Genomic DNA, 52,978 nt, shown 5'->3' with positions numbered 1-52,978 from the left:
AACGGGTTCGTCCGCACCACCTTCACCGGGGTGATGGCGGCGGTGCGCGTGCCCGCGCTGGCGGGGGGCCGGATCAGGGCACAGGACTTCGACCGGGGCGTGGCCGACCTGCTGCGCACCGCCGAGGACGGCGGCACGTTCCACTACACCTTCTTCAAGGCGGTGGCCCTCAACCCGCCCCGCGGCTGAGGGCGGCCGCGCGCGGGCGGGCTCAGAACGCGAAGACCTCGAAGGTCACCGCGGGCCGGCCGCCGAACCGCTCGGCGGCGGCGCCGGTGGACTGGGCCAGGAACTCCCGCGCGTAGGTCTCGGGGTCGGTGTCGGTGAGCGCCTCGATGTAGGCGCGGTGCTCCAGCAGCGAGCGCACCGCCTGCTCCATTCCGGGTTCGGCGGCCACGGCGTGGGTGGGCCGGGGCGAGGCGGCCACCGCCACCCAGCGCACGCCCTCCCACGGCTCCAGGCCGGACTCGGCCAGGTCGCGGAAGATCCACCGGTTGCCCGCGTCGGCCACGGCGTCCAGCACCGCCCGGCCCACCGCCTTGTGGTCGGGGCTGTTCCAGAAGGTGCCGCCGAAGGTGTCGCGGTGGTTGAGCGTGACCACCAGTTCGGGGCGGTGGCGGCGGATGGCGGCGGCGATGTCGCGGCGCAGCGCGGGGCCGTACTCCACGACCCCGTCGGGGTGGTCCAGGAACTCCACCGAGGAGACGCCCACCACGGCCGCGCTGGCGCGCTGCTCGCGTTCACGCAGCGGGGCGGCGCGCTCCGGGTCCAGGGTGGCGATCCCGGCCTCGCCCCGGGTGGCCAGGACGTAGGCGACCTCGCGGCCCTGGGCCGTCCACTGGGCGATCGCCGAGGCCGCGCCGTACTCCAGGTCGTCGGGGTGGGCGACGATCGCCAGGGCGCGCTGCCAGTCGGCGGGCATCGGGGCGAGTTGCTCGGTCACGGAGGTCCTTCCTGTCGTGGACGGGGGTCCCGCGCCGCGCGGGACCCGCGCAAGCCTAGCCCGCGCGGCGCGGCGCGCTCAGCCGCCCGGCCGGTCGGCGGCGCCGGGGGCCAGGGCCGCGATGACGCCGGCGACGTGCTCGGCGTGGGCGCGCAGGGCCGGGCGCAGGTCGCTCCAGTCCTCGGGGTGCTCGCCGCGGTAGACGGCGCGGGCGCGGGCCAGAACCGGCCGGTGCTCGGCGGGCAGCCGCTCCAGCGCCCAGGCGGCCGCCGCGTCCTTGGAGCGGATCTCGCCGGTGGCCAGCGTGGTCCAGACCCGGGCCAGGGTGAGGACGGCGTTGCGGGTGTCCTCCTCCAGTTCGGCCAGCAGGCCGGGCACCCCGGCGGCCACGGCGCGGCGCAGGTCGGGGTCGGGGACCGGGTCGAGCAGGTCGGCGGGCGGGGGGCCGTAGAGGGGGCGGTCGCCGCGCAGCACCAGGGCCACCAGCGGCGCCAGGTCGGGGTCGGGGCGGGGCTCGGGGACGTGGCCGCGCTCGTAGTCGGCGCGCAGCCACTCCCCGTACTGGAACTCGCGGCGCGGGGGGTAGCGCCAGGGGCGCATGTCGGCGGCGGCCACCACGGTCAGCTCCACGGGACGGGCCGGGGCGCCCGAGATCGGCAGCAGCCCGGCCACCAGGGCGCGGCGCTCCCGGTGGGTGGTGGGGCGGTGCACCACGGCGAACACGTCGACGTCGCTGTGGGGCCCCAGGCCCTCCAGCACGGCCGAGCCGTGCAGGTAGGCGCCGGCCAGGGCCGGGCCGAGCACCCGCCGCAGCACGGCCACGGTCTCCTGGGCCTGGTCCACCGGCTCCTCCCCCTCTACGTCGGCGCGGCGGTCGGCACCGGAGTGTAGGGCGCGTGCCCCGGCGCAGGCCACCGGTTTTGCGGCGAGGGCGGGCCGGGCGGCGGGGCCGCGGAGGCGGGTGCCGCCGGCGCACGGCCCGCCCGGCGGGTGTCAGCCCTGGCGGCCGGGGAGCATGGCCAGGGCCTGGGAGCGCTGCGCGACGAGGTCGGCGTAGGTGCCGTCGCGCTCGGCCCAGCGGTGCATGTGGACCCGTTCGACCAGGATCTCGTTGGGGGTGGGCTCCTGGGCGAGCAGCCCCATGGCCTCCTCGGCGAAGTCGTCGAGCGGCAGCGCGTGCGGGTTCACCTTCTCCTGGCCCCCGGTGGCCACGGCCGGGGGCACCAGTTCGACGACGCCGACTCCGGTGCCCTCCAGTTGCGCCCGCAGGGCCTCGGAGTAGGCGTGCACCGCGGCCTTGGAGGCGGCGTAGGTGGGCATGGGCGGGAACGGCAGGAAGGCGATGCCGGAGGTCACGGTGACGAAGGTGCCGGAGCCGCGCCGGATCAGGTGCGGGGTGAAGGCGTCGACGACCCGGATGGTGCCGAGCAGGTTGGTGTCGACGGTGGTGCGCGCCGCCGCGAAGTGCCCGGGGTCGCGCAGGTCCTCCATGAGCATGACGCCCGCCATGGTCACCACGGTGTCCAGGCCGGGGTGCCGGTCGAGCACGGCGTCGCGGGCGCGGGCGACGGACTCCTCGTCGGTGACGTCGACGTCGAACGCGTCGATGCCCTCGCCGGAGAGGTCGGTGCGCGCCCGCGCGCTGCGGCCGCCCACGGCCACGGTGCTGCCCGCCGCGGCGAACCGCCGCGCCAGTTCGCGGCCGATACCGGAGGTGCCCCCGACGATGAGGACGGTGCGCTGGGAGAGGTCCACGGGTTCGTCCCTTCCGTGCGGCGCCGCGGCCGGTCCGCGGCGCCCCTGTGAAAACGGTCCGACGCGAGTCTGGGCGGCTCCGGCGCAAGGCGGCAGTGCCCCGGCTGTCCCTGGTCCCGGCAGGGCCCCCTCTTCGGCGAGCGCCCCGCACTACGGTGGAGCCATGAAGGACCCGGGAACCGACAACCGGCTGGGCGCGTACCTGCGCGCCCGGCGCGAACTGGTCTCCCCCGAGCAGGCGGGGATCCCCTCCGGCGGCACCCGGCGCGTCCCGGGCCTGCGCCGCGAGGAGGTCGCCCTGCTCGCCGGGATCAGCCCCGACTACTACCTGCGCCTGGAGCGGGGCCGCGACCGCAACCCCTCGCCCCAGGTCCTGGAGTCGCTGGCGCGCGTCCTGCGGCTCGACGACGTCGAGCGGACCTACCTGCTGGGCCTGGCGGCGGCCCGCCCCCGGGCGCCGCGCCGCAGGCGGCCCGAGCGCGTACCGGCGCGGGTGCACCAGCTCCTGGCCCACCTTCCCCTGCCGGCGTTCGTCGAGGGGCGCTCCTTCGACGTCCTGGCCGCCAACCCCCTGGCGCTCGCCTTCTCCCCGCGGCTGGTGCCCGGGAACAACCGGCTCCGCTCGCTGTTCCTGGACCCCGAGGAGCAGGCGTTCCACCAGGACTGGGCCAAGGCCGCCGAGGACTTCATCGGCGCTCTTCGCACCACCATCGGCGACGACACCGACGACCCGCGGTTCGTGGAGCTCGTGGGGGAGCTGGCACTGGCCAGCCCGCGGTTTCGCACCCTGTGGGCCCGCCACGACGTGCGCAGGCTCGACGGCGGCACCACCACCGTCCACCACCCCGTCGTCGGCGAACTGGCGGTCCACCGCGACAAGCTGCCCATCGAGGACGTCATCCTCGTCGTGTACTACCCCGACAAGGGAAGCGGCAGCGACGAGAAGCTGCGGATGCTCGCCGCGCTTGCCGACGGCGCCCCCGCCGGCGCGGGCGAGAGCGGGCCGGCGGACACCCCGCACCCGCCGGCCCGCTGAGGGACCGCCCCGCGGCGGCGCCACGCCACCCGCCACGGCTGCTGCCGCCCCGCGCGCGGGCGGCTGGGCGTCGGCGCACGGGACGACCCGGTGCCGGCCCGGGGCCTGTGCGCGGGCCCCCGTGCGTTTCCCACTTGACGCCACTCTAATTGTAGTACTACGTTAAAACCACTTCAAACGCAGTACAACAGTTGGGGTCGATCCTATGCGCAAACTCGTCTACTTCATCGCCTCCACCGTCGACGGGTTCATCGCCGGCCCCGACGGCGCCGACCCCACCGGCCCGGACGGCTTCTGGCCCATCCCCCAGGACTACGTCGCCTACCTGACGGCCGAGTACCCCGAGACCCTGCCCGCCCCCGCCCGCGCGGCCCTGGGCGTCACCGACCCGGGCACCCACTTCGACACCGTGGTCGAGGGCCGCAACAGCTACGAGGTCGGCCTCAAGGCCGGTATCGCCAACGCCTACCCCCACCTGCGCCACGTGGTGTTCTCCTCGACGCTGCGCGCCGACCCCGACTCCGGGGTGGAGGTCGTCTCCGGCGACCCCGCGGCCGCCGTGCGGGCGCTCAAGCGCGAGGAGGGCAAGGACATCTGGCTGGTGGGCGGTGGCGCCCTGGCCGGATCCCTCTACGGCGAGGTGGACCGCCTGGTCGTGAAGCTGGCGGCCATGACCATCGGCGCCGGCGTGCCGCTGTTCGGCCGCGGGGCCCGCTTCGAGCCGCGGGCCTGGCGCCTCACCCACCACCACGTCTTCGACAGCGGGGCGGCCTTCCTCACCTACGACCGCGAAGCCGGCTGAGCCGCCCCCGCACGGGCGCGGGCCGCCGGGGAGGTCCACCCCGGCGGCCCGCCGCGCCGGCGCCGGTCGGCGCCACCGCCCGCTCGGCTCAGTCGGCGCGCCGACGCACCTTGACCACGGTGTCCACGCGCGTGGACTCCCCGTCGGCGCCGGTGTAGGTGTGCTCGTACTCCTCGCAGCGCAGCACCTCCCACCGCCCCTCGGCCAACTCCAGCACCGCCAGGTCCTCCTCGGCCGTGGGCAGGCTCATCCGCTGCTCGTGGTCGAGGTGGCCCATGGAGGCGTTGCGCGAGTGGCCCACCACGAGCAGCACCCCGCCCGGCGCCACGGCCGCGGCTGCGCGGCGCAGGATGTCCTCGCGGGGCAGGCCGCCGTGGGCGTGCAGGAAGTGCGCCGAGACCAGGTCGAACCGCCCCTCGGGGAACTCCGCGCCCAGGTCGCAGTGGCGCAGTTCGACGCTGTCGGCCACCCCGGCCTCGCGCACGTGGGCGGCGGCGCGCTCCAGCGCCACCCGGGAGATGTCGACCCCGGTCACCCGCCAGCCCCTGCGGGCCAGCCAGATGGCGTCGCCGCCCTCGCCCGAGCCCAGGTCCAGGGCCGTGCCCGGGGCCAGGTCGGCGGCCTCGCGGACCAGGGCGGCGTTGGGCTCGCCGCTCCACAGGCGGTCGCTCTCGCTGTAGCGCGCGTCCCAGGACGCCGCGTAGTCGTCCGCGGCGGTGTGCTCGTGCATGGCCGGTGTCCTTCCGTATCGCCGAATGGATGAATGCGCCGCGCCGGCGGGCCCGGACCGGGCCCGCCGGGCCGAGGGTGTCACAGGCCGTGCCGGCTGTCGCCGAGGACGCGCGCGCCGGCCTCGGCCTCCCCGCGGGCCGAGAGCGGGTCGGCGCGGTAGGCCGCCACCGCCGCCTCGGTGTCCTCCTCGATCAGGTCGGCGTTGATGGCGGCGCCGGCCCGCACCCCCGCCGCGGCCGCGCCGATGACCTGCTCGACCACGTTGGTGACGTTTCCGGCCACCCACACGCCCGGCACGCCGGTGGCGCCCATGGGGTCGGCGCTGACCTGGGTGCCCATCACGTGGCCGTTGCGGACCACCTCGGTGAGGGGAAGGTCCAGGCCGGCCGGCACGTCGGTGCGGGCCCGCCCCGGGGCGGCCACGGCCAGCGCCTGGCGGGCCACCGTGCGCCCGTCGGCCAGGCGCACCCCGCTCAGGCGGTCGGCCTCGGTCTCGACGGCGGCCACCTCGCCCTCGACCACCGCGATCCCGCGGGCGGCCAGCCGCTCGGCGTCCTCGGCGCCGACCTCCAGCACGCCGTTGGTGAACAGCACCACGTCGGCGCTCCACTGCCGCCACAGCAGGGCCTGGTGCACCGACATCGGACCGGTGGCCACCACGCCGATCGCCTGGTCGCGCACCTCGTAGCCGTGGCAGTAGGGGCAGTGCAGCACGTCGCGGCCCCAGCGCTCGGCCAGTCCGGGGACGGGCGGCAGTTCGTCCACCAGGCCGGTGGCCAGCAGCAGCCGCCGCGCGCCCACCGAGAACCCGCCGGCGACGGCGACGCGGAAGCCGCCCTCGGCGCGGCGCTCCACCGCCTCCACCCGGCCCGCCACCACCTCGCCGCCGTAGGCGGCGACCTCGGCGCGGCCCCGCGCCAGGAACCGCGCGGGCGACGTGCCCTCACTGCCCAGGTAGACGTGGATGCCCTCGGCCGGGGCGTTGCGCGGCTGCCCGGCGTCGACGACCAGCACCGAGCGCCGCGCCCGGGCCAGCGCCATCGCCCCGGCCAGCCCGGCCGCGCCTCCGCCCACCACGACCACGTCGTACTCGCCGCCGTCGACGTCGCCCGCCGGGCGCGGCCCCGCCTCCGCGTAGGTGTTCATCGTGTCGCTCCTCCTTCACGCCGTATCCGTATGCCCCGCATCCTCGGCCGCGCGCAGCGCTTTTGACAAATACCGTTGCTGTTTCCGCAAAACGCGGGCGGGCGGCGGGCCGGACCGGCCCCTGGCCGCCTTGTTCGCCGAAACCCTGCGGGACCGCCCCGGGAGGGCCTATGACTGGAGAAGCCGGGTTCCATTCGCGCAAGAGGTGCAGGGGTGCAGATGACCGACCGCTCGGAGTCGATCGAATCGATGGAGCAGCTCGCCGCGGCCTGGCGCACCGTGGTGCACGACCGCGACCCCCGTGCCGACGTGCGCGACCTGCCGGGCATCGCCGTGCGCTGGGCCGACTCCCGGTTCGCCTTCTGGAACTGCATCACCCTGACCGAGGACGGCGCCGACCCCGGCCTGCTGCGCCGGCGCCTGGGCGAGGCCGCCGACATCATGCGCGCCAAGCGGCGCCCGGGGTTCCTGTGGCTGTTCGCCGGCCTGCTGGGCGGCGGCGCCCGGGCGCAGCTGAGCGCGGCCGCCCAGCAGGCGGGCCTCACCCGGGCGATGTCGGGCACCGGCATGGCCGGCGACCTGCTGCCAGTCCCCGACCCCCGCCACCCCGACCTCGAGTTCCACCGCGTGGCGACCGAGGACCAGGTGCGGGCCTTCGCCGACCTGAACTCCCGCGCCTACGGGTTCGCGCTGGAGGACGGCCGCGACGGACTCCTGGGCGCGCCGCTGTGGACCGGCCGGGCCCACGCCTACCTGGGCCTGCGCGACGGCGTCCCGGTCACGTGCGCGGCGGCGCTGGAGACCGAGGGCCGCCTGTTCGTCCTGCTGGTGGCCACCGACCCGGACTGGCAGCGCCGGGGCTACGCCGAGGCGGTGACGCGCAAGGTGCTCCACGAGGGCGCCCGGGGCGCCGGCCTGGCCCGCGCCACCCTGCACGCCACCGCCGCGGGGGCGCCGGTGTACCGCCGCATCGGCTTCGCGCCCAACTCGCCACTGCACTTCTACGGCCTGAAGGGGTGAGCCGCTCGCGCGGGCGTCTCAGCGGCGCGGGGGCGCGCCCCGCGGCTCGCGCGCGGGGTAGAGGTCGATCGGGGCGGTCGGCGGCAGCGGCGCGGCCTGGGGGGCGTCGGCCCGGAAGGACCGCAGCAGCAGGGCCACCAGGCGGCGGGAGGCGGCGGCCGCCGCCTCGGGGGACTCGGCGGTGATCCCGCGGCTGGCCATCAGGGCCAGCGAGAGGTCGGAGCGGCTGAAGTCGCGCCGCAGCGCCCCGGCGGCCTTGGCGCGCCGCACCAGCGCGGCGACCCCCGCCTCCATGCGGGCGCGGGCGTCCTCGAACGCGCCCGCCCTGGCCCGCGAGGTCGTCAGCAGGGCGGCGGTGAACCCGCGGTCGGTGGCCTGCGCCGCGCAGACCAGTTCCAGGAAGGCGGAGAACCCGCGCCAGGGGTCGGGGTCGGCGAGCGCGTCCTCGACCGCGCCGGCGCAGGCGGCCATCTCGTCGGCGAAGACCTCGGCCAGCAGCGCGTCGCGGGTGGCGAAGCGCCGGTAGAGCGTTGCCACGCCCACACCCGCGCGCCGCGCCACGGCGGCCGTAGGCGCGTCCAGTCCGCGCTCGGCGAACACCTCGCGGGCGGCCCGCAGGATGCGGCGGCGGTTGTGCGCGGCGTCGGCGCGCAGGGCCGGCGCGGCTGCGGTGTCGGCGCCCGGGCGCGGCAACCGAGAGGATCGGGCGCGGGTGTCTCTCACATCGGCCTCATCTCGAAGAACCCGTTCGTCCGGAACCTACCGTGGGCCCCGGTGGGTGTGCGGCGGCCGTCCGGGGCCCCGCACCCGAAGCGACAGAATGGAACGTGGCAGCGTGAGCGAGATGCGTGCGGCCCTCTACGACCGCTACGGCCCCCCGGAGGTGCTGTACGTGGGCCGGGTGCCCGTGCCCGCCCCCGGCCCCGGCGAGGTGCTGGTGAAGGTGCGCGCCGCCGGCGTGAACGGCGGCGAGCTGACCGGACGGGCCGGGCGGCTTCGGGCGGTGACCGACAAGGCGGGGGGCGGCTGGCCCAAGCGGGTGGGCCTGGACTTCGCCGGCGAGGTGGCGGCCCTGGGCGAGGGGGCCGGCGGCGGGTGGCGGGTCGGCGACCGGGTGTGGGGGCTGGTCCCGCCCCCGCTGTCCTTCGGCAGCGCGGCCGAGTACGTGGCGGTCCCCGCCGACCGGCTCGCCCCGGCGCCCGCCGGCCTCGACCTCGTGGCGGCCGCGGCCCTGCCCGCCGTGGGCACCACCGTCATCACCGCCCTGCGCGACAAGGCCCGCCTGGCCGCCGGCGAGCGGCTGCTGGTGCGCGGTGCGAGCGGCGGCGTGGGCAGCGCCGCCGTCCAGCTCGGCCGCGCCTACGGCGCCCACGTGACCGGCCTGGCCGGCGCCGCCAACCTCGACCTCGTGCGGGAGCTGGGCGCCGACGAGGCGCTGGACCACCGCGCCGTGGCACCCGGCGACCTGGGGCGGTTCGACGTCGTCCTCGACACCGTGGGCACCGGCCTGAGCGCCTGGCGCCGGCTGCTGACCCGGCGGGGGCGCATGGTGGCGGTCACGGTCGACGCCGACCGCCTCGCCGCGTCGCTGGCCTACATCGCCGCGTCGGCCGTGTTCGGGCGCCGCCGCGTGCGGTTCTTCCGCGGCGACCCCGGCGGCGAACTGCTCGCCGAACTGACGCTGCTGGTGCAGGGCGGCGCGCTGCGGCCGGTGGTCGACACCGTGTTCCCCCTGGCCGACATCGCCAAGGCGCACGCGTCGCTGGAGGCCGGCGGCGTCCGGGGCAAGCACGTGGTGCGGGTGGCGTGAGGGCACCGGGGCCGGGCGCGCGCCGCCCGGCCCCGGCCCGCGCTCCTCAGCCGTGGTGGGCCAGACCCCGGTGGGCGGTCTCGGCGCCGGTGTCGGGCTCCACATGCACGGTCGCCGCGCCCAGCCGGGGCACCGCCGCCATCAGGGCGCGCTCGACCTCGTGGGCGATGCCGTGGCCCCGGGCCACGCTCAGCCCCGCCTCCACCGCCACCGACAGTTCGGCGCGCAGCGTGTGGCCGATCCAGCGCATCCGCACCTCCGACACCCCCGACACCCCGGGCACGGCCGCCGCCGCGGTCTCGCACATCTCCACCTCGGCGGGGTCCACGGCGTCCAGCAGCCGCGCGCCGACCCGCTTGGCCGCGCCGTAGGCGACGAACGCGATGGCCACCGCCATGGCCAGGCCCACCAGCGGGTCGGCCGCCGGGAAGCCCAGCGCCACCCCCGCCGCGCCGCCCACCACGGCCAGGCTGGTGAACCCGTCGGCGCGGGCGTGGGCGCCGTCGGCCACCAGCGCGGCCGAGCCGATGCGCCGCCCCACCCGGATGCGCCAGCGCGCCACCAGTTCGTTGCCGGCGAACCCGATCACCCCGGCGGCGGCCACCGCCCACAGGTGCTGCACCGGACGGGGGTCGGCCAGGCGGTGCAGCGCCTCGTAGCCGGCCAGGACGGCCGAGGCCGCGATGAGCACCACCACCACGACCCCGGCCAGGTCCTCGGCCCGGCCCAGGCCGTAGGTGAAGCGGCGGCTGGCGGCCCGCCGCCCCAGGAGCAGGGCGATACCCACCGGAACGGCGGTGAGCGCGTCGGCGAAGTTGTGGACGGTGTCGCCCAGCAGCGCCACCGACCCGGTCGCGGCCACGACGGCGGCCTGCGCGGCCGCCGTGGCCATCAGCGCGAGCAGGGACCACACCAGCGTGCGCATCGCCAGACCGCTGGACTCCAGCGCGGAGTCGAAGCGGTCGGCGGTGTCGTGGCTGTGCGGGGTGAAGGCGTGCAGCAGCCGGGCCCGCAGCGTCGCGCCGTGCCCGTGGCCGTGCCCATGGCCGTGGGCGCGGCCGGGGTGTCCCTCGCGGTCGCGGTGGTGGTGCCGGTCGGCCATGGCAGGAGCCTTTCGGGGAAGCGTCGACAGGCGCCCGCGGGTGTTGCGGCGGGCGCGGCGCATCCGACATTATGCAAACATGCACGCGCATGACAACACACCGGGTCGGCCCCCCGAGGGCTCCGACGAGCAGTACGGCGCCGCCGCCGAGGTCCTGGGCCTGCTGGCCGACCCCACCCGGCTGCACCTGCTGCGGCTGCTCACCACCGAGCAGGACGTGTCGACCCTGACCGCCCAGGTGGAGGCGTCGCGCTCCTCGGTGTCCCAGCACCTGGGCCGGCTGCGCCTGGCCGGGCTGGTCACCTCCCGCCGCGAGGGGCGCCGCATGCTGTACCGCATCACCAGCGACCACCTCGCCGCCCTGGTCGAGGAGGCGCTGGGCTACGCCTACCACGCCGTCCACGACATCCCCCACCACCGCGCCGCCGCACCGGCCCCGCGCCGCAACGGCGCCGAACGCCGCGGACAGCCCGCGCCCCCGACCGGCGGTGACGCCGCGGCCCGCGGGGGGCCCACCACCGGCGGTACGCTGGCCCCGTGATGCGCACAAGGGCGGGTGGACGGTGGTTCGTCGCCATGCCGGCCGCCTGCGCGGCGCTCGTCTCGGGATGCTCGGGGGCGGTCGCCCCGGAGGCGCTGCCCGGCGTGTACCGCAGCGACGACGGCGGGCGGATCGAGCTCTCGGCCGAGGGCACGTTCGCGGCCACCGGTGTGACCACGAGCGAGGGCGCGGGTCCGGTCGACTTCAGCGGCAGCTGGGAGTACGAGGACCCGGGCACGTCGAACGACTTCGTGTACCTGGGCGTCGAGGACGGCGGGCTCGGCATGACCGGCGGCGTCCAGCTCTACGTAGAGGACCGGGACACCCTGTACTTCCAGTCCGATCCGGACGGGCCGGTCACCCAGGAGCTGCACAGGACGGGGTGAGCGCCGCGGCGGCGCGTCATCGCCCCGGCCCGCTTGGCGGGCGGTCGAGCACGCCGCCGGCGCGGCTGGCTCAGCCGGCCGCGGTGGAGACGAGCGCGCGGGCCCGGGCCAGCGTCTCGGCCTGGTGCTCCCACCGGGCGCCGTCCAGGCTCAGTCCCACGCCCTGGGCGCCGGCCTCCGCGTAGGCGGCCAGGCGCTCGGCCACCTGCTCGGGGCCGCCGGTGACGGGCAGCCGTGCGGCGCGCTCCTCGGACATGCCGTGGGCCTCCACCAGGGTGCGCACGAACCCTTCGACGGCGGCGGGGTCGTCGCTGAGCACGGCGTGCCCGCCGACGGTGACGGCGGGCACCGGCCGTCCCAGTTCGTCGGCGATCTCGCGCAGCCGCGCGGTCCCCTCGGCCAGTTCCTCGGGTGTGACCAGCGAGGGCGCCCAGCCGGCGCCGTGGCGGACCGCCCGGCGCATGGCCGCCTCGGAGTTGCCGCCGACGAGGACGGGCGGCACGGGCGCGGACGGGGCGAGGGTGATCGCACGTCCGCCGCTCCCGGGGACGGCGGTGGCCTCCCCGCGCAGCAGGCCGGGCAGCGCGGCCAGGGCGGCGTCCAGCCGGCGCCCGCGCCCGGTGGCGGCGGCCCCGGCCGCCTCCCAGAACGGCGCGTGGGGGAACCCGCCGATGCCCACGCCCAGCACCACCCGGCCGCCCGAGACGTGCTGCAGGGCCTGGACCTGGGCGGCGACCAGGGCGACGGGGCGCAGCGGCAGGCTCAGCACGCCGAACTCCAGCCCGATGCGGCGGGTGCGCCCGGCGGCCGCGGCCAGCACCACCACAGGGTCCAGGCCGGGGGTGCCGTCGCCCAGCAGCAGGTCGGGCACGCCCAGGGAGTCGTAGCCCAGTTCCTCCAGGAACGCCGCGCGGTCGAGGTCGGGTGCGCCGGCGGGCGTGGCGGGCAGGGTGGTGCTGATGCGCATGGCGGTTCCTCACGGTCGTCGGTCGAGGGGACGCGGCCACGCTAGGACCTCAATCATCGTTGAGGTCAACCCGCGGTCGGGGGCGCGTACGGCCGGGTGCCGCGCCGGACCCCTCAGAGGGCCACGATGCGGTCGACCGCCGCCTCGACCAGGCGCTCGCGCTCAGCCTCGGTGAAGACCTCGGGAAGGGTGAGCTGCTCCACGATCAGCCAGTTGAACGCCAGGTAGAGCAGCTTGACGGCCGTGGCGTCGCCGGGCAGGCCGGAGTCCTGGTGGTAGGAGACGTTGGCCGCGACGTCGGCGCGCACCCGCTCGGTCAGCACCGCGCGCAGGTCGGGGCGGCGGGTGGCCTCCAGGCGCAGTTCGAGCAGGGCCAGGTAGCCGGTGCGGAAGGCGCTGATGCGCGCGACCAGTTCGCGCATCAGCGCCGCGTAGGTCTCCCGCGTCGGCTCGGCGGAGCGCTGGCGGGCGACGGTGGCGTCGTCGGGCTGCAGCCGCTCGTAGACGCGCGCGCCGGCCTGGGTGAGCAGGTCGTCGCGGTTGGCGAAGTAGTTGGAGGCCGTGCCCACCGGCACCCCGGCCTCGGCGTCCACGGCGCGGAACGTCAGCCCGCGCGCCCCCTCCTTGGCCAGGACCTCGATCGCCGCGTCGACCAAAGCCGCTCTGCGCTCGTCGTTCCTGCGCACCATCGCTCCGCCTTCCGTTGGGTGACCACTGCGGCCACAGTACTACGGGTGACGACCTTTGCCGCCGGGCGGGAGCCGCCGGAAAACGGGAGGCGCCGCCGGGGAGGTCCGGCGTAGCGTCGTGCGCATGGACGACCATGCGGACCACTTCGGCGAGAGCGTCGCCGCGAACTACGACACCTCCTCCGCCGCCATGTTCGCGCCCGAGGCCGTGGAGCCCGCCGTGGACGTGCTGGCGCGCCTGGCCGGGGAGCCGGGCCCTGGAACTGGGCATCGGCACCGGGCGCATCGCCCTGCCGCTGGCCGGGCGGGGGATCGGCGTGCACGGCATCGACCTCTCCGAGGCGATGGTGGCGCGGCTGCGCGCCAAGCCCGGGGCCGAGCGGATCGGAGTGACCATGGGCGACTTCGCCACCACCCGGGCGCCGGGCCGCTACGGCCTGGTCTACCTCGTCTTCAACACCATCATGAACCTGACCTCCCAGGACGCCCAGGTCGACTGCTTCCGCAACGCCGCCGCACACCTGGAGCCCGGCGGCTTCTTCGTGATCGAGGTGGGCGTGCCCGACCTGCGGCGGCTGCCGCCCGGCCAGAACGCCGTCCCCTTCCGCACCGACCCCGGGTCCTGGGCCGTGGACGTCTACGACGTGGCCACCCAGCACATGAGCAGCAACTACCTGGAGGTGGCGGAGGGGCGCGGGACCTACCGATCGATCCCCTTCCGCTACGTCTGGCCCGCCGAACTGGACCTGATGGCCCGCATCGCCGGCCTGCGCCCCCACGCGCGCTGGGCCGACTGGTCGGGCGCGCCCTTCACCGCCGAGAGCACCTCCCACGTCTCCGTCTGGCGCAGGCCGGAGGAGTAGCCGCCGCCGGGCTCGCGCGCCCTCCCGGCGCGGCACCGACTTGACCCCAACCATGGTTGAGGTAGTTGGCTGTCGTCCGGCGGCGCGCCCCGCGCCGCCCCCGGACGCGCGAAAGGGCACGACCATGGCAGACGCAGCAGGCGCAGAGAACACAGCGGACACGGCGGGCGCGACCGGCGCGGCCGAGGGCGTCCTGGTGGTGGGCGAGGTCTCCGCGGACACCCGCGCGGCGGTGATCGGCGTGGTCGAGGCGCTGGAGAAGGCGTTCAACGCCAAGGACCCGGTCGCCCTCGGTGAGCAGTACGGAGTGCGGGCGTCGTGGACCAACGCGGCGGGCAGGCGGCTGGACGGCCGCGCGGCCATCACCGAGTTCGCCGCCCCGGCCATGCGCGGCCTCCTGGCCGACTCCTTCGCCCGCTACCAGGTGGTCAAGCTGCTGGCCATCACCCCGGACGTGGTCGCGGTGAACGTGGCGCAGACGCCCACCGACCGCGGGGGGCGCCCGGTGGAAGGCGCGCACGGGGCCGCCCTGTACGTGATCGCCCGGCAGGACGACGGCTGGAAGATCGCCGCCGGGCAGAACACCGCCCTGGAGCCGGGGGCCACGGCATAGCGGCGGGTGGGGGCGAGGCCGCCACACCCGCCGCGCCCCGCCCCCGGGGTCCCGGGGAGCCGCTGGACCGCGCCGGCGTCCGTCGACATCCCGCAAGCATCCTGGACCTCCTGCGCCGCCTGCCCAACGCCGCGGCGATCGTGCTGTCGGCCACCGGCGAGGTACTGGCCTGGAACGACCTGGCGGCCGCGCTTTTGGGGGACTTCTCCGCCCTGGACCGGCGCGAGCGCAACCTGCTGCGCCGCGTCTTCCTGGCACCGCGCGGCAAGGCGCCGCTGCTCCACAGCCCCTCCGACGCCGAGGCGTTCGCCGCCGCCGCGGTGCGGCACCTGCGCGCCGCCGCCGCCCGCTACCCCGGCGACGCCGAGGTGTCCGCCCTGGTCGACGACCTTTTGGCCGGAAGCGCGGAGTTCGCCCGCCAGTGGGCCGCCCACGACGTGTGCGCCGAGCCCACCCTGCGCAAGACCGTCGACCACCCCCTGGTCGGCCCCATCACGCTGGACTGCGACGTCCTGGACATCGCCGACCGCGACCAGCGGGTCGTGATCTACACGGCCGAGCCCGGATCCCCGGCCGAGGAGGCGCTGCGGCTGCTCTCGGTCGTGGGCACCCAGCGCATGGACGTGCCCGGCTGACCCCGGCGGCCCCGCGAATCAGGCCCCGGCCGCGGCCCGTCCGGCGGCCAGCGCGCCCAGCGCGTCGGCGGTGAAGCCGTCCAGCGGATAGAACAGCTCGATCGCCAGCTCCGACAGCGTGACGTCGGCCGGCGCGCCGAAAGTGGCCATGGTGCTGAACATCGCCAGCTCCCCGGCGGGCGTGCGCACGCGCAGCGGCACCTGGATCGGGCTCTCCCCCGGCGCGCTCTCCGCCGCGGGCCGCGCCGCCGCGCCGGGCGGGTCGGGGTAGGCCAGCACCTCCTCGTAGAGGGCGCGCAGGTCGGGGTCGCCGGTGGCGTTGGCCTGGCGCAGCAGGCGCTCCAGGAAGAGGCCGCGCACCTCCGCCAGGTTGGCCAGGCGCGCGGCGAGCCCTTCGGGGTGCAGCGCCAACCGGAACACGTTGGGCCGCGGCTCCAGCAGGTGGGGGGCGACCCCCTCCATCAGCACGCCCATGGCGCGGTTGGTGCGCAGCACGTTCCACAGGCGGTCCACCACCACCGCCGGGTAGGGCTCGTGTGCGGCCAGCATGGCCTCCAGCGCCGAGCGGACCGAGGCCAGGTAGGCGTCGTCGAGTGCGCTCTCGCGGTAGGCGGGGGCGTAGCCGGCGGCCACCAGCAGGGTGTTGCGCTCGCGCAGGGGGATCTCCAGCGCCTCCGCCAGGCGCAGCAGCACCGCCCGGCTGGGCTGGGAGCGGCCCGTCTCGACGTAGGAGAGGTGGCGCGCGGAGGTGCCGGCCGCAAGCGCGAGGTCGAGCTGGCTGATCCGGCGCCGCCGGCGCCACTCCTTCAACAGCGCCCCCGCCGGGGGCGGCGCGTGGGTGTCCATGCCGGGCAGCCTAGGCCACGCCCGGGTGGGCGCCGTCATGACCTCGGAGGTTATTGAGGCGCTGACCGGCCGGGTGGGAGGGTCGCTGCCGATGCGGCCCACCGGGGGCCGCACCGAGCGGGAAGGCACCACGATGAGCACGGACAACGCGGGCAGGAGCACCCCGCGCGCGGCGGTCGAGGGCGCGGCGGCGCGCCCGCTGCGCCGGGTCCTGGCGGTCGACGGCTGGAGCACCGCCGGCTTCGGCGTCGTCCTCCTGGCGGCCGCCCGGCCGCTGAGCGGTGTGCTGGGGCTGCCCACCGCCTGGTCGGTGCCCTTCGGGGTGGCCATGCTCGGCGGAGCCGCCGCGCTGGGCCTGATCGCCGCCCGGCCGCGGATCCCGGCCGGGCTCGTGGCGGCCGTCGCGGCGGGAAACGCCCTGGCGGGGGGCGGCGCTGGCGGTCCTGGCGCTGGCGCCGGTGCTGCCGCTCACCGGCTGGGGCACGGCGTTTCTGCTGAGCGGGACCGCGGTGGTCGCGGTCTTCGCGGCGCTGGAGTACGCGGCCCTGAGACGCGCCGCGGCGCGGACGCGGGCGGAGGAGGCGGCGGCCGAGGAGCGCCTGCGCGGCCTGGTGGCCGCCCAGCAGCGGGCGTGGGAGGCGGGCGACGGCCCGGCGTTCGCCGCCACCTTCACCGAGGACGCCGACTTCGTGGCCGTCGACGGCTCCCACATCCGCACCCGCGCCGGGATCGCCGCGGCCATGCAGGAGGGCTTCGACACCTTCATGAAGGACACCCGCCTCACCGACCCGCGCACCTGGCACATCCGCTTCGCCGGGCCCGATGTGGCCGTGGTGGTCACCGGCGGCGTCTGCGTCCTGTGGCCCGGCGCCAAGACCGGCCGCCCCCAGGACCTCTCCATTCAGACCCGGGTGGCCGTCCGCGAAGGCGGGACCTGGCTGTTCACCACGTTCCAGAACGGCCGCATGCGCCCGCCGGAGCCGCCTCCGGAGCGGTGACCGGCCCCCCTCACTGGGCCACGACCGCAGGCTGGCGGTGTGGGACCTGGAGGCGGCGGTCGCGGCGCACCGCGCCTGACTCGGCCCCGCCGGCCTCATGCCAGGCCGAAGTGCGCCCGGCGCGGCTCGGGGACCAGGTCGCGGTACTCCTCGTGCTCGGCGATGAACCGCGCCACGCAGCAGCACTCGGGCAGCACGGCCTTGCCCAGCCCGCCCACCGTGTCCAGGGCCTCGGCCAGGAGGCGGTCGCGCAGCTCGGGCGAGCCCGGGTCGACGGAGGTCGCCACGAAGACGACCGACCACTCCCCCGCGTCGTAGCTGGTGTAGCCGCTGAGGCGGCCCGCCTCCAGGATCTCGAACCGCCCGGCGGCGGGGTTGTCGCGGACGGTGGCGGTCTCGGTCGGTGCGGTGGACATCAGCGCCCTCCTGGTCTGCGTACGGCCGCGAGCCGCTCCTCGAACGGCACCACGGCGTCCTCGTCCTCCGCCTCGGCGGTGGCCTCCGCGCCGCGCGGGCGGGGCCGGTCGAGCATGAGCGCCGCCAGTTCGCCGGCGGCCCGGTCGATGCGCCGCGGCAGGTCGGCGGTGTAGGGGTCGCCCCCGGCGCCCCAGTCGTCGGAGGCGGCGAAGACACCGGTGGGCACGGTCAGCGCGCGCAGGTAGGCGAACAGCGGGCGCATCGTGTGCTCCAGCACCAGCGAGTGGCGCATGGTGCCGCCCGTGGCGGCCAGCAGGACGGGCTTGCCCGCGACGGCGGTGTCCTCCAGCACGTCGACGAAGGACTTGAACAGCCCGCTGTAGGAGGCGGTGAAGACGGGGGTGGCCGCGATGAGCCCGTCGGCGCCGGTGACGACGTCGACCGCGGAGCGCAGCCCGCTGCCGGGAAAGCCCGTCACCATCGCGTTGGCGATGTCGGAGGCGTGCTCGCGCAGCTCCACCACGCGCACGGCCGGTGCCGCGCCCTGCTCGGTGAGCCGGTCGGCGGTGGCGGTGGTCAGCCGGTCCACCAGCAGCCGCGTGGCGGAGGGTTGGCCCAGTCCCGCCGAGACGGCCACCAGGCGGAGCGGTTCGGGCGTCGGGGCGCTCATGTCGGTTCGGGCTCCTCGGTCGCGTCGGCGAGCAGGCTCGCGTGGGTCGGGGCGTCGGGCACCCGGTCGGGGCGGCCCAGGGCGAACTCCTTGCGCAGGACCGGAACGACCTCCTCGCCGAGGATGTCGAGCTGCTCCAGGACGGTGTCCAGCGGCAGCCCGGCGTGGTCCATCAGGAACAGCTGCCGCTGGTAGTCGCCGAAGTACTCGCGGAACCTCAGCGTGCGGTCGATGACCTCCTGCGGGCTGCCCACCGTCAGCGGCGTCTCGGCCATGAACTCCTCCAGGGAGGGGCCGTGGCCGTAGACGGGGGCGTTGTCGAAGTAGGGGCGGAACTCGCGGACGGCGTCCTGGGAGTTGGGGCGCATGAACACCTGCCCGCCCAGCCCGACGACGGCCTGGTCGGGGTCGCCGTGGCCGTAGTGGGCGAAGCGCAGGCGGTAGATGCGGATCAGCCGCTGGAAGTGCTCCTTGGGCCAGAAGATGTTGTTGGCGAAGTAGCCGTCGCCGTAGTAGGCGGCCTGCTCGGCGATCTCGCGGCTGCGGATGGAGCCGTGCCAGACGAACGGCGGGATCCCGTCGAGGGGGCGGGGGGTGGAGGTGAAGGACTGCAGCGGCGTGCGGAAGCGGCCCTCCCAGTCGACCACGTCCTCGCGCCACAGCCGGTGCAGCAGCGCGTAGTTCTCCAGAGCGAGGTCGATGCCCTGGCGGATGTCCTTGCCGAACCACGGGTAGACCGGGCCGGTGTTGCCGCGCCCCATCATCAGGTCCACGCGGCCCTGGGCCAGGTGCTGCAGCATCGCGTAGTCCTCGGCGATCTTCACCGGGTCGTTGGTGGTGATCAGCGTGGTGGCGGTGGACAGGACGATCCGCTGGGTGCGCGCGGCGATGTAGCCGAGCATGGTGGTGGGCGAGGACGGCACGAACGGCGGGTTGTGGTGCTCGCCGGTGGCGAAGACGTCGAGCCCGACCTCCTCGGCCTTGAGCGCGATGCGGACCATGGCCTGGATCCGCTCGTGCTCGGTGGGCGTGCGGTGCGTGACGGGATCGGGGGTGACGTCGCCGACGCTGAAGATCCCGAACTGCATCGATGTCCTCCTGGCCCGGTGGCGGCGCGGGCGCCGGACTGCGTGCGTCCGCACCCGGCCCGCTACCCCTCCCCGCCGCCGGCCACACGGGGCGGCGGGCACTGACGGGCAAAAGTGAACGCCCCGAACGGCGGCGGCGGTTCGGGGCGGGCGGAAAGGCCCGGTCAGACGCGGGTGGCGGTGGAGGCGTACCCGCCGCCGGGGTAGACCCACGCGCCGGCGAGCGTGGTGTCACCGGCGTCGAAGGCGCCCTCGAAGTAGGCCGGGCCGCCCCTGGCCCCGGCCCAGATGGTCAGCCGGTCGCCGTCCAGGTCGTACACGTAGTCGAAGGTGTTGCCGGCCGAGTCGTAGTACCGCGACACCACGTCGGTCCCGGTCGGCTCGCCGAACGGGCGCAGGTTGCCGATGATCTCCATGCCGGTGACCGGCTCGCCGAACTGGGTCAGCTCGACGTGCTGGACCAGGAAGAACCGGCCGGGCATCCACTCGTAGCGCACGGTCCCCTCCGCGCCGCCGGTGACCTTCCAGGTGCCGACCAGGCGGTCCAGGGCCTGCACCGCGGGACTGGGCTGCTGGGTCTCGAACATGTCGTCCTCCTCTGTGGGGTTCTCGCCGGTACGTCGGAGGCCCCGGCCGGACCCTGACGCGAATTTCCTGTGTCCTGGATCACAGCCAATCGGTGTCAAGGACCCCGGTCCGGGTCCGAGGTGGCGAGCGAGAACCCACCACCAAGGGAGGACGCCATGACCGCCACCTCTGCCCCCGCCACCGCCGCCGGCACTCGCGTCCGCGCGGCCGCTCAGGCCTCCGGGCGCCTGCTGCTGGCCGGAGCGCTGTCCGGGCCGCTCTTCTTCGCCTCGGCGATCACGCAGATGCTCACCCGCGAGGGCTTCGACATCACCCGGCACCCCATCAGCCAGCTGTCGACCGGCGACCTGGGGTGGATCCAGATCCTCACCTTCGTCCTCGCGGGAGCGGGGGCGCTGGCGCTGGCCGTCGGCACCGGGCGCACGCTCACCGAGGGGACCGGGCGGCGGGCGCTGCCTGTCCTGGTGGGCGTCTTCGGCGCCGGGCTGGTGGCGGCCGGGGTCTTCACCATGGACCCCGAGAACGGCTTCCCGGTCGGCACCCCTGGGGGACCGGTCGAGCACATGTCCTGGCACGGCATCGCGCACTCGGCGTCCGCCGCCGTGGCCTTCACCGCGCTGGCCGTCGCGGCCGTCGTGATGACCGTCCGCTGCGCCCGCCGCCGGGCACCGCTGCCCGCCGTGCTGAACGCCGCCGCCGCGCTCGTGCTGCTGGCGCCGATGTCGCCCGAGTACATGAGCGTCCAGATCGCCGTGAACGGCCTGGTCGCCTTCACCTGGACGACCGTCCTGGCGGTGGCGCTGCGGCGGGCCTCCTGATGCGCTCGTAACGTAGTCGGCGACGATCAACGATGGGGACCACCGTGAAATACCTGCTACTCGCCTACACCCCGGCCGCCGCGTGGGACGCCGCGACCGCCCCTTCCGAGGAGGCGCTGGCCGCCTTCGCGACCTACCAGAGGCTGGAGCGGGAACTGCTCGCCTCCGGCGAGTTGGTCACCACCGAGGGCCTGGGGCACCCGGCGGTCAGCACCACCGTCCACCGCGACGGCGGCCGGGTGGTCGCCACCGACGGCCCCTTCGCCGAACTCAAGGAGGTCCTGGCCAGCTTCGCCGTGATCGACGTGGCCGGCAAGGAGCGCGCGGTCGAGATCGCCGCGCGCATCGTCGAGGCGCTCGGCGAACCGATCGAGGTCCGCCCGATCATGGGCGAGGACTTCGCGGCATGAACCGCGAGCTTGAGCACCTGCTGCGCACCGAGGCGCCGCAGGTGCTCGGCGCTCTGGTGCGCCGCTTCGGCCGGTTCGACATCGCCGAGGACGCGGTGCAGGAGGCGCTGCTGGCCGCCGGCCAGACCTGGCCGGCCGAGGGCATCCCGGAGAACCCGCGCAGCTGGCTCATCCGCGTCGGCTACCGGCGCATGGTCGACCTGCTCCGCTCCGACCAGGCCCGCCACCGCCGCGAGCAGGAGGTCGGAGCGGCCGAGCTGGCCATGCGGGAGCCCGAGCGCCGGGCCAACCCCGCACCCGGGACCGACGACAGCCTGACCCTGCTGCTGCTGTGCTGCCACCCCGCGCTGGACGCCACCGCACAGGTGGCACTCACGCTGCGCGCGGTGGGCGGCCTGACCACCGCCGAGATCGCCCGCGCCCACGGCACGACCGAGCCCACCATGGGGGCCCGGATCAGCCGCGCCAAGCAGCGGCTGGCCCGCGCCAGCGCCCGATTCACACCCCCCACCGACGCCGACCGCGCAGCCGCGTCGCCGCCGTGATGCGGGTGCTGTACCTGATCTTCAACGAGGGCTACACCGCCACCGCCGACGACCGGCTCGCCCGCGTCGACCTGACCCGCGAGGCCATCCGGCTGACCCGCATGCTCCACGCCGCGCTCGCCGACGACCCCGAGGCGACCGGGCTGCTCGCGCTGATGCTGCTCACCGAGTCCCGGCGCGCCGCCCGTACCGCCGACGGTGACCTGGTCCCCCTGGACGAGCAGGACCGCACCATGTGGGACCGGGACCTGATCGCGGAGGGCACCGCTCTCATCGACGGAGTCTGGAACCGCGGCCAGGCGGGCCCCTACCAACTCCAGGCCGCGATCGCCGCCGTTCACGCCGCGGCCTCCACACCCGACCAGACCGACTGGGCCCAGATCGCCGTGCTGTACCTGTGGCTCGAACGGCTCACCCCCACCGCGCCGGTCCGGCTCAGCCGTGTGGTGGCGGTGGCCCACGCCCACGGCCCGGCCCGCGGCCTGGCGCTCCTGGACGACCTCAACCAGCGCCACCACCTGGACCGGCACCCGCTCACGCGGCAGCGGGAGCACGCGGTCCGCGCCCACCTGCTCCAGATGACCGGAGACACCGCGCGGGCGGCCGCGCTCTACCGCCAGGCGGCCGACCTGACCGCGAACCGGGTGGAGCAGCGCTACCTCCTCGGCAGAGCCGGCGACCTGGCCTGAGCGGCGCGGAGACCGGAAGGCGACCGCGTCCGCGGGCTCCCCCGGCGGCGGCGCGCCGACGTGGGCAACGCCCGCCGGCCCGACGTGTTCGGCCAGGGCGCCCTCGGCCGTCCCGGGCCGCCCCGGTAGGTTGCGGCCCTGCACGCGGTCCCGCTCACGGAGGCACGGTCGGAACATGGTCAAGGCGGTCGAGGTCCCGCAGACGCTGGCGGCGTCCTACACCCGAGGCTTCGGCGAGGAGGGCCGGGCCTGGATCGCCGACCTGCCGAGGCTCGCCGCGGACATGCTGGACCGCTGGGCGCTCAAACGCGACGGCGCGCCCGGCGCCGGGGAAGCCTCGCTGGTCCTGCCGGTGCTGCGCGCCGACGGCACGCGCGCGGTCCTCAAGCTGCAGATGCCCCGAGAGGAGACCGCCGCCGCGCTCATCGGGTTGCGCACCTGGAACGGCGCGGGCATGGTGCGGCTGATCGACCACGACCCCCAAAGCGGCACCATGCTCCTGGAGCGGCTGGACGCCGCCCGCACCCTGGCCTCGGTCGAGGACGACGACGCCGCGATGCGGATCCTCGCCAGGCTGCAGGCCCGGCTCGTCGGTGTGCCCGCGCCGCCGGGACTGCGCGGCCTCGGCGAGATCGCCGCGGACATGCTGGCACGGGTTCCCGCGGCCGTCGCGGCTCTGGCCGACCCGGCGGACCGGCGGATGCTGCGCGGCTGGGCGTCGGTGGTGGCCGACCTGGCCGATGAGCCCGGCGACCGCATGCTGCACTGGGACCTGCACTACGGCAACGTCCTCGCCGCCCACCGCGAACCGTGGCTGGCCATCGACCCCGAGCCGCTCGCCGGCGACCCCGGCTTCGATCTCTGGCCCGCTCTGGACAGCAGGTGGGACGACGTCGTCGTCAAGGGCGGCGCCCGGCGCGTGGTGCGGCGCCGCTTCGACCTGCTCACCGAGGTCCTCGGCCTGGACCGCGCACGCGCGGTCGGCTGGACGCTCGGGCGGCTGCTGCAGAACGCGCTGTGGGACGTCGAGGACGGCGCGACCGCACTGGAGCCGTCCGCCGTCGTGATCGCGGAGGCGCTGCCCGCCCGGGGGATCTAGCCGCACGCGGCCTTCGGCCCCCAGAGGCCCACTGCGCCCCGCAAGACGATGGACAGCGCTTGGCCGGGCCCCACGGCCGGGAGCCGGCGGGCGTCGTCGCCGGGATCGGCGCCTTCACCGTCCGACCGGAACGCGCCGTCGCCGTGGGCGTCTGCCCACGCGGCCGGTCGGCGCTCCTGCCCCTGCCCCGCTCCAGCGGCCGGACCAGGCAGTTGAACAGCTGCCCGGCCGCGGCCTGGCGCCGGCAGGCTCGGCCCCCGCCTCGATCCCGCCGCCCCTGGCTCCCCCGCTACGCCGAGAGACCCAAATACGTTTGTGTTTAACGTTTTCAACGTTACGTAATACGAAACAGCAAACGCTAGTATCGCCGGAGCATCCCGAATTTCTCACCTCCGATAAGTGAACCTTAACGGGGGTGACGAGAATGCGATACATAGGTTGGTACACAACGGAATCCCGGTGCGGAGAACAGCCCCGGACGCGGCGAGGCCCCCGCCCCGGTTTTCCCGGGTGCGGGGGCCTCGTGGTGTGCGGGCGGAGGGCGGTCGCTCAGGGCCGGCGGCCGTGGAAGGTGCGGCGCAGGTCGCTCACCCACGCCTCGGGGTTCTCCCACGGGATGAAGTGGCCGCCGTGGTCGTGGGCGTTGACGTTGACGTGGTTGAACCAGGCGCCCTGCGGGCCGTTCTTGAACGCCGCGACGCGCTCGGCGGCGGTGTGGATGCCGGGCGGGTTCTCGTAGGTGACGAAGGTGAGGCCGACGGGGGCCTGCACGACCGGGGTGCGGTCGTGGGAGGGCTCCCAGGGGTAGCGGTTGGCGTTGGCGTAGTAGCGCATCGACGTGGCGATGGAGTTGTTCACCCAGTAGATCGTGGCGTGGGTGAGCATGTCGTCCTTGGTGAAGACCGACTCGACGTCGCCGCCGTTGTCGCTCCAGGAGCGCCAGCGCTCCAGCAGCCAGGCGAGCAGGCCGGCGGGCGAGTCGCTCAGCGCGTGGGCCAGGGTGGCGCCGTCGAGCATGTGCACGGTGAGGTGCGCCGCCGAGCGGTGGTCCATCTCGATGATCCGGGCGCGGATCTCGGCGGGCTGGTCGTCGGTCAGCGGGCGGTTGCGGGCGAAGTCCCAGGCGCGGGGGCCGGTGAAGAAGTCGAGCGGCAGCCCGGAGCCGATGTGGATCCCGTACAGCTCGTCGGCGTACTTGTGGCCGAGCTGGCTGGTGACGATCCCCCCGATGTCGCAGCCCCCGGCGGCGTACCTCTCATACCCCAGGGTCTGGGTCATCAGGGTGTGCCAGAGGTCGGAGACCTTCCAGAAGTTGACGTCGGGGAAGCCGGTGAGCGGGCCGGGGAACCCGAAGCCGGGCAGCGACGGCACGATGACGTCGAAGGCGTCGGCGGGGTCGCCGCCGAACGCGGCCGGGTCGGCAAGCGGGTCGATCACCTTCGACCAGTGCCAGAACGTCCACGGCCAGCCGTGGGTGAGGATCAGCGGGATCGGCCGGGGGCCGCTGCCAGGCTTGCGCATGAAGTGCACCGGGACGCCGTCGACGCTCACCTGGTAGTGCTCGTAGGCGTTGATGGCGGCCTCGGCCTTGCGCCAGTCGTAGCCGTCCCGCCAGTAGGCGACCAGTTCGCGCAGGTAGCCGGCGGGAACCCCGTAGGACCAGTCCTCGTTGCCCTCGTCCAGCGGCGGGCGGGTCGCCGACAGGCGGGTGCGCAGGTCGTCGAGGACCTCGTCGGGCACGTGGATCGGAACGGGCTTCAGCGGGAAGGCGTGTGGCGTGCTCATCGCGTGGTTCCTTACTGAGGTGTGCTCCGTCGGCCCTGTCGGGCGGCGGGCCGTGATGGCCTTGCCGCGGGAACCCTCACGGCCGCCCGGCCGTCGGCGGACGAACGAACGGCCACAGGCACAGCGAGCCCAGCGAACCAGGACATCCGGTGCGAAAGTGCGTCGCCATCCAACCAGGCGAACACACGAACGTACGGGGACCGATGGAGCGCCGGAGCGCCTCTCCGTCCAGGGCAGCACGGCGTTCCATCGGCACGCCCCCCGACGTCTCCCCGCGATCCCCGCCCCGCACCGGCGGCGCCCGGATCGCGCCGGCTTCGGGGAGCCGGAGAGCTCCGCGCTCATCCGATGCCGATTCGTGACACGGGTTGCCGCAGACCACACTTTTCCTGCCGGGGTGCCGCTGCCAGCGGTCAGCGAACGCTGGGAGCCTCGGACTGGACCACCCTCTCCTCCGCTTGGCGGGGCACCGTGGCCGGTGGCGCCCCGTGCGGGGCGTGCTCGCCGGTCAACTGGTCGGGCGCGGGGACCTCGGCCGCCCCTGTCCCGGGGCTGACCGCCCGGATGGCGGCCTCCTCGGTCTGGTCTTCGGTCTCCTGGCGCGGTTTGGGGCTGTTGTCCACCACGGCGTAGCGCAGCCCGGCGTTGAACGCCACCGGGTTGCGGTCGTCGTCGGAGCAGAAGGTGTGCTCGGGGTCGTTGCGCACGGCGTAGATGACGTGCTTCTCGGCGTACATCGCCGTGACGTAGCCCGCCGGAGCGCCGCCCTCGACCCCCACCGACTGCTCGAACATCTCGGTGTTGGAGAAGGACTGCTCATAGCCCAGGGTCTGGGTCACCGATCCGGTGACCTTGACGCCCACTCCCTTGGCCTCCACCCCGGCCTCGAAGCCCACCGTGACGCCCACGCTCTCGGTGTAGGCGTCGGTCTTGGTCTTGCTGATGCCCCAGCCGACCGTCTTGGTGATCTTGCCTCCTTCCTTGGCTCCGCGCAGGTCCAGGGAGGCGACCAGGGAGTAGGAGCGCCGCCGGCGCAGGGTGTAGGTCGGAGAGTTCTGCACGATCCAGGCCGCCGAGCGGGTCTTGTCCTTGACCGCCACGCACGGCACGACCGTCTCGCGGTCGATGACCGGGTTCTGCTCGGAAGGAATGTTGTCCGGGTCGGTGATCCTGGGCCGGACCAGGTCCTTGCCCTTGGTGGCCTTGACCGGCAGGTTGAGGACGTAGACGTCGCCCGGCTCCTCCCCGTAGACCGTGTCGCCGATCTTGAAACAGGACCAGTAGCCGGGGTCGGGGGCGACCATCACGCTGTTCTTCTCGATGATCTGGGTGGGCCGCTTGGTACGCAGCCTTTCGATCTTGAGGATTGTCCCCTCGGTGTGGAAGTACTTCTCACCGAGGGCTGCGTAGGTGACGCCGTTGATCGTCTCCTTCACGCACGCCACCTAGTCCTGGGGCACGCCGTCCTTGCCCGCCGCGTCGGAGAAGATGCGGTAGCCCGCGGGCGGTGTCCCCCTGAAGTCGCCGGAACTCATCTGGCGCCAACTGTCGGCGGGCCTGACCGCCTGGGTGGAGCTGTTGGTGGACTTGACCCAGGTGGTGATGGCGCCGGTATCGATCTGCCCGGTGAGGCAGTAGTAGTCCGATCCGGGGCGGGTGGTCTCGCCGGTGGAGAAGACCGCGGTGATCTCGCCGAAGGCGTATTCCTTGGAGTACGGCACGGGTGCCTCCTTCGTGATGGTGCGGGGGCGCAGCGCCCACCGGGTGTCCGGGGCGGTGCGTCCCACGGTTTCCAGGGCACAATCGATGTCGGGAGGCCGCAGACGCGCGCCGCCGACCTCCCCGGCTTGTCCGGCTACCCCGGCTTCTGGTGCGTCTGACCAGCGCACACGCAAATTCTCGGGAAGGCTGACCCTGCGGAGGACAAAGCCGCCGGATGGCAGCGTCCCTCCCCCCGCCGCGGCGGCGGTCGGCGGCCTACATGTGCGTCCGCGCGTAGGCGTGGAGGGCGTCGCGGACGAACGCCGCCCCCGCCTCGTCGTCGTACATGCCGGCGAAGCGGGGGTCGTCGACGTACATGTCGCCCAGGCCCCGCACCATGGCGATCGAGCGCTCGCGGTCGCCCTCGGCCGTGGGGGTGCCCGGGATCGCGCTCAGCCACCGCACGTGCCGGGCGGCCAGTGCCTGAGCGCGGTCCGAGGTCGGCGGGACGCCGGCCTTCGCCGCGGCGACCCACGCTGCGACCAGGTCGTCGGTGTCCTTCTTCCAGGCCAGCTGCTGGTCCAGGGTCTTGCCGTGCCACCAGTCGTTGCTCACCTGGTAGGCGCGCTCGCCCCAGCGCGACACCACCTCGTCCTTGTAGCGGTCGTTGAATCCCGACAGCATGACGTCCATCCGGGGCTCCGCCCCCGCCTCCAGGGCCTCCAGCGTGTGGCGCACCGCCCGGATCCGGCGTTCGATGCGGGCCCGCTCCTCCTCCAGCGCGGTGATGTGGGCGCGCAGGCCCTCGGCGGTGTCCACCTCGTCGGCCAGGACCTTGGCGATGGCGGGCAGGCCCATGCCCAGCTGGCGCATCAGCAGGATCCGCTGGAGCCGGGCGACGGCCGCGGGGTTGTAGTAGCGGTACCCGTTCTCACCGACGCGGGACGGCGGCAGGAGCCCGACGCTGTCGTAGTGGCGCAGGGTCCGGCTGGTGACGCCGGCCCGCGCCGCGAGTTCCTGGATCGTCCACTCCATCGGTCCAGTGTCACCCGCGGCCGAGCGCGGTCGCGATGACCTCGGCGCCCTGGGCGTGCAGGGCCTGCGCCGCCGTCTGCCCGGTCGCCGCCAGGTAGGCGTCGGCCAGCCGGTTGCCCGCGGCGTAGCCGGCGCCCATCGGCAGCCCCACCGGGGTGAGGCCGAAGCGCTCGGCGCTGGGGTCGCCGTGCACCCAGGCGGTGAAGTTCTCCATGCCCGTCACGTCGAGCCCGGTGAGCACCTTGGCGAAGACCGCGTCGTCGTCCAGGTGCGGCACGCCGATGCGGGTGGGGCCGAGGTCCTCGCCGTAGAGCTGCCGGGCGAACGCGTCGGCCAGGCCCTCGGAGACGATGTGGTCGCCGACGGTGACGGTGGTGGGGTCCCACACGACCCCGCCCGGGCCGAACCGCAGGTTGTGGTGGAGTTCGTGCACGGCGGTGGCCTCCAGCCGCGCCACGTTCTCGGGGTAGGGCCAGAGCGTGATCACGATGGTGCCGGAGATACCGCCGAACCCGGTCACGCCCTGGCAGGGGCCCATGAAGTGGGCGTCGCCCGGGTCGCCGAGCACGAGCAGCACGGTGATGTCGGGGGCCGCCAGCCCCGGTACGGCCGCCAGCAGCACGGCGAGGGCGTCGTCGAGGGCGCGCCGCATCCGCTCCCAGGCGCCGGCGGCCGCCAGGGTTTCGAGCGCTTCCAGGCAGCGCCGCTCGTCGCGGTCGAGGGGGAATCCGGACGACTGGAGGTGCATGGCCACCAGGTCGACCTCGCCGGGGTGGTAGGGGGTCGAGGAGGATCGGTACAGGATTTAGCGGTAGTACTCTCCGTGACGAAGATGACGGAGCGTGCAGTCGCCGGATCCTGAGCCGGGGTTCCTCGCCCGAGCGCTCCCTGTCCGAGAATCGATCGATTCTCGGACAGGCGCCCGGAACGCCGCCCGGGGGCGCCGAACCGGCCCGCAGACTGTCGGGAAAACGAGTTGGAAACCCCGGGTGTCCGACAACCCGGACCACACCGTTTCTCCTACGCTCGCCGGATGGACGCCGCCCTCACCCCGCCCGAGGACCCCCTCGCCCCCGCCCCGGCCGCCGGCGGCCGGGGCGCTCATCGGTTATGCCCGGGTCTCCACCCAGGGCCAAAAACTCGACCGCCAGCTCGCCGCGCTGACGGCCGCCGGGTGCTCCCGCGTCTTCGCCGACAAGGCCAGCGGCCGCGACGCCGACCGCCCCAACCTCACCGCCTGCCTGGACTACCTGCGCCCCGGCGACACCCTGGTCGCGCCCTCCCTGGACCGCCTGGCACGCTCCCTGGCCGACCTCATCGCGCTGGTCGGCGACCTGCGCCGCGCCGGCATCGGCTTCCGGTCCCTGCACGAGGCCCTGGACACCACCACCCCCGGCGGGCGGCTCGTCTTCCACGTCTTCGCCGCGCTGGCGGAGTTCATCCGCGAACTCATCGTCCAGGGCACCAAGGAAGGACTTCAGGCCGCCCGCGCGGCGGGCACGCGCCTGGGCCGGCCCCCCGCGATGACGCCGGAGCAGGTCCGCCACGCCCGCGACCTGCTGAGCCGCCCTGAGAACTCGGTGGCCTCCATCGCCCGCCTGCTCGGGGTGTCCCGCTCGACGGTGTACAAGCATGTGCCGGAGCTGTCCGGCGGGCGCTCCGCCCTGGCCGCAGGGGAGGCGGAGGGTGCGTGCTGATGACCGGGTGCTGCTGATCGACGTGGAGAACGTGCTGGGCACACGCCCCCGCAACGCCCGCGCCCGCCTGGCCGGGCTGCTGGCCGACGCCGGGCCCCTGGCCGCCGCTCGATCAGCGCGGCGAGATCGGTGGTGACCCAGCCGCGACCGGGCCCCGGCCGCCCAGGTGGTGAAGGAGCGCAGCGCCGAGCAGTGCCGGTTCCAGGTCCGCGCCGCGGCCTTGCCCCAGGCGGCAGTGAACACCGCGGCGGTCTGTTCGGCGGTCACCTGGCCGAGCGGGACGTTGTCGCCGAGCTCGCGGCGCAGCCGCCGCAGCATCTGGCCGTAGGAGCGGACCGTGTCGGCGTCCAGGTCCCGGCGGGCCAGGAACTCCTCGCCAGGACCCCGCCCGGCCTCCCGCGACGTCCCGGATCTACTCATCGCGGACATCCGGCGGTTCTTCGGCCGGATGCGCTGACGATCGGCGCGGCCGGATCTGGAAGAATGCCACCTATGGCACGGTTTATCGGTTTCGGCAATGTAGTCCTGCCCGTGCGGGATCTGCCCGCCAGCATCACGGCCTGGACCGCGTTGCTGGGCGGACCACCCGCGTTCCAGAGCGACGATTTCGCGGCGTTCTCCAATGATGGCGTGGAGATCGGTCTCACCGCGGCGCCCTGGGTGGATCATCCGCTGGTCTTTTGGGCGGTCGAGGATATCGAACAGGAGCATCGCGCACTGGTCGCCGCCGGGGCGACGGCGATGACCGAGACCTCCGACGGATCGCTCGCCGAGGTCGGTACCGCCGAGGCCGCCGCAGGGGACAACATCGATCCGGCAACCGGCATCGTGGACATGCCCGGAGCCCGGCTGGCCGTCCTGAAGGCGGCCGACGGCAACCTGATCGCCATCACTCAAGAAGTACCGATGGACTGGTCGGCCGACCAATCGTGAGATCGGGTGCACCCGAGCTGTCCCGGCGGGTACTGAACCGGACACTCCTGGAGCGGCAACTGCTGGCCCGGCGCGTTCCTCGTACTCCGATGGAGGCGATCGAGCACCTCGTGGCGATGCAGGCACAAATGCCCAACGGACCTTATGTGGGGCTGTGGGCGCGGTTGGAGAACTTCCGGCACGATGACCTGACGGCCCTGATCGAGAGCCGCGACGTGGTGCACGCCACTATGCTGCGCTGTACCCAACACCTGGCCTGCGGCGAGGACTTCCGTTGGCTGTGGCCGACGGTCGCGCCCGCTGTGCGGAAAGCCTTGACCGACGCGTACTACGCCACGCAGATCGAGGGGATGGATCTCGACGAGCTCGCCCGCGTCAGCCGACAGCTACTGACCGGAAAGACGCTCACCCGCCGGGATCTCGGCCAGTTACTCACCGACCGATTCCCCGGCCGCGCCCCTGGCCGGCTGGCCGAGGCCATCGAGCTGCTGGAGGCGTTGGTGCATCCACCACCCCACTCCACCTGGGGCCGGTGGGGGCATCGGCGTGGGACACCGGTCACCCTGGCTGACGAATGGCTCGGCCGCCCGCTGACCGACGCGCCACAACCGGAGACGATGGTCCTGCGCTACCTCGCCGCGTTCGGTCCAGCCGGTGTCATGGACATCCAGGCCTGGTCGGGATCGACCCGGCTCCGCAAGGTCGTCGAAGGGTTGCGGCCGAAACTGCGCGCCTTCCGGGACGAGCAGGGAGGCGAACTGCTCGACCTGCCCGACGCACCGCTGGGCGAACCGGACCGACCAGCGCCGGTCCGGTTCCTGCCCGCCTTCGACAACGCCGTCCTCGGGTACCGGGACCGGACCCGCGTGATCAGCGAGGAGAATCGCCGGCGGATCGCGCCCAGGGCCTCCGGGGGCGTGCCATTGTTCCTCGTCGACGGCTTTGCGGAAGGCAGCTGGACGCTCACGAACGGCCACCTGCACATCGCACCGTTCCGGCCACTGTCGGAATCCGAGAAAGCAGCGGTACGAGACGAGGCCGCCCGCCTGCTCGCGTTCGTCGCCCCGGACAACACCGAACCGTCGTTCACACTGGAGTAATCCCGATCGGGACTCGGGCCAGGGCGAACCGGTCGAGGTGGTGCTTTCCGGCCCGCCCCTTCGCCGTGGCCCTTTCCCGGCGTAGGCGAATTCCCTATTCAGCTCAACCCCACATGCGCTTCCGGCCTCATCTTGTCTGCCCGGTCATTGCCGTTCGTGGCGAGCCATTGCACTTTTCCGGCGTACTTGGTGAGCGACCGCTATTGCTCCTGGTCGGCGTCGGGGTCGCGCAGCGGACGCAGTCCGCCCTCGACGTCAGGGTGGGGGAAGGAATAGGAGCCCAGGAAGTTGATGTGCTCGTAGCCCAGCGGGGACAGCCGCGCGCACATGTCCTCGGTGGCCGGGAACCCGTCGGCTCGCAGGCGGGTGACGGCGGCGTCGATGTAGAGGGAGTTCCACCACACGACGGCGTTGAGCGCCAGCCCGAGGGCGCCGAGCTGGTCTTCGAGCCCTTCGCGGTAGCGCTGCTTGAGTTCGCCGCGGTTGCCGAAGCAGATCTTGCGGGCCAGGCCGTGGCGGGCCTCGGAGACGTTGAGCTGGGCGGTGATCATGCGCCGGTAACCCTCGTCGTTGAGGAACTGGAGCAGGTGCAGAGTCTTGAAGATGCGGCCGTAGTGGGCGAAGGCGTCGCCCAGGCCGGTGGGGCGGCCGTCCCGGGAGAGCATGCGCACCAGGTCGTAGGCGCGCACCGTGCCGGTGGTCAGCGAGCCGGCCACGCGGAGCATGTCCTCCCAGTGGGCGCGGATGCGGTCCAGGCGGACGGTGTGGCGCGACATGGAGTCCAGGGGCCCGTAGACGGCGCGGGTGTTGGTGCGCCACAGCCGGGTGTCGCCGAGGTCGGCGATGCGCGGGGAGAACTGGTAGCCGCAGATCGCGAACAGGCCGAAGACGATGTCGCTGTAGGAGGCGGTGTCGGTGACGACCATGTCGGGCTTGGGCCCGCCGTCGCGGGCGTGGATGGCGTCCAGGATGAACATCGAGTCGCGCAGGGTGCCGGGAACCACCACCCCGCCCAGCCCCATCACCCGGTCGTTGACCACGTTGAGCCAGGTGGCGCCGCGTTTGCGCAGCCCGAAGTACTTGGGGTTGGCGCGGGCGTGCAGGTTGGGGGTGGGCACGACGAAGCGCATGCCATCCGCCGAGGCGATCAGCCCGCCGCCCCAGGAGGCGACGATGCCGATGTCGGCCTGGGCCTTGATGAGGCGGGCGTTGGCCGCGCTGATGGTCTCGGCCCGCACGTACCCCTGGTCGACCTGCTGGAGGCGGTGGGTGCTGAGCGCGTCCACCCCGGGCTTGACCACCGGGGGGAGTCCGATGTTGCACGCTTCGGCGACCAGCAGCGCGCACAGGCTCACCTCGAAGCCGTCCATGTGCGCCTCACCGCCGGAGATGTGGGTGAAATCGCGGGCGAGCCCCGTGCGGCCGGTGACCTCCATCAGCAGCTCGGGGAAGTCCAGGCGCGGCATCATCGCGCTCACCAGGGCGCGGAACTCCTTCATCAGCGGCGGCTCAGCCAGCGCCTCCAGGGGTTCCACCCGCAGCCGGCCGGAGTCGAACTGCACCGCGGTGTTGGCGCCCAGCCCGACGAGCACCCGGTGGAAGCCGGCGTCCAGAGCCGAGGCCATCTCGGCCAGGTGGGCGGCGGGCTCGTCTTCCAGCCCCAGCGCGGTGAGCACGCGCGGGCGGCTGGCCTGCCAGTCCTCGCCGGTCAACAGCCGGGCGCGGGGGCGCCCCACCGGTCGGCGCCGCGGGCGAAGACGTCGCGCCGGCGCAGCGCCTTGTGCAGGTGCTCCATCACGCACATGCGGGCTCCAGGCCGGCGATGGCGTCGGGGCCCAGCGCGGTCTCCAGCAGCACGCGCAGCTGCTCACGGGGGTCGTCAAGGGGTTCGATCCGGGAGATGACGTCGGCGGTGGCCCGCTGCTCCCACAGCTCCAGCGCGGCCGCCAGCAGCGCCTCGCGGTCCTTGAAGTGCCAGTAGAAGCTGCCGCGGGTGATGTCCAGCTCACCGGCCAGCGCGTCGACCGACACGGCGGCCATCCCGCCCCGCGCCAGGGCGCCCAGCGCCGCCCTCGTCCAGTCCTCCCGGGTGACCCGTCCTCTCGCCATGGTTCCAAACCCTAGTGACCCCGGCCCCGCCCGCGCCCGGGTCCCGGTCAGCCGGCGGGCCCTTCGAGGCGGGCGGGCTCCTTGAGGGGGCGCAGCAGGACCCAGCCCACGGCGGGCAGCGCGATCAGCGGCGCGAGGGCGGCCTGCAGCGAGGCGGCGTCGGCGAGGGCGCCCACGGCGGGGCTGGCGATCCCCCCGACGCTGACGGCCAGGCCCAGGGTCACCCCGCCGGCGGTGCCCACGCGCCGGGGCAGGTAGTCCTGGCCCAGGGTGACGTGCAGGGAGAAGGGCACGTAGAGCCCGGCCGAGGTGAGCGCGACGAACAGGTGGAGCAGCGGTCCGGGGACGAGGACGACCCCGGCCACGGCCAGGACGGACAGCCCGTAGGACCAGCGCACCACCGGCAGGCGGCCGAACCGGGTGGCGAGCCGCCCGCCCGCGACCGTCCCCACCGCGCCGCCGAGGTAGAGGACGAACAGGGCGAACGCGCCGGCGGCGTCTCCCCCTCCTGTGCGCTCGCGGGCGTAGAGCGCGATGAACGCGCTCAGCCCGACGAACACGACCGAGCGGCACGCGATCGCGCCGGAGAGCAGCGCGAACGACCTCCAGTCGTCCCGCCCGGCGGGTCGGCGCGCCGGCGCGGCCCTCGCGCCGGGGGCGGGCGCCGCGGCGGAGGACGGTGCCGCGAGCGCCCGCAGCGCCGCCGCGCACAGCGCCGCCCCGGCCACGGCGGGCACGACCAGCAGCGGCGAGGCGCCCAGGCCACCGGTGGCCACCACGGCGGCCACCATCAGCGGGGCCGCGGCGAACCCGAGGTTGCCGCCCAGGGAGAACCAGCCCATGGCGACGTGGCTGCCGCGGCTGGCGGCCCGCGCCGCGCGGGCCGCCTCGGGATGGTAGGCGGCGACACCGATCCCCGAGACCGCGACGACCGCCAGGGTCAGGCCGTAGGAGTCGGTGACCCCGGCGAGGGCGACCCCGGCGCCGCCGGCCAGCGTGCTTACCGGCAGCAGCCAGGGCAGGGGCCACCGGTCGGTGAGCGCGCCGAACAGCGGCTGCACCACCGAGGACAGCAGGGTGGCGGCCAGGACGATCCCCGAGGCGGCGGCGTAGGTGTAGGCCCGCTCGGAGACGAGGAAGGGCACCAGCGCGGCGACCGCGCCCTGGTAGACGTCGACGCAGGCGTGGCCCACGGCCAGCAGGGCGATGGGGCGGGCGGCGGGGGTGATCAGGCGGTTGGACACCCGGTCATCGTGGCGGCGGAGGGCGCGAGCGCGCTTCCGATAATCTGCCAAGTCATGCCGGAAATCCGCCACACGCCGCAGGCGCCCACGAGCACCCGGCCGCTGGCGCCGGGAGAGGTCATCGGGGCGCACCGCCACGACGACCACCAGATCGTCTACGCGGGCTCGGGGGTCCTGGCCGTCACCACCGACGCGGGCACGTGGTTCGCGCCGGGCACCCGCGCCATCTGGGTGCCGGCCGGGTGCGTGCACGCCCACCGCGCCCACGGCCGCCTGGACCTGCACCTCCTCGGCCTGCCCGCCGACACCAACCCGCTGCGCCTGGACGCCCCCACGGTCCTCGCGGTGAGCCCGCTGCTGCGCGAACTGATCCTCGCCTACACGCGCGGCCCGCTCACCGACACCCCGGAACGGCGCCGCCTGCGCGAGGTCCTGCTGGACCAGTTGCGCGCCTCACCCCAGCAGCCGGTGCACCTGCCCACCCCGAGCGACCCCCGCCTCACGGCCGTCTGCGCCCTGCTCCACGCCGACCCGTCCGACTCCCGCACCCTGGCCCAACTGGGTACCGCCACCGGCGCGGCCGAACGCACCCTCAGCCGCCTGTCCCGCCGCGAGTTGGGCATGACGTTCCCCCAATGGCGCACCCAGTTGCGCCTCTACCACGCCCTGCGCCTCCTGGCCGACGACATGCCGGTCACGACCGTGGCCCACCACTGCGGCTGGTCCTCCCCCAGCGCCTTCATCGACGTCTTCCACCGCGCCTTCGGCTACACCCCGGGTGCTCACCGGACCAGCGCAGTGCCGGGCACGATGATCACGTGAGCGCCGACTCGGGTCCCCCCGATCCCGCCCGGCCCTTCCTCAGCGGTTCCTCGGAGAATTACTACAGGATTTAGCGGAATCCGAGGCGGCATTGCAGCGCCATATCACCACCGCTTCGCCCGGGATCTATCGGTAGATCTGATCGCGGAATGGTGCGAGGAAAACGGCTACTAGAGCGGGCGCTCCTCCCGGGCCGGTCGCGCTACGCGGCGGAATGGGAGGACACGGGACTCTCCGCGTTCTTCGGTGATGCGCTCGCGGGGCAGGGGCATAGCGCGCACCCCCGATACGGCCGGTCCCGTTGGGCGGGTTGGGGGACCGGGGGTGCGCGGCGCCGATGGTCGGGACGCTCTGGGGTTACGCCTCCTTGGGCATGATGATCCACAGGGCGATGTAGATGATGAACTGCGGGCCCGGGATGAGGCAGGAGACGACGAAGAGCACGCGGACCAGGAAGGGTGAGAGGCCGAAGCGGCGGGCGAGGCCGCCGCAGACGCCGGCGATGACCTTGTTGCGGGTGCGCACGAGATTTGCTGCCATGGTGGTCGCTGCTTCCTATCTCTGTCGGGATTCCAGTCCCCTGCCTACCCGAAACCGGACGGTCCTTCCAGAATCGACGCACGGTGGGCCGCGCCCGGCAGAGGTGTGAGCGGTTCAGCCGCGGCGGTGCACGCTGACGGCGTAGCCGCCTCCGGTGTAGGGGTCGCCCTCCCAGGTGGCCGCTCGGCTGAGGAGGGCGAGGCCGGCGTCGGCGCACCAGGAGTCGTAGTCGGGCAGCGACACCGGGGCGTGGTCCAGGGGCAGGTGCGCGGCGTCGAGACCGAACCCGGCGACCAGCAGCCCGCCGGGGCGCAGCAGCGCCGCCAGGGCGGCCACGACGGCGGGCTCGGTGGTGGCCGCCAGCAGCGGGATGACGTTGCCGGCGGTTACCACCATGTCGAAGTCCGGCCGCAGGCCCAGCCTGTCCACGGTGGCCAGGTCGGCCTGGATCCAGGTCATCGCGGGGGCGCGGGAGCGCGCCTGGGCCAGCATCGAGGAGTCGACGTCCACCCCGGTGCACACGTGCCCCAGTTCGGCGAGCCGGATCGCCACCCGCCCGGTTCCGCAGCCGGCGTCCAGCACCCGGGATCCGGGGCCCAGCAGGGCGGCGCAGAAGTGCGCCTCGCCGTGCACGTCGGCGCCGGAGGCGGCCAGCGCGGCGAAGCGGGCGGCGTAGCGCGCGCCGTGGTCGTGCCCCTCCCGCCCGACGATGTCCGCCCATCGGCTGCCGGGTGGCTCCTCCATGGCCGCACCGTCCTTTCCGCCGGGTGTTCCGGGCACCTGCCCCCCGACGTTACCGCCGTCGTCGGCCGGGCGGCGCGGCGCGTCAGGGCACCACCACCTCCAGGGCGGCGGGTACGGCCTCGGCTGTCAGGGGGAGGGTGCCCACCGGCTCGCCGTCGGCGAAGGACGGGACTCCCGGGGAGTCCACGCGCAGGGTGCGGGCGTGGAAGGTGCGCACCAGCAGGTGGGTGGCGTGGCTGCCCCGGTAGATGCGGGGGAAGGCCCGCAGCAGCCCGGAGCGGGTGGCGGGGCCCACCACGGTGACCGACAGCAGGCCGTCGTCGGGGGCGGCGTGCGGGCACACGCGCATGCCTCCGCCGTACACGCCGGTGTTGCCCACGGCCACCAGCACCGCCTCGAACTCCTCGGTGCGGCCGTCGGCGGTCACGGTGAAGGGCCGCGGCCGCAGCCGTCCCAGTTCGGCCAGGACCGCCACGGCGTAGCGGGCGCGCCCGCGCGGCCAGGTCATGCGGTTGGCGCGCTCGTTGACGAAGGAGTCGAACCCGCAGGTCAGCACGGTTCCGAACCACCGGGCTGCGCGAGGCCGCGCCTCCGCGCCCGCTGTGCCCGTCGGCGTCCCGTCCCCCGCGCCTGCCCCTACGCCCGACGCCGTTGCCGACGACGGCTGCCCCACCCTGCCCTCTGCCGCGCCCTCCCCCGCCGGCGCGGTCAGCCTGCCGAGGTCGATGCGGCGGCGCCGCCCGGCCGCCACCGCGGCGGCCGCAGCGTCCGGGGCGCCCGCGGGGATTCCCAGCGCCCGGGCGAAGTCGTTGCCGGTGCCCGTCGGCAGCACCGCCAGCGCCGTGGTGCTGCCCGCCAGCTCCTGCACGGCCAGGTGCACCATGCCGTCCCCGCCCGCCACCGCCAGCACGTCGGCGCCGGCGGCCACGCACGCCCGCGCCCGGGCGCGGGCCTCGGCCGCGTCGCGCCCGGCGACGAGGTCGACCTCGACGCCGCGGGCGAGCAGCCGGCGCGCCGTCTCGGCGGCCAGGGCGGTGCCGCGCCGGCCGCCGGCCACCGGGTTGGCCAGTAGGGTCACCGTGCGCGGGGCCTCCCCGCGCCCGCCGCTCACCGGTCCGGCTCCGCGGCCTCGGGGATGAGCTTGCCGGGGTTGAGCACCCCCGCGGGGTCCAGCGCCCGTTTGACCGCGCGCAGCACCTCCACGCCCAGGTCGCCCACCTCGGCGCCCAGCCACGGCCGGTGGTCGGTGCCCACGGCGTGGTGGTGGGTGATGGTGCCGCCGTGCGCGGCGATCGCGTCGCCGGCGGCACGCTTGGCGGCACGCCAGCGCTCCAGCGGGTCGGGCCCCGCGGCGGCGGCCACGGTGAAGTAGAGGGAGGCGCCCTCGGGGTAGACGTGGGAGATGTGGCAGAGCACCAGCGGCGGCGGCGGCGCGCCGCCGCCGCTGAGCGCGGCGGTGAGGGCGTCGGTGACCGCCCGGCGCAGCCCGGGCAGCCGCGTCCAGGTGGCGGCGGTCTCCAGGGTCTCGGCCAGCACTCCGGCGTCCAGCAGCGCGTCGCGCAGGTAGGGGGCCGAGTAGCGGCCGGCGCGCCAGTGCGCCACGGGCTCCTCGCCCAGCGGGGTGCCGCCGACCGCGCGCAGCGCGGTGGCCGCGGCCTCGCGGGCGGCGGCCACGTGGGCGGGGTCGCCCTCGCAGCGCACCACGGCCAGGCACCCCCGCGGGGCCTCGCCGCCGGCCAGGGCGGCGTTGACGTAGGTCTCGACGGGATCGGAGAGCCGGACCAGGGTGGGCCGCAGGCCGCCCTGGGCCAGGGCCCGCAGCGCCTCGGTGCCCGCCGCGAAGTCGGGGACGCTCCACGCCTCCTCGTGTTCGGCCGCGGGCAGCGGCCGCACCCGCAGGGTCACCTCGGTGATCACGCCGAAGACGCCTTCGGAGCCCAGGAGGAGCTGGCGCAGGTCGGGGCCCGCGGCCGAGGCGGGCGCCCGGCCCAGGTCGAGGGTGCCGCGCGGGGTGGCCGCCCGCAGCGCCAGCACCATGGAGTCGAAGCGGCCGTAGCCGGCGGAGTCCTGGCCGGCCGAGCGCGTGGCCGCGTACCCGCCGATGGTGGCGTACTCATAGCTCTGCGGCCGGTGCCCCAGGGTCATGCCGTAGTCGGCCAGCAGTTCCTCGGCCTCGGGCGTGCGCAGTCCGGCCTGCAGGGTGGCGGTGCGCGCCACCGGGTCCAGCGCGAGCAGCCGGTCCAGGCGCCGCAGGTCCAGGCAGACGGCGGCGGCGAAGTCCCCGCGCAGCGGCTCCACGCCCCCCACCACGCTGGTGCCGCCGCCGAAGGGCACCACGGCCACCCCGTGCTCGGCGCAGGCGGCCAGCACGGCGGCCACCTGGTCGTGGTCGGCGGGTGACACGACGGCGTCGGGGGCCCCGGCCACGTCGCCGGCGCGGCGGCGCAGCAGGTCGGGGGTGCTCTTGCCGCCGGCGCGGCGCAGGCGGGCGGCGGGGCGGGTGTTGACGTGGGCGGGGCCCACGGCGGCGGCCAGGGCGGCGCGGGCGGCCGGGGAGAGGGCGCTGCGCGGGAGCCGCAGTTCGGTCTCGGGGGTGCGCGGCGCGTCGGTGGCGGCGGCGCCGCCGAGCACCTGGGAGATGAGGGCGCGCTGGTCGTCGGTGAGGCGGTGGGCGCGGGTGGGGTCGCCCCAGGCGTCCCAGGCGGGTTCGCCGACACGGTGGGTGGGTGCCGTCATGCGTTACAGTTTTGCATGTGATGTCAATCAGTAACGAGGACGACGGAGGCGGCTCCCCCGACCCCCTGGCCGACACCCTCCTCGACGCCGCCTATGAGTCCATCGCCGTCTTCGGGCTGCGGCGGCTGACGCTGACCGACGTCGCCCGCCGCGCCGGGGTGAGCCGGCCCACGGTCTACCGCCGCTGGCGCGACATCGGCACCCTGCTGGCCGACCTGCTCACCCGAGAGATGCGCGCGGTGGTCGACTCCGTCGCGCCCCGGGCCGCCGCCGCGGGCGGCGACGCCCGCACCCGGCTGGTGGCCGGGGCGGTCCTCACCGTCGCCGAGCTGCGCGGCCACCCCCTGCTCGGGCGCATCATCGACACCGAGCCCGAGGCGCTGATCACCTACACCTTCCACCGGCTGGGCTCCAGCCAGTCGGCCATGCTGGCCGTCACCGAGGACCGCATCCGCGCCGGGCAGGCCGACGGCTCGGTGCGCGCCGGCGACCCCGCCGAACTGGCCCGCATGATGCTCCTGGCGGCCCAGGCCGCGGTGGTGTCCTGGCGGCTGGTCGACGACGTGCTGCCGCTGGAGCGCCAGACCGCCGAGCTGGGCCGGATGCTCGACGCCTACCTGCGCCCCGCGGACCCGGCGTGAGCCCCTCCCCCGAGACCGGCGCCTCCCTCAACGCCGCCCGGCGCGCCCGCGACCTCGACCGGCTGGCCGACCGCCCCGACGTCGACCTGCTCGTGGCCGGCGGCGGGGTCACCGGCGCCGGGATCGCGCTGGACGCCGCGTCCCGCGGTCTGCGCGTGGTCCTCGCCGAGAAGCACGACCTCGCCTTCGGCACCAGCCGGTGGAGTTCCAAGCTCGTCCACGGCGGGCTGCGCTACCTCGCCGCCGGCCAGGTCGGCATCGCCCGCGAGAGCGCGCGCGAGCGCCACATCCTCCTCAGCCGCACCGCGCCCCACCTGGTGCGCGCGCTGCCGATGCTGCTGCCCCTGTACCCCCAGACCGGCGCGCTGCAGGCCGCCTTCACCCGCACGGGGCTGCTGCTGGGCGACGTGCTGCGCCTGTCGGCGGGCACCCCGGGCGCCCGGCTGCCCCCCTCCCGGCGCGTCTCGCGCGCCCGCGCCCTGGAGCTGGCCCCGCAGCTGCGCCCCGACGGGCTGCGCGGCGGCCAGCTCTCCTACGACGGCCAGCTCGTCGACGACGCCCGCCTGGTGGTGGCCCTGGCCCGCACCGCCGCCGCGCGCGGCGCCACCGTCCTCACCCGGTGCGCGGTGGAGGAGGCCGACGGCGGCGGCGCCCTGCTGCGCGACCGCCTCAGCGGCGCCGCGCTGCGCGTGCGGGCGCGCGCGGTGGTCAACGCCACCGGGGTGTGGGCCGCCGGCCTCGCGCCCGACGTGCGGCTGCGGCCCAGCCGCGGCAGCCACCTGGTGCTGCCCGGCCGCCTGTTCCCCGGCCTGCGCGCCGCGCTGACCCTGCCCGTGCCCGGCCACCGCGCGCGGTTCGCGCTGGTGCTCCCCCAGCTGGACGGCGGGGTCTATGTCGGGCTGACCGACGAGCCCGTGGCCGGCCCGGTGCCCGACGTGCCCGAGCCGACCGAGGACGACATCGCCTTCCTGCTGGAGACGGTGGGCCGGGCCCTGCGCACCCCGCCCGGCCGCGCCGACGTGGCCGGCGCCTTCGCGGGGCTGCGCCCTCTGCTGGACACCGGCCCCGGCGCGAGCGCCGACCTCTCCCGCCGCCACGCGGTCCTCACCTCGCCCGAGGGCGTGGTGACCGTGGTCGGCGGCAAGCTCACGACCTACCGGCGCATGGCCCAGGACGCCGTGGACACCGCCGTGGCCCGCGCCCGGCTGCGCGCCGGCCCCTGCCGCACCCGCGCCCTTCCGCTGGTGGGCGCCGCCTCGCCCGCCGAGCTGCGCCGCATCCGCGCGCCGCGCCGGCTGGTGGCGCGCTACGGCGCCGAGGCCCCGGCCGTGCTCGCCGAGGCCCGGGGGCGCCCCTGCCTGCTGGAGCCGCTGGCGGCGGGTGTCACCGGCGCGGAGCTGCGCTGGGCGGTGCGCCACGAGGGCGCGCTGGAGGCCGCCGACCTGCTGGAGCGGCGCACCCGCGCGGCCCTGGTGGCCGAGGACGCCGCCGCCTTGGACGCGGCGGCCCGCGAGGCACTGGCCGAGGGCGCCCGCGCGGAAGCCGCCGGCCGCTCCCGTCGGCCTCCGCGCGGCGCCGGCTAGTCCCCGCCTATTCCTCGGCGCTTCCCGCCCGGCGGCGGGGCTTGGCGCGCACGTGCATGCGCTCGCCCTGGCGGCCGAACAGGCTGAGGATCTCCACCGGGGCCTCACCGGTGCTGCCGAACCAGTGCGGCAGGCGGGTGTCGAACTCCGCCGCCTCGCCGGTGCCCAGCACGAGGTCGTGGTCGGCCAGCACCAGGCGCAGCCGCCCGGCCAGCACGTACAGCCACTCATAACCCTCGTGCGTGCGGGTGTCGGGCGTGTCGCGCGAGGCCGGGATCACCATCTTGAACGCCTGCAGCGGGCCGGTCTGGCGGGTCAGCGGCACGACCGTGGCGTCGTTGGCCTTGTGGGGGGTGAGCCGCACCCGGGGGTCGCCCACCTGGGGCGCGCCGACCAGTTCGTCCAGCGGAACCTGGTGGGCGCGCGAGATCGGCAGCAGCAGCTCCAGGCTGGGCCGGCGCTGCCCCGACTCCAGCCGCGACAGCGTGCTCGCCGAGATGCCGGTGGCCTCCGACAGTGCCGCCAGGGTGACGCCGCGCTCGGCGCGCAGCCGCTTCAACCGCGGTCCGACCTCGGAGAGCACCTGTGCCATGGGGTCCGCCTGTTCCATCCCCCCCATACTCGCCGGAGGGCGCGGTGGCGGCAAACCGTGTTGCCGCAACGGCACGGCCGCCGTCACCGGTGCCGGTGCGCGCCCGCCCCGCGCGCGCCGGCCGCGCCCAGCAGCCGCAGCTTGGCGGCCGACTCCGAGCCGGGGGCGGCGGTGTGCACGACCACGCGGGCGTCGCTGCCCGGCACCGTCAGCACGTCGCAGTCCAGCTCCAGCGCGCCGACCTCGGGGTGGTGGAGGGTCTTGGTGTCCGCGGCGTGCGTCCCGACGGCGTGGGCCGCCCACAGGTCGGCGAAGCGGGGGCTGTGCCGCCGCAGGTCGGCGACCAGGCGGCGCAGCCGGGGGTCGCCGGGGCGGCGCGCGGTGGCGGACCGCAGGTCGGCCACCGCCGCGCGCTCGAAGCGGTCGGCCTGCTCGGGGGTGTGCACGACCCCCGAGGGCATACCGGTGAAGTGCCGCCACAGCAGGTTGCGGTCGCGCCCGGCGGCGCCGGAGTACTCCCCCGCCAGCGCGGTGTACACCGGGTTCGCGGCGACCAGGGTCCAGGCGGGGTCGAAGACGCCGACCGCGGAGTCCGCCATCCGCTCCAGCAGCCGCACCACGCTGGGGGTCAGGTGCGCCGAGCCGCGGTCGCCGGCGGGTGCGAGCCGGCCGGCCAGCAGGAACAGGTGGTGCCGCTCCTCGTCGGACAGCCGCAGCGCCCGCGCGAGGGCGGTGAGCACCTGCGCCGAGGGCGAGGACGCCCGCCCCTGCTCCAGGCGCACCACGTAGTCGACCGAGATACCGGCCAGCCGCGCGACCTCCTCGCGGCGCAGCCCCGCCGCCCGCCGCGGCCGGCCGGCGGGCAGCCCCACGTCGGCGGGCGCCACCCGGTCGCGCCACCGGCGCAGCGCGGCGCCGAGGTCGCCGCCCCCGCGCCGTGCGGCCGCGCCCTCCTGTGCGGTCATGGGCCCACTATAGGAGCGCGGCCCCGGCCGGGGCCGCGCCAGGGGGGTACGGCTTTTCCCAGGATGCCGCGGGTACTGCCTGCCCGACCCGCCGGCGGCGAGGCTGGGGGCCATGACCACCGCACTGATCACCGGGGCCACCAGGGGGCTCGGATACGAGACCGCGCGCCGCCTGGTCGCCGCCGGCCACACCGTCTACGCCGGTGCCCGCGACGCGCGCCGGGGGGAGGCCGCGGCCCGCGCCCTGGGCGCCCGGCCGCTGCTGCTGGACGTCACCGACCCCGGGTCGGTGGACCGCGCGGCCGCCCGGGTCGCCGAGGAGGCCGGGCACCTCGACATCCTCGTCAACAACGCCGGGATCGTCGGCGCGCGCAAGCCCGTCACCGAGACCACCGCCGAGGACCTGCTGGCCTGCTACGACACCAACCTGTTCGGCGCCGTCCGCGTGCTGCGGGCGTTCCTTCCGCTGCTGGAGCGCGGCCCCGCGCCCGTCGTGGTCAACGTCAGCAGCGGCCTGGGCTCCCTGGCCGCGGCCACCGACGAGCGGGCGCGCGCCGCGCACACGCCCACGTGGCTGCCCGCGCTGGACTACGCCACGGCCAAGGCCGCGCTCAACATGGCCACCGCCCTCTACGCCCACGCCTGCCCGCGCCTGCGGATCAACGCCGTGGACCCCGGGCACACCGCCACCGACCTCAACGGGCACACCGGCGCCCAGACCGTGGCGGAGGGCGCCGAGATCATCGTGCGCATGGCCACGACCGGACCCGACGGCCCCACCGGGGGGTTCTTCTCCAGCGCCGGGCCGGTGCCCTGGTGAGCGCCGCCGGCCCCGCCCCCTCCACCTCCAGCACCGGAAAGGCACCTGCCGCGATGACAGCCCAGCGCCGGGTCGAGTTCGTCTTCGACGTCGCCTGCGTCTTCTCCTACCAGATGTTCACCCGCTACACGCGTGCGGCGCGGCGGTTCTGCGCGCGGGGCGGCGCGGTGGAGACGGCGCTGCTGCCCTACCGGTTCCGCCCCGACGCCGACCCCGCGGGCGAGCCGCTGTACGCGACCCACCTGCGCGACCGCGGCGAGGAGGCGGCGCGCGCGGTGCAGGCCGCCACCGGGTTCGGCGCCGAGGACGGCCTGCGCGTCGACTTCACCCGGGTGGTCTCCACCAACACCTTCGAGGCCCACCGGCTCATCGCCCGCGCCGCCGCCCGGGGCCGGGGCGAGGCCATGGCCGAGCGGCTGTTCCGCGCCTACTTCACCGACGGCGTGAACGTGGCCGACCCCGGTGTGCTGGCGCGGCTGGCCGCCGAGGTGGGCGTGGACGCGGGCCCCGGCGGCGAGGAGGAGCTGCACCGGGAGTTGGACCGGGTGCGCGGGCTGGACTTCGTGCGCGCGGGCGTGCCGGGGTTCCGCTTCGACGGGCGCCGGGTGCTCCACGGCGAGCAGACCGAGGAGGCGCTGCTCGCCGCGCTCACCGGGTGACCGGCCCGCCCGCCCGGCCGCCGCACCGGCCGGGCGGGCGGGCCGGGGGTCAGGCGACGCCCAGCAGTTCGCGGTAGTGCTCGACCATCATCGTCTCGCCCTTGATCTGCGCGGTGGTGGCCGCGTCCAGCATCCCCGTCTCGGGGCTGTAGGACGCGCCGCCGCCCGGTCCCAGCGGCAGCACGATCCCCGGCGGCAGCGGCTCGTAGGGGGCGGGCTCGCCGCCCTCCATCAGGGCGCGGACGCCGGCGGCCACCGCCTTGGCGTGGGTGGTGGCGTTGCGGGCGGTCTTGGCCTCGGGCAGCGTGGTGACGTCGCCGATGGCGAACACGGTCTCGTGGCCGGGCAGGCGCAGGTCGGGGGCCACGTCGAGGCCTCCGTTGGGGCGCCGCGCCGAGGCCAGCCCGCCGTCGAGGGCGTAGTCGCTGTGCGGGGCGGTGCCGTGGCAGCGGAACCAGATGTCGGCGCTGATCGTGCGCCCGGACTCGGTGGCGGCGGTCAGCGGTGCGGCGCGGCCGGGCGCGGTGGCGGGCTCGGCGGTGAGCGCGGTGCCCAGCACCAGCTCCACCCCCAGCTCCTCCAGTTGGCGGCGCACCTCCTTGCGGAACTCCTCGGGGAAGGGTCCCGCGAGGATGTCTGGGGCCGGGTCGACCACGGTGACGGCGGTGCCGGGCCAGGCCGCCTTGATCTCGCCGGCCAGTTCCAGGCCCACCGGCCCGGCGCCCAGCAGCAGCACGCCGCGCGCGGCGGCGAGTTCGGCGTGGGCGGCACGCAGCCGGGCCTTGGCCTCGGCGCTGTCGTGCTCGGCGAACTTGGCCGGGAAGGGGTAGGACGCGCCGGTGGCCAGGACGACGAAGTCGGCGTCGATCCGCTCGCCCGAGCCGAGGACGACCCCGCGCGGGTCGACGGCCGCAGCCCGGTCGCGCACGACGCGGCCCCGCTCCAGCAGGCCGTCGTAGGGCAGGAAGATCCGGTCCACCCAGGCGGGGTCGACCAGGCCGCGCAGCGCGGCGACGTGGTGCACGAAGGTGTCGCGGGGCTCGACGAGGACGACGTCGGCTGAGGCGTCCAGTTCGCGGGCGGCGGTGATGCCGCCGTACCCGCCTCCCACAACCGCAACGGTGCTGGGCATGAGGGCACTCCTAGTACGCAATACGAATGGTTCGTGTCGCGAACAAAGTAGTTCGTGGCGCGAACCGTCGTCAACTAGACTGCGGGTATGACAGCGGTCACGGACTCCCCCGGCCACACCGAAAGCACGCCCTACCTGCTCATCCGGCTCGCCAGCACCGTCGACCAGCTCTTCGCCGACACCGCGCGCACCCACGGCCTCACCGCGCAGCAGGCGCACCTCATCTGCCGCCTGGTGGGCGGGCCCGTGCAGATGGCCGCGCTGGGGCGCCAGCTCGGCCTGGAGAAGTCCGGGCTGAGCGGGCTCGTCGACCGCGTGGAGCGCCACGGGCTGGTCGAGCGCGTGCGCGACTCCTGCGACCGCCGCATGTGGTGGGTGCGCCTCACCGGGCAGGGCCAGAAGACCGCCCACGCCACCCACGAGGAGGTGATGGCCGGCCTGGAGGCGCTCACCGCGGACCTCGGCCCGGCCGAGGCCGACCTGCTGAAGGCGGTGCTGGAGCGCCTGCTCACCGACGCCCCCGGGGACGCCGCGCGCTGACTCCGACCCCGGTGTGCGGCCCGCCCCCGCCGCCACTCCGGGCGCCCATCAGGAACCTTGTTCCGTTTGGTAGGGTCCAACCAGCACGAGGGAGGGCCTGGTGAACGACGACGTGACCCCGGACCGGCCGGCCCGCTCCCAGCGGGCCGACGCCCGGCGCAACAAGGAGGCCCTGCTCGACGCCGCGGCCGCCGTGTTCGTCGCCTCCGGCGTGGAGGCGCCGGTGCGCGACATCGCGGCCAAGGCCGGTGTCGGGGTGGGCACGATCTACCGGCACTTCCCCACGCGCGCCGACCTCATCGTCGCCGTCTACCGGCACCAGGTCGAGGCGTGCGCCGAGGCCGGCCCGGCCCTGCTGGCGAGCAGCCCCACCCCCTACGCCGCGCTGGCGCGGTGGATCTCCCTCTTCGTCGACTTCCTCGTGACCAAGCACGGGCTGGCCGCCGTCCTGCGGTCCGACAGCGCCGGGTTCGAGACGCTGCACGCCTACTTCCTCGACCGCCTCGTGCCCGTGTGCACCGACCTCCTCGACGCCGCGGCCGCCGCCGGCGAGATCCGCTCCGACGTGGCGGCCCTGCAGCTCATGCGCGGGGTGGGCAACCTGTGCATCGGCGCCGACACCGACCCCGACTACGACCCCCGCCGCCTGGTCGGCCTCCTCATCGCGGGGCTGCGCCGGACCGACTGACCGCGCGGTCCGCCCGTGCGAGTGTGGGCGGCACAACGGGAGAAACCACCTGATCGCGCCCGTCGGGCGCGATACCATTCCGCGGCGTCCCGCTCCCGGACCGGCTGCGCCCTGCCCCGCCCCACGCCCGTGTCCGCCGACGCCCGCGCCGTCGCCTTGAAACCTCACGAGAACCAGGTGCACCAATGCCGATCGACCCGGGTGTGGCCGCCGCCTTCTGCCTGGCGGCACTGATCCTGTCGGTGATCCCCGGCCCCGACATGCTCTACATCACCGCCACCGGCCTGGCCACGGGTCCGCGCGCCGGGATCGTCGCCGCCCTCGGCGTGTCGGCCGGCCTGGCCGTGCACACCGCCGCCGCCGCGCTGGGCCTGGGCGCCCTGCTGGAGGCGTTCCCCGCCGCCTTCACCGCCGTGCGCGTGCTGGGCGCGGCCTACCTGGTCTACCTGGCCTTCTGCGCCTTCCGCGACGCCGCCCGCCCCGGCACGGCCGATACGGCCGCTCCGGCGGCGGGCGTGCGCGGCCGCTCCAGCGCCCGGGTCTTCGGCCAGGCGCTGCTGACCAACCTGGCCAACCCCAAGGTGATCGCGTTCTACCTGGCCTTCTTCCCGCAGTTCATCCACCCCGAGCAGGGCAGCGTGCTGGCGCAGTTCTTCCTGCTGGGCCTGATGTTCATCGTGGTGGGCCTGATGGTGGACGGCACGGCCGGCGTGCTGGCCGGGCGCCTGGGCGACACCGTGCGCGCCCGCCCCGCCGTCCAGCGCTGGCTCAACGGGATCTCGGGGACCGTCTACGCGGCCCTGGCCGTGCGGCTGGCCTCCGACACCCGCTGAGCCGGCGCGGTCCTCAGCGCAGCGCCGCGCTGAGCTCCTGGGCCAGCGGCAGCGAGGACGCCGGGTTCTGCCCGGTCAGCAGGCGGCCGTCGACCACCACGTGCGGCCCCCACGGCTCGGCCTCGACGAAGTCGGCGCCGAGCTCGCGCAGCCGGTCCTGCAGCAGCCAGGGCGCCTTGGCGGCGAGGCCGCCCTGGGTCTCCTCGGCGTTGGTGAACGCGGTGAGGCGGCGGCCCGCGAAGGGCGGGCCTCCCGGGGCGTCGGAGGTGGCGACCAGCGCGGCGGGACCGTGGCAGACCAGGGCCACCGGCTTGTCGGCCGCCAGCGTCTCGGTGATCACCCGGGCGGAGTCGGCGTCGGAGGCGAGGTCCTCCATGGGCCCGTGGCCGCCCGGGTAGAAGACCGCGTCGTAGGCGGCGGTGTCGATGTCTGCGAGGACCAGCGGCGACTCCAGCTGGGGGGATCTCGGCGACCTCGCGCCGCGCCCGGGCCGCACCCTCCTCACCGCCGTTGGCGCCGGGTGCCAGGCTGGCCTCGTCGACCACGGGCCGCACCCCGCCGGGGGTGGCGACCGCGATCTCGTGGCCGTCCTCGACGAACACCCGGTAGGGCGCCAGCAGCTCCTCCGCCCAGAAACCGGTGGGGTGCTTGGTGCCGTCAGCCAGCGTCCAGTGGTCGGCGCCGGTGAGAACGAACAGGATCCGTGCCATGTGACTGCTCCCTCGTGAGCCGCCGGGGCGCGCCCCGGTCGGCGCGGTCGAGTCCGGTGCGGCCTCCACTGGGCCGCACCGCCTTTGACCCTACCGAGGCCGCGCGCGGGGGTGGTGGGACGCGCGACCCGTGGCCGCCCAAGGGGCGCGGGCGAAAAGATGTGGCGCGGGGGGCGGCGGCTTGGCATGATCGCGCGGTGGCCACCACGACTCGCCCCTACCGTGGGCCCGCCGACCTGCGGGCCATGCAGGACCTCGCCCGGCGGGTGTGGTCGCACGCCTCCCGCTTCCACGTCGGCGACCTCGCCTGGCAGCGCAACCAGCACCTGGGCCGCGAGGCCGACCGCCCCACCCTGCTGTGGGAGGACGGCGGGCGGGTGCGCGCGTGGGGATGGGCGGAGCTGCCCGGCACCCTCGACCTGCTCGTGGACCCCGCGCGGCCCGAACTCGCCGACGCGGTGCTCGCCTGGTTCTCGGGTGTGGCCACCGCGCCCCGGCTCCTGGTCACGGTGCTGGAGGGGGAGTCCCACCTGATCGCCGCGCTGGAGCGCGCCGGATACACCTGGGACACCGCCGCCTACCGGGGGGTGTACATGTCGCGCGCCCTCGCCGACCTGCCGCCCCCGGCCCTGCCCGCCGGGTTCACCGCCCGGCCGCTGCGCGGCGAGGCCGACCTGGAGCGCCGCGTCGCGCTGCACCGCCAGGTGTGGCACCCTTCGGCGGTCACCCCGCAGTCCTACCGCAACGTGCGCGCCGCCTGGCCCTACCGCGAGGACCTGGACTGGGTGGTCGAGGCGCCCGACGGCGCCTTCGCCGCCAACTGCCTGATCTGGTGGGACGCTGACAACCGCGTCGGCGAACTGGAGCCGGTGGGCACCGCGCCCGCCTTCCGCCGCGCCGGGCTGGGCCGCGCCGTCTGCCTGGCGGCGATGCGCGCCCTGGGCGCGCTGGGCGCCGAGGAGGCCGTGGTGTACCCGGTCGAGAACCACCCCAACGCCGAGGCGGCGCTGCCGCTGTACCGGGGGCTGGGGTTCACCCCCTACGCCCGCACCCGCACCTACACCCTGGTCCGCTGACATGGCGGGACACGAGCGGCCCGCGCGGCCGGCGGAGCGTCGGGGCCCGGCGACCGCGCTGGACGGGCTTCCCCCCGGAGCGCTGCGCCGCGGCGCCAACGGCGCGGTCGAACTCGTCGCGCCGGGGGCGGAGCTGCCCCGGCTGCCGGAGGCGGTGGCCGGGCTGCGCGGGCTCACCCGTCTCGACCTCGACCACAACGCCCTGACCGTGCTGCCGCCGTTCGTCGGCGCGCTGCCCCGCCTGCGCGCGCTGCTGCTCTACGGCAACCGCCTGCGCCGGGTGCCGCCCGAACTCAGCGGCGCGCGGACCCTGACCGACCTCAGCCTGGGCGCCAACGAACTGGAGCACCTGCCCGAGCGGCTGTGGGAGCTGACCGGCCTGCGCACGCTCAACCTCGGGCAGAACGCGCTGACCGGGCTGTCCCCCGCCGTGGGGCGGCTGCGCCGGCTGCGCATGCTCGACCTGGGCCACAACCGGCTGGGCACGGTGCCCGAGGCGCTCGGCGAGCTGACCGGACTGTGCGACTACCTCTACCTCAGCGACAACGGCCTGACCCGCCTGCCGCACGCGATCGGGCGGCTGGCGCGGCTGGACTACCTCAACGCCACCGACAACCGGCTGCGCGCGCTTCCGGAGTCGATCGGGGACATGGCGGCACTGCGCGAGCTGCGGGTCTACCGCAACCGCCTGGAGCGCCTGCCGGAGGCGATCGGCCGGCTGGGGCGGCTGCGCGAACTGCACGCCGCCCAGAACCGGCTGCGCACCCTGCCGGAGTCGGTCGGCGACCTGCGCGGGCTGCGGCTGCTGGACCTGCGCGGCAACCCCCTCCAGCACCTCCCGGCGGCCGTGGGCCGGCTGACCGACCTGCGCCACCTGGACCTGCGGGCGACCCGGCTGACCGGGCTGCCCGACGCCCTGGGCACCCTGCCGCGCCTGGAGCGGCTGGACCTGCGCTGGACCAAGCTGGAGCGGTACCCGGCCTGGCTGGAGCGCCTGCGCGGGCGCGGCTGCGTGGTCCTGCTGTAGCCGCGGGCGCAGGCGCGGTGCTCAGTGCAGGAGCCGCTCCGCCAGGAGGGACACCCCGATCACCACCATCGCGGCTCCGGCCAGCCGGCTGACCGCGCGGGCCGCGGCGGGGCGGGTGCGCAGCACCAGCCGCGCCAGCGTGCCCACACCGAAGTACACCACGCCGCAGTTGAGCGTGTGCAGCGCCCCGAGCAGGCCGATCTGGGCGGCCATGGGCCAGGGGGCGGCCGGGTCGGCGAACTGCGGCAGCAGGGCCAGGTACAGCAGCAGCGCCTTGGGGTTCAACCAGGTCACGCCGATCCCCTGCGCCAGCGCGCGCCGCCCGGTGCCCGCGGCGGCGCCGTCGGCGGTGGGGGGTGCGGCGGGGCGGACCAGCGCCGCGGCGCCCAGCCAGATCAGGTATGCCGCCCCCGCCCAGGTCAGTGCGGCGAGCAGGTGCGGAGAGCGGGCGATGACCGCGCCCACCCCGGCCGCGACCAGCGCGGTGTAGCCCAGGTAGCCGACCACCAGGCCCGACACGGCGGGCGCCACCGCGCTGTGCCGCAGCCCCGCGCCGATGGCGAAGGCCCAGTCGGCGCCGGGCACGCACACCAGCAGCAGCGACACGGCCTGGAAGGCGACCACGGCGCCGGCGTCCATCGGGGGCTTCCTCCTTCTGCGGGGCGGCGGGGGCGTGCGGGTGCGAGCCTAGACGCGCGGCGGCCGAATGTGTTGCGGTCTTTGCCCACGTCAGAACTGTTTCGCGGGAGAATTGCCGGTATGGACGCCCTTGACCGGAAGATTCTTGCGGAGCTGCAGCGGGACGGCCGCAGCACCCTCACCGAACTCGCCGCCCGGGTGCGGCTCAGCGGCTCGGCGTGCCACCGCCGCGTGCGCGAACTGGAACGCGCGGGCACCATCCGCGGCTACCGCGCCGTGGTGGAGGCGGCGGCGGTGGGCCTGGGGTTCGAGGCCCTGGTGTTCGCCACCCTGCGCCAGGAGGACCGCGCCACCGTCGCCGACTTCGAGGAGGCCCTGGCCGCGATCCCCAACGTCATCGAGGCCCAGCGCCTCTTCGGCGACCCCGACTACCTCGTCCGGGTGGTCGCCGCCGACCTGCAGGGCTTCCAGCGCCTCTACGACGAGCGCCTGGCCACCCTGCCCGGACTGGGCCGGCTGAACTCCACGCTGGTCATGAAGCAGGTGGTCCACGAGCGCCCGCTCCCGGTGTGAGGGCCGGCGCGGCCGTCCTCGAGGTCGGCGCGCGACTTGTTTAAGTACGTCGTACGTGATTCGCTCTCCCTGTCCACGTACCGTGTACTTAAACGAGGCTGCCATGACCACCGTCCGCACCGCCTTCCCCTCCGGCCGCGACCACTGCGCGGCCTGGCTCACCCTGCCCGAGGCGCCGGGGCCGCACCCGGTCGTCGTGCTGGTCCACGGCGGCGGCGCCACCCACGCGATGATGCTCGACCAGTACGAGACGTGGTTGCCTGAACGGCGCCGCGCCCCCGCGCCCGGCGCCTCTCCGCCGTGCGCGGAGTGGTGCGCGCACCACCCCCGGGCGGGTGGCCGGTAGCGGTGCGACCGGGGGCCGCGCACTCCGGACCCGGGCCCCGGTGCCCCGGAAGAATCAACTCCGACAGCGAAACAGCGCGAAGGAGAAGACCCGGCGATGGCGGGCACCACGGCGACAACCACGGGGGAGCAGGGGCGGGCGCGCGCGGCCGGAGGGACGGCCGGCCGCGCGGGCTCCCGGCCGGCGGCGGTGCGGACCGCGGCGGGCGTGTGGGCGGCGGCCGTGGCACTGGGCGTGGCCGAGTCGGCGGTCATGGCGGCCGACCTGGTCTCGGCCGGAACGCCGTGGGGCGAACTGCTGCCCGGGCTGGGCGTGCGCGCGGTGGTCTACGGGGTGGTGCTGGCCGTGGTGGCCGCACTCTACGGGGGCCGCCGCTGGGCGCGCCCGGTCCTGGCGCTGGGGCTGGGCGTCGTGGGCACCCTCAGCCTGGTCGTGGAGCCGGTCACATGGCTGCTCCAGGGCGGCCTGGCCGAGGGACTGCCGCTGCTCACCCCGCACCT

At 75.2% G+C, this 52,978-nt stretch carries 63 protein-coding genes and 2 pseudogenes (2 of these 65 running past the window's edge); 33 read left to right on the top strand and 32 right to left on the bottom strand.

Translation table 11 applies throughout. The annotated features are described in order from the left end of the window. Positions 1-189: the final stretch of a methyltransferase domain-containing protein gene (locus HNR12_RS02915; RefSeq protein ID WP_179765986.1), read on the top strand. Its footprint begins 630 nt before the window's first position; the window shows 189 of its 819 coding nt (coding positions 631-819); the start codon falls outside the window, past its left edge; its stop codon occupies positions 187-189. Positions 190-211: 22 nt separating this feature from the next. Here the strand turns inward: HNR12_RS02915 and HNR12_RS02910 are convergent, their stop codons facing one another. From HNR12_RS02910 to HNR12_RS02900, 3 genes are all read right to left on the bottom strand, one after another. Beyond that, entirely contained in the window at positions 212-943 is a 732-nt protein-coding gene (locus tag HNR12_RS02910; protein WP_308118439.1) for a PIG-L deacetylase family protein, read from the bottom strand. Between the two features lie 78 nt (positions 944-1,021). Next, positions 1,022-1,786: an aminoglycoside adenylyltransferase family protein gene (locus HNR12_RS02905; protein ID WP_179765985.1), complete on the bottom strand. Its 765-nt coding sequence runs from the start codon at positions 1,784-1,786 to the stop codon at positions 1,022-1,024. Between the two features lie 150 nt (positions 1,787-1,936). Continuing rightward, a complete protein-coding gene (locus HNR12_RS02900) occupies positions 1,937-2,698 on the bottom strand; it encodes an SDR family oxidoreductase (protein ID WP_179765984.1) in 762 nt (253 codons plus the stop codon). Positions 2,699-2,861: 163 nt separating this feature from the next. On the opposite strand from HNR12_RS02900, the gene HNR12_RS02895 reads away from it, so the two are divergent. Next, the gene (locus HNR12_RS02895; protein ID WP_179765983.1) at positions 2,862-3,734 is read left to right on the top strand and encodes a helix-turn-helix transcriptional regulator; all 873 of its coding nucleotides are present in this window, start codon (positions 2,862-2,864) and stop codon (positions 3,732-3,734) included. A gap of 205 nt (positions 3,735-3,939) precedes the next feature. Continuing rightward, positions 3,940-4,536 carry a dihydrofolate reductase family protein gene (locus tag HNR12_RS02890; RefSeq protein WP_179765982.1) on the top strand — a complete coding sequence of 199 codons (597 nt, stop codon included), beginning with the start codon at positions 3,940-3,942 and terminating at the stop codon, positions 4,534-4,536. 88 nt (positions 4,537-4,624) lie between these two features. Here the strand turns inward: HNR12_RS02890 and HNR12_RS02885 are convergent, their stop codons facing one another. Together HNR12_RS02885 and HNR12_RS02880 are read right to left on the bottom strand one after the other, a co-directional pair. After that, complete coding sequence (locus tag HNR12_RS02885; RefSeq protein WP_179765981.1) at positions 4,625-5,266, bottom strand: SAM-dependent methyltransferase; 642 nt, start codon at positions 5,264-5,266, stop codon at positions 4,625-4,627. An 80-nt stretch (positions 5,267-5,346) separates the two neighbouring features. Further along, positions 5,347-6,414 (bottom strand): NAD(P)/FAD-dependent oxidoreductase, encoded by a 1,068-nt coding sequence (locus tag HNR12_RS02880; RefSeq protein ID WP_179765980.1) that lies wholly within the window; start codon positions 6,412-6,414, stop codon positions 5,347-5,349. 219 nt (positions 6,415-6,633) lie between these two features. On the opposite strand from HNR12_RS02880, the gene HNR12_RS02875 reads away from it, so the two are divergent. Then, entirely contained in the window at positions 6,634-7,434 is an 801-nt protein-coding gene (locus tag HNR12_RS02875) for a GNAT family N-acetyltransferase (protein WP_179765979.1), read from the top strand. Positions 7,435-7,452: 18 nt separating this feature from the next. Here HNR12_RS02875 and HNR12_RS02870 read toward each other — a convergent pair whose 3' ends face one another. Continuing rightward, a complete protein-coding gene (locus HNR12_RS02870) occupies positions 7,453-8,157 on the bottom strand; it encodes a TetR/AcrR family transcriptional regulator (RefSeq protein ID WP_308251383.1) in 705 nt (234 codons plus the stop codon). Between the two features lie 121 nt (positions 8,158-8,278). Here HNR12_RS02870 and HNR12_RS02865 point away from each other — a divergent pair, with 121 nt between their 5' ends. Next, positions 8,279-9,244, top strand: a complete 966-nt coding sequence (locus HNR12_RS02865; protein ID WP_179770359.1) for an NAD(P)-dependent alcohol dehydrogenase — start codon at positions 8,279-8,281, stop codon at positions 9,242-9,244. Between the two features lie 46 nt (positions 9,245-9,290). Here HNR12_RS02865 and HNR12_RS02860 read toward each other — a convergent pair whose 3' ends face one another. Next, positions 9,291-10,346, bottom strand: a complete 1,056-nt coding sequence (locus HNR12_RS02860; RefSeq protein WP_179765978.1) for a cation diffusion facilitator family transporter — start codon at positions 10,344-10,346, stop codon at positions 9,291-9,293. A gap of 79 nt (positions 10,347-10,425) precedes the next feature. Between HNR12_RS02860 and HNR12_RS28165 the strand changes: the two genes are divergently transcribed. Beyond that, positions 10,426-10,887 carry an ArsR/SmtB family transcription factor gene (locus tag HNR12_RS28165; protein WP_246424989.1) on the top strand — a complete coding sequence of 154 codons (462 nt, stop codon included), beginning with the start codon at positions 10,426-10,428 and terminating at the stop codon, positions 10,885-10,887. Continuing rightward, a complete protein-coding gene (locus HNR12_RS02850) occupies positions 10,887-11,273 on the top strand; it encodes a hypothetical protein (protein WP_246425256.1) in 387 nt (128 codons plus the stop codon). Before HNR12_RS28165 ends, HNR12_RS02850 begins: the two co-directional genes overlap by 1 nt. 70 nt (positions 11,274-11,343) lie before the next feature. Here the strand turns inward: HNR12_RS02850 and HNR12_RS02845 are convergent, their stop codons facing one another. Both HNR12_RS02845 and HNR12_RS02840 read right to left on the bottom strand, forming a co-directional pair. Further along, a complete protein-coding gene (locus HNR12_RS02845; RefSeq protein ID WP_179765976.1) occupies positions 11,344-12,240 on the bottom strand; it encodes an LLM class flavin-dependent oxidoreductase in 897 nt (298 codons plus the stop codon). Between the two features lie 113 nt (positions 12,241-12,353). Next, on the bottom strand, positions 12,354-12,926 hold the full coding sequence (locus tag HNR12_RS02840) for a TetR/AcrR family transcriptional regulator (RefSeq protein ID WP_217782986.1): 573 nt from the start codon (positions 12,924-12,926) through the stop codon (positions 12,354-12,356). A gap of 127 nt (positions 12,927-13,053) precedes the next feature. Here HNR12_RS02840 and HNR12_RS02835 point away from each other — a divergent pair. The 3 genes and pseudogenes from HNR12_RS02835 to HNR12_RS02825 all read left to right on the top strand — a co-directional run bounded on the left by HNR12_RS02835 (position 13,054) and on the right by HNR12_RS02825 (position 15,040). Then, positions 13,054-13,792 (top strand): annotated as a pseudogene (locus HNR12_RS02835) (class I SAM-dependent DNA methyltransferase). 124 nt (positions 13,793-13,916) lie between these two features. Beyond that, a complete protein-coding gene (locus HNR12_RS02830; RefSeq protein ID WP_179765974.1) occupies positions 13,917-14,405 on the top strand; it encodes a nuclear transport factor 2 family protein in 489 nt (162 codons plus the stop codon). Next, positions 14,351-15,040, top strand: coding sequence for an MmyB family transcriptional regulator (locus HNR12_RS02825; RefSeq protein WP_179770358.1), 690 nt, complete (start codon positions 14,351-14,353; stop codon positions 15,038-15,040). The genes HNR12_RS02830 and HNR12_RS02825 overlap by 55 nt, the downstream gene beginning before the upstream one ends. Positions 15,041-15,058: 18 nt before the next feature. Here the strand turns inward: HNR12_RS02825 and HNR12_RS02820 are convergent, their stop codons facing one another. Next, the gene (locus HNR12_RS02820) at positions 15,059-16,216 is read right to left on the bottom strand and encodes a helix-turn-helix domain-containing protein (RefSeq protein ID WP_246424988.1); all 1,158 of its coding nucleotides are present in this window, start codon (positions 16,214-16,216) and stop codon (positions 15,059-15,061) included. A gap of 128 nt (positions 16,217-16,344) precedes the next feature. Here HNR12_RS02820 and HNR12_RS02810 point away from each other — a divergent pair, with 128 nt between their 5' ends. Then, positions 16,345-16,884, top strand: a complete 540-nt coding sequence (locus tag HNR12_RS02810; RefSeq protein WP_218901842.1) for an SgcJ/EcaC family oxidoreductase — start codon at positions 16,345-16,347, stop codon at positions 16,882-16,884. A 95-nt stretch (positions 16,885-16,979) separates the two neighbouring features. Here HNR12_RS02810 and HNR12_RS02805 read toward each other — a convergent pair whose 3' ends face one another. From HNR12_RS02805 to HNR12_RS02790, 4 genes are all read right to left on the bottom strand, one after another. Then, on the bottom strand, positions 16,980-17,300 hold the full coding sequence (locus HNR12_RS02805; protein ID WP_179765972.1) for a GNAT family N-acetyltransferase: 321 nt from the start codon (positions 17,298-17,300) through the stop codon (positions 16,980-16,982). After that, the gene (locus HNR12_RS02800) at positions 17,300-17,971 is read right to left on the bottom strand and encodes an FMN reductase (protein ID WP_179765971.1); all 672 of its coding nucleotides are present in this window, start codon (positions 17,969-17,971) and stop codon (positions 17,300-17,302) included. The genes HNR12_RS02805 and HNR12_RS02800 overlap by 1 nt, the downstream gene beginning before the upstream one ends. Next, positions 17,968-19,059 carry an LLM class flavin-dependent oxidoreductase gene (locus HNR12_RS02795; RefSeq protein WP_179765970.1) on the bottom strand — a complete coding sequence of 364 codons (1,092 nt, stop codon included), beginning with the start codon at positions 19,057-19,059 and terminating at the stop codon, positions 17,968-17,970. The genes HNR12_RS02800 and HNR12_RS02795 overlap by 4 nt, the downstream gene beginning before the upstream one ends. Positions 19,060-19,223: 164 nt before the next feature. Beyond that, entirely contained in the window at positions 19,224-19,646 is a 423-nt protein-coding gene (locus HNR12_RS02790) for a hypothetical protein (protein WP_179765969.1), read from the bottom strand. 156 nt (positions 19,647-19,802) lie between these two features. Here HNR12_RS02790 and HNR12_RS02785 point away from each other — a divergent pair, with 156 nt between their 5' ends. The 5 genes from HNR12_RS02785 to HNR12_RS02770 all read left to right on the top strand — a co-directional run bounded on the left by HNR12_RS02785 (position 19,803) and on the right by HNR12_RS02770 (position 23,208). Then, on the top strand, positions 19,803-20,465 hold the full coding sequence (locus HNR12_RS02785) for a DUF998 domain-containing protein (protein WP_179765968.1): 663 nt from the start codon (positions 19,803-19,805) through the stop codon (positions 20,463-20,465). Positions 20,466-20,509: 44 nt separating this feature from the next. Next, on the top strand, positions 20,510-20,875 hold the full coding sequence (locus HNR12_RS02780; protein ID WP_179765967.1) for a YciI family protein: 366 nt from the start codon (positions 20,510-20,512) through the stop codon (positions 20,873-20,875). Further along, the gene (locus HNR12_RS28160) at positions 20,872-21,420 is read left to right on the top strand and encodes a sigma factor-like helix-turn-helix DNA-binding protein (protein ID WP_246424987.1); all 549 of its coding nucleotides are present in this window, start codon (positions 20,872-20,874) and stop codon (positions 21,418-21,420) included. Before HNR12_RS02780 ends, HNR12_RS28160 begins: the two co-directional genes overlap by 4 nt. Then, the gene (locus tag HNR12_RS28155; protein WP_338119836.1) at positions 21,420-22,109 is read left to right on the top strand and encodes an RNA polymerase sigma factor; all 690 of its coding nucleotides are present in this window, start codon (positions 21,420-21,422) and stop codon (positions 22,107-22,109) included. The genes HNR12_RS28160 and HNR12_RS28155 overlap by 1 nt, the downstream gene beginning before the upstream one ends. A 175-nt stretch (positions 22,110-22,284) precedes the next feature. Continuing rightward, the gene (locus tag HNR12_RS02770; RefSeq protein ID WP_179765966.1) at positions 22,285-23,208 is read left to right on the top strand and encodes an aminoglycoside phosphotransferase family protein; all 924 of its coding nucleotides are present in this window, start codon (positions 22,285-22,287) and stop codon (positions 23,206-23,208) included. Between the two features lie 549 nt (positions 23,209-23,757). Here the strand turns inward: HNR12_RS02770 and HNR12_RS02765 are convergent. The 5 genes from HNR12_RS02765 to HNR12_RS02745 all read right to left on the bottom strand — a co-directional run bounded on the left by HNR12_RS02765 (position 23,758) and on the right by HNR12_RS02745 (position 28,477). Further along, positions 23,758-24,993, bottom strand: coding sequence for an epoxide hydrolase family protein (locus HNR12_RS02765; protein ID WP_179765965.1), 1,236 nt, complete (start codon positions 24,991-24,993; stop codon positions 23,758-23,760). A 413-nt stretch (positions 24,994-25,406) separates the two neighbouring features. Further along, positions 25,407-26,429 carry a hypothetical protein gene (locus HNR12_RS02760; RefSeq protein ID WP_179765964.1) on the bottom strand — a complete coding sequence of 341 codons (1,023 nt, stop codon included), beginning with the start codon at positions 26,427-26,429 and terminating at the stop codon, positions 25,407-25,409. Positions 26,430-26,438: 9 nt separating this feature from the next. Then, positions 26,439-26,780 (bottom strand): hypothetical protein, encoded by a 342-nt coding sequence (locus HNR12_RS02755; RefSeq protein ID WP_179765963.1) that lies wholly within the window; start codon positions 26,778-26,780, stop codon positions 26,439-26,441. 190 nt (positions 26,781-26,970) lie between these two features. Then, positions 26,971-27,729 carry a MerR family transcriptional regulator gene (locus tag HNR12_RS02750; protein ID WP_179765962.1) on the bottom strand — a complete coding sequence of 253 codons (759 nt, stop codon included), beginning with the start codon at positions 27,727-27,729 and terminating at the stop codon, positions 26,971-26,973. 10 nt (positions 27,730-27,739) lie between these two features. Continuing rightward, positions 27,740-28,477 (bottom strand): DUF2268 domain-containing protein, encoded by a 738-nt coding sequence (locus tag HNR12_RS02745; RefSeq protein WP_179770356.1) that lies wholly within the window; start codon positions 28,475-28,477, stop codon positions 27,740-27,742. Positions 28,478-28,718: 241 nt separating this feature from the next. Between HNR12_RS02745 and HNR12_RS02740 the strand changes: the two genes are divergently transcribed. Continuing rightward, positions 28,719-29,426, top strand: a complete 708-nt coding sequence (locus tag HNR12_RS02740; protein WP_338119711.1) for a recombinase family protein — start codon at positions 28,719-28,721, stop codon at positions 29,424-29,426. Continuing rightward, complete coding sequence (locus HNR12_RS02735) at positions 29,416-29,562, top strand: hypothetical protein (RefSeq protein ID WP_157433109.1); 147 nt, start codon at positions 29,416-29,418, stop codon at positions 29,560-29,562. The genes HNR12_RS02740 and HNR12_RS02735 overlap by 11 nt, the downstream gene beginning before the upstream one ends. A gap of 32 nt (positions 29,563-29,594) precedes the next feature. Here HNR12_RS02735 and HNR12_RS29015 read toward each other — a convergent pair. Next, positions 29,595-29,846 (bottom strand): annotated as a pseudogene (locus HNR12_RS29015) (site-specific integrase); the annotation flags it as partial. Between the two features lie 72 nt (positions 29,847-29,918). Here HNR12_RS29015 and HNR12_RS02725 point away from each other — a divergent pair. Then, a complete protein-coding gene (locus tag HNR12_RS02725) occupies positions 29,919-30,359 on the top strand; it encodes a VOC family protein (protein WP_125618342.1) in 441 nt (146 codons plus the stop codon). An 89-nt stretch (positions 30,360-30,448) separates the two neighbouring features. Then, entirely contained in the window at positions 30,449-31,459 is a 1,011-nt protein-coding gene (locus HNR12_RS02720; protein WP_246424985.1) for a winged helix DNA-binding domain-containing protein, read from the top strand. Between the two features lie 200 nt (positions 31,460-31,659). On the opposite strand, the gene HNR12_RS02715 is transcribed toward HNR12_RS02720, so the two are convergent. From HNR12_RS02715 to HNR12_RS02705, 3 genes are all read right to left on the bottom strand, one after another. Continuing rightward, the gene (locus tag HNR12_RS02715; protein ID WP_179765960.1) at positions 31,660-33,171 is read right to left on the bottom strand and encodes a Tn3 family transposase; all 1,512 of its coding nucleotides are present in this window, start codon (positions 33,169-33,171) and stop codon (positions 31,660-31,662) included. An 82-nt stretch (positions 33,172-33,253) separates the two neighbouring features. After that, positions 33,254-33,568: a TetR/AcrR family transcriptional regulator gene (locus tag HNR12_RS02710; RefSeq protein WP_179765959.1), complete on the bottom strand. Its 315-nt coding sequence runs from the start codon at positions 33,566-33,568 to the stop codon at positions 33,254-33,256. A gap of 47 nt (positions 33,569-33,615) precedes the next feature. Continuing rightward, on the bottom strand, positions 33,616-34,812 hold the full coding sequence (locus HNR12_RS02705) for an MFS transporter (RefSeq protein ID WP_338119710.1): 1,197 nt from the start codon (positions 34,810-34,812) through the stop codon (positions 33,616-33,618). 54 nt (positions 34,813-34,866) lie between these two features. Here HNR12_RS02705 and HNR12_RS02700 point away from each other — a divergent pair, with 54 nt between their 5' ends. Then, the gene (locus tag HNR12_RS02700; RefSeq protein ID WP_179765958.1) at positions 34,867-35,634 is read left to right on the top strand and encodes an AraC family transcriptional regulator; all 768 of its coding nucleotides are present in this window, start codon (positions 34,867-34,869) and stop codon (positions 35,632-35,634) included. Between the two features lie 357 nt (positions 35,635-35,991). On the opposite strand, the gene HNR12_RS02695 is transcribed toward HNR12_RS02700, so the two are convergent. The 4 genes from HNR12_RS02695 to HNR12_RS02680 all read right to left on the bottom strand — a co-directional run bounded on the left by HNR12_RS02695 (position 35,992) and on the right by HNR12_RS02680 (position 39,654). Continuing rightward, positions 35,992-36,174, bottom strand: coding sequence for a PspC domain-containing protein (locus HNR12_RS02695; protein ID WP_179765957.1), 183 nt, complete (start codon positions 36,172-36,174; stop codon positions 35,992-35,994). A 114-nt stretch (positions 36,175-36,288) separates the two neighbouring features. Next, positions 36,289-36,918, bottom strand: coding sequence for a class I SAM-dependent methyltransferase (locus HNR12_RS02690; protein WP_179765956.1), 630 nt, complete (start codon positions 36,916-36,918; stop codon positions 36,289-36,291). Between the two features lie 82 nt (positions 36,919-37,000). Then, positions 37,001-37,996 carry a diacylglycerol kinase family protein gene (locus HNR12_RS02685; protein WP_179765955.1) on the bottom strand — a complete coding sequence of 332 codons (996 nt, stop codon included), beginning with the start codon at positions 37,994-37,996 and terminating at the stop codon, positions 37,001-37,003. A gap of 29 nt (positions 37,997-38,025) precedes the next feature. Beyond that, positions 38,026-39,654 carry an FAD-binding oxidoreductase gene (locus HNR12_RS02680; RefSeq protein WP_179765954.1) on the bottom strand — a complete coding sequence of 543 codons (1,629 nt, stop codon included), beginning with the start codon at positions 39,652-39,654 and terminating at the stop codon, positions 38,026-38,028. Between the two features lie 20 nt (positions 39,655-39,674). Between HNR12_RS02680 and HNR12_RS02675 the strand changes: the two genes are divergently transcribed. Together HNR12_RS02675 and HNR12_RS02670 are read left to right on the top strand one after the other, a co-directional pair. After that, positions 39,675-40,295 carry a TetR/AcrR family transcriptional regulator gene (locus HNR12_RS02675; RefSeq protein WP_179765953.1) on the top strand — a complete coding sequence of 207 codons (621 nt, stop codon included), beginning with the start codon at positions 39,675-39,677 and terminating at the stop codon, positions 40,293-40,295. After that, positions 40,292-41,878, top strand: coding sequence for an FAD-dependent oxidoreductase (locus HNR12_RS02670; RefSeq protein ID WP_179765952.1), 1,587 nt, complete (start codon positions 40,292-40,294; stop codon positions 41,876-41,878). The genes HNR12_RS02675 and HNR12_RS02670 overlap by 4 nt, the downstream gene beginning before the upstream one ends. 7 nt (positions 41,879-41,885) lie before the next feature. On the opposite strand, the gene HNR12_RS02665 is transcribed toward HNR12_RS02670, so the two are convergent. After that, a complete protein-coding gene (locus HNR12_RS02665) occupies positions 41,886-42,497 on the bottom strand; it encodes a helix-turn-helix domain-containing protein (RefSeq protein WP_179765951.1) in 612 nt (203 codons plus the stop codon). A 56-nt stretch (positions 42,498-42,553) separates the two neighbouring features. Next, positions 42,554-43,435 (bottom strand): helix-turn-helix domain-containing protein, encoded by an 882-nt coding sequence (locus tag HNR12_RS02660; RefSeq protein WP_179765950.1) that lies wholly within the window; start codon positions 43,433-43,435, stop codon positions 42,554-42,556. A 112-nt stretch (positions 43,436-43,547) separates the two neighbouring features. Between HNR12_RS02660 and HNR12_RS02655 the strand changes: the two genes are divergently transcribed. Next, positions 43,548-44,255, top strand: coding sequence for an SDR family NAD(P)-dependent oxidoreductase (locus HNR12_RS02655; RefSeq protein WP_179765949.1), 708 nt, complete (start codon positions 43,548-43,550; stop codon positions 44,253-44,255). Between the two features lie 53 nt (positions 44,256-44,308). After that, on the top strand, positions 44,309-44,914 hold the full coding sequence (locus tag HNR12_RS02650; protein WP_179765948.1) for a DsbA family oxidoreductase: 606 nt from the start codon (positions 44,309-44,311) through the stop codon (positions 44,912-44,914). 49 nt (positions 44,915-44,963) lie between these two features. Here HNR12_RS02650 and HNR12_RS02645 read toward each other — a convergent pair whose 3' ends face one another. Then, positions 44,964-46,046 (bottom strand): NAD(P)/FAD-dependent oxidoreductase, encoded by a 1,083-nt coding sequence (locus HNR12_RS02645; RefSeq protein WP_179765947.1) that lies wholly within the window; start codon positions 46,044-46,046, stop codon positions 44,964-44,966. 87 nt (positions 46,047-46,133) lie between these two features. Here HNR12_RS02645 and HNR12_RS02640 point away from each other — a divergent pair, with 87 nt between their 5' ends. The 3 genes from HNR12_RS02640 (at position 46,134) to HNR12_RS02630 (ending at position 48,107) form a co-directional block, all read left to right on the top strand. Further along, positions 46,134-46,586 (top strand): MarR family winged helix-turn-helix transcriptional regulator, encoded by a 453-nt coding sequence (locus HNR12_RS02640; protein ID WP_179765946.1) that lies wholly within the window; start codon positions 46,134-46,136, stop codon positions 46,584-46,586. A 100-nt stretch (positions 46,587-46,686) separates the two neighbouring features. Continuing rightward, positions 46,687-47,274: a TetR/AcrR family transcriptional regulator gene (locus HNR12_RS02635; RefSeq protein WP_308118648.1), complete on the top strand. Its 588-nt coding sequence runs from the start codon at positions 46,687-46,689 to the stop codon at positions 47,272-47,274. Positions 47,275-47,459: 185 nt separating this feature from the next. Next, positions 47,460-48,107, top strand: coding sequence for a LysE family translocator (locus tag HNR12_RS02630; RefSeq protein WP_179765945.1), 648 nt, complete (start codon positions 47,460-47,462; stop codon positions 48,105-48,107). Positions 48,108-48,120: 13 nt separating this feature from the next. Here the strand turns inward: HNR12_RS02630 and HNR12_RS29415 are convergent, their stop codons facing one another. Continuing rightward, a complete protein-coding gene (locus HNR12_RS29415; protein WP_338119709.1) occupies positions 48,121-48,603 on the bottom strand; it encodes a type 1 glutamine amidotransferase domain-containing protein in 483 nt (160 codons plus the stop codon). Positions 48,604-49,014: 411 nt separating this feature from the next. Between HNR12_RS29415 and HNR12_RS29410 the strand changes: the two genes are divergently transcribed. Next, positions 49,015-49,893, top strand: a complete 879-nt coding sequence (locus HNR12_RS29410; RefSeq protein ID WP_179765944.1) for a GNAT family N-acetyltransferase — start codon at positions 49,015-49,017, stop codon at positions 49,891-49,893. Position 49,894: 1 nt separating this feature from the next. Next, the gene (locus HNR12_RS02615; protein ID WP_179765943.1) at positions 49,895-50,920 is read left to right on the top strand and encodes a leucine-rich repeat domain-containing protein; all 1,026 of its coding nucleotides are present in this window, start codon (positions 49,895-49,897) and stop codon (positions 50,918-50,920) included. A gap of 21 nt (positions 50,921-50,941) precedes the next feature. Here the strand turns inward: HNR12_RS02615 and HNR12_RS02610 are convergent, their stop codons facing one another. Beyond that, on the bottom strand, positions 50,942-51,559 hold the full coding sequence (locus HNR12_RS02610; protein WP_179765942.1) for a LysE family translocator: 618 nt from the start codon (positions 51,557-51,559) through the stop codon (positions 50,942-50,944). Between the two features lie 120 nt (positions 51,560-51,679). Between HNR12_RS02610 and HNR12_RS02605 the strand changes: the two genes are divergently transcribed. The 3 genes from HNR12_RS02605 to HNR12_RS02595 all read left to right on the top strand — a co-directional run. After that, complete coding sequence (locus HNR12_RS02605; RefSeq protein WP_179765941.1) at positions 51,680-52,132, top strand: Lrp/AsnC family transcriptional regulator; 453 nt, start codon at positions 51,680-51,682, stop codon at positions 52,130-52,132. A gap of 103 nt (positions 52,133-52,235) precedes the next feature. After that, on the top strand, positions 52,236-52,478 hold the full coding sequence (locus HNR12_RS27755; RefSeq protein ID WP_217782805.1) for a hypothetical protein: 243 nt from the start codon (positions 52,236-52,238) through the stop codon (positions 52,476-52,478). 96 nt (positions 52,479-52,574) lie between these two features. Beyond that, positions 52,575-52,978: the 5' portion of a hypothetical protein gene (locus HNR12_RS02595; RefSeq protein ID WP_179765940.1), read on the top strand. The gene runs 103 nt beyond the window's last position; 404 of the gene's 507 nt are visible here — the first part of the coding sequence; the start codon lies at positions 52,575-52,577; the stop codon falls past the right edge of the window.

Source organism: Streptomonospora nanhaiensis (genome assembly GCF_013410565.1).
GTDB classification, from domain to species: Bacteria; Actinomycetota; Actinomycetes; order Streptosporangiales; family Streptosporangiaceae; genus Streptomonospora; species Streptomonospora nanhaiensis.
This window is presented reverse-complemented; position numbering and strand designations above follow the sequence as displayed.

Coding starts and splice junctions, on each gene's coding strand:
- HNR12_RS02790 (WP_179765969.1), bottom strand. CDS start 19,646: ATGTTCGAGACCCAGCAGCCCAGTCCCGCGGTGCAGGCCCTGGACCGC.
- HNR12_RS02890 (WP_179765982.1), top strand. CDS start 3,940: ATGCGCAAACTCGTCTACTTCATCGCCTCCACCGTCGACGGGTTCATC.
- HNR12_RS02665 (WP_179765951.1), bottom strand. CDS start 42,497: ATGGGGGGGATGGAACAGGCGGACCCCATGGCACAGGTGCTCTCCGAG.
- HNR12_RS02695 (WP_179765957.1), bottom strand. CDS start 36,174: ATGGCAGCAAATCTCGTGCGCACCCGCAACAAGGTCATCGCCGGCGTC.
- HNR12_RS02640 (WP_179765946.1), top strand. CDS start 46,134: ATGACAGCGGTCACGGACTCCCCCGGCCACACCGAAAGCACGCCCTAC.
- HNR12_RS02720 (WP_246424985.1), top strand. CDS start 30,449: ATGGAGGCGATCGAGCACCTCGTGGCGATGCAGGCACAAATGCCCAAC.
- HNR12_RS02680 (WP_179765954.1), bottom strand. CDS start 39,654: ATGACGGCACCCACCCACCGTGTCGGCGAACCCGCCTGGGACGCCTGG.
- HNR12_RS02675 (WP_179765953.1), top strand. CDS start 39,675: ATGTCAATCAGTAACGAGGACGACGGAGGCGGCTCCCCCGACCCCCTG.
- HNR12_RS27755 (WP_217782805.1), top strand. CDS start 52,236: ATGACCACCGTCCGCACCGCCTTCCCCTCCGGCCGCGACCACTGCGCG.
- HNR12_RS02875 (WP_179765979.1), top strand. CDS start 6,634: ATGACCGACCGCTCGGAGTCGATCGAATCGATGGAGCAGCTCGCCGCG.
- HNR12_RS02615 (WP_179765943.1), top strand. CDS start 49,895: ATGGCGGGACACGAGCGGCCCGCGCGGCCGGCGGAGCGTCGGGGCCCG.
- HNR12_RS28160 (WP_246424987.1), top strand. CDS start 20,872: ATGAACCGCGAGCTTGAGCACCTGCTGCGCACCGAGGCGCCGCAGGTG.
- HNR12_RS02610 (WP_179765942.1), bottom strand. CDS start 51,559: ATGGACGCCGGCGCCGTGGTCGCCTTCCAGGCCGTGTCGCTGCTGCTG.
- HNR12_RS02860 (WP_179765978.1), bottom strand. CDS start 10,346: ATGGCCGACCGGCACCACCACCGCGACCGCGAGGGACACCCCGGCCGC.
- HNR12_RS02880 (WP_179765980.1), bottom strand. CDS start 6,414: ATGAACACCTACGCGGAGGCGGGGCCGCGCCCGGCGGGCGACGTCGAC.
- HNR12_RS02745 (WP_179770356.1), bottom strand. CDS start 28,477: ATGCACCTCCAGTCGTCCGGATTCCCCCTCGACCGCGACGAGCGGCGC.
- HNR12_RS02765 (WP_179765965.1), bottom strand. CDS start 24,993: ATGAGCACGCCACACGCCTTCCCGCTGAAGCCCGTTCCGATCCACGTG.
- HNR12_RS02845 (WP_179765976.1), bottom strand. CDS start 12,240: ATGCGCATCAGCACCACCCTGCCCGCCACGCCCGCCGGCGCACCCGAC.
- HNR12_RS02645 (WP_179765947.1), bottom strand. CDS start 46,046: ATGCCCAGCACCGTTGCGGTTGTGGGAGGCGGGTACGGCGGCATCACC.
- HNR12_RS02885 (WP_179765981.1), bottom strand. CDS start 5,266: ATGCACGAGCACACCGCCGCGGACGACTACGCGGCGTCCTGGGACGCG.
- HNR12_RS02710 (WP_179765959.1), bottom strand. CDS start 33,568: ATGGCGAGAGGACGGGTCACCCGGGAGGACTGGACGAGGGCGGCGCTG.
- HNR12_RS02700 (WP_179765958.1), top strand. CDS start 34,867: ATGCCGGAAATCCGCCACACGCCGCAGGCGCCCACGAGCACCCGGCCG.
- HNR12_RS28165 (WP_246424989.1), top strand. CDS start 10,426: ATGCACGCGCATGACAACACACCGGGTCGGCCCCCCGAGGGCTCCGAC.
- HNR12_RS02725 (WP_125618342.1), top strand. CDS start 29,919: ATGGCACGGTTTATCGGTTTCGGCAATGTAGTCCTGCCCGTGCGGGAT.
- HNR12_RS02690 (WP_179765956.1), bottom strand. CDS start 36,918: ATGGAGGAGCCACCCGGCAGCCGATGGGCGGACATCGTCGGGCGGGAG.
- HNR12_RS02655 (WP_179765949.1), top strand. CDS start 43,548: ATGACCACCGCACTGATCACCGGGGCCACCAGGGGGCTCGGATACGAG.
- HNR12_RS02830 (WP_179765974.1), top strand. CDS start 13,917: ATGGCAGACGCAGCAGGCGCAGAGAACACAGCGGACACGGCGGGCGCG.
- HNR12_RS02820 (WP_246424988.1), bottom strand. CDS start 16,216: ATGGCCACCCCGAAGGGCACCGACCAGGCGGTGGGCAGCCCCAGCACA.
- HNR12_RS02750 (WP_179765962.1), bottom strand. CDS start 27,729: ATGGAGTGGACGATCCAGGAACTCGCGGCGCGGGCCGGCGTCACCAGC.
- HNR12_RS02770 (WP_179765966.1), top strand. CDS start 22,285: ATGGTCAAGGCGGTCGAGGTCCCGCAGACGCTGGCGGCGTCCTACACC.
- HNR12_RS02865 (WP_179770359.1), top strand. CDS start 8,279: ATGCGTGCGGCCCTCTACGACCGCTACGGCCCCCCGGAGGTGCTGTAC.
- HNR12_RS02895 (WP_179765983.1), top strand. CDS start 2,862: ATGAAGGACCCGGGAACCGACAACCGGCTGGGCGCGTACCTGCGCGCC.
- HNR12_RS02660 (WP_179765950.1), bottom strand. CDS start 43,435: ATGACCGCACAGGAGGGCGCGGCCGCACGGCGCGGGGGCGGCGACCTC.
- HNR12_RS02785 (WP_179765968.1), top strand. CDS start 19,803: ATGACCGCCACCTCTGCCCCCGCCACCGCCGCCGGCACTCGCGTCCGC.
- HNR12_RS02850 (WP_246425256.1), top strand. CDS start 10,887: ATGCGCACAAGGGCGGGTGGACGGTGGTTCGTCGCCATGCCGGCCGCC.
- HNR12_RS28155 (WP_338119836.1), top strand. CDS start 21,420: ATGCGGGTGCTGTACCTGATCTTCAACGAGGGCTACACCGCCACCGCC.
- HNR12_RS02805 (WP_179765972.1), bottom strand. CDS start 17,300: ATGTCCACCGCACCGACCGAGACCGCCACCGTCCGCGACAACCCCGCC.
- HNR12_RS02795 (WP_179765970.1), bottom strand. CDS start 19,059: ATGCAGTTCGGGATCTTCAGCGTCGGCGACGTCACCCCCGATCCCGTC.
- HNR12_RS02630 (WP_179765945.1), top strand. CDS start 47,460: ATGCCGATCGACCCGGGTGTGGCCGCCGCCTTCTGCCTGGCGGCACTG.
- HNR12_RS02650 (WP_179765948.1), top strand. CDS start 44,309: ATGACAGCCCAGCGCCGGGTCGAGTTCGTCTTCGACGTCGCCTGCGTC.
- HNR12_RS02800 (WP_179765971.1), bottom strand. CDS start 17,971: ATGAGCGCCCCGACGCCCGAACCGCTCCGCCTGGTGGCCGTCTCGGCG.
- HNR12_RS02605 (WP_179765941.1), top strand. CDS start 51,680: ATGGACGCCCTTGACCGGAAGATTCTTGCGGAGCTGCAGCGGGACGGC.